The sequence below is a fragment of the Zoogloea oryzae genome (assembly GCF_030161255.1).
GTDB lineage: Bacteria > Pseudomonadota > Gammaproteobacteria > Burkholderiales > Rhodocyclaceae > Zoogloea > Zoogloea oryzae.
In genome coordinates this window covers 1-56,693 of record NZ_BSPX01000026.1, presented here as the reverse complement: position 1 = coordinate 56,693, position 56,693 = coordinate 1, and the positions used below count along the sequence as shown (strand labels likewise).

Here is a 56,693-nt window from a genome sequence, read left to right as displayed (position 1 = left end):
TGGCGAACACCACCGGCATGAAGACCACCGGGAAGGCGAGGGCGGCGAGGCTGCCGAGGATGGGCAGGGCGAGGTCGAACACGATGACGACGATGCTCGCCGCCTGGGTGACGACCATCAGGCACAGCCCGTACACCAGGAAAGCGCGCCAGTTGCGCAGGCAGGCCACGTAGCTGAAGAACAGCGCCTTGACGGCCGGAACCTTGCCCCACGCGGCCAGCAGCGGGGCGAACCAGTAGGCCATCGCCAGCGGGGTGAAGCCGACTACCACCACCAGCACCGCGAGGCCGAAGGACGGGTTTTCCGAGAGGGTTTCGCCGGCGTCGGCCTTGCCGAGCAGGATGTCCACCATTCGGTCGCCCATGCTGCCGTCGATCAGCACGGCCAGCCCGACCAAGGCCAGGGTGCACAGGAAGTTGATGCCGCCGATCTTGATGAGCTCGGGCAGCTGCTGGCGAAAGCCGGAGAACATCACCTCGGGCCCCACCTTGCGGCCTTCGGCGACGGCCTTGCAGCCGTTGTAGATGCCCAGCGCCAGGGCCGGCGTGGTGAGCGAGATGACGATTGGCCCGATGTACGGGACGATGAACATCACCAGCTGGATGAAGGAGTAGGCCATCACCAGAAAGGTGATGAGGGCCGGGTTGCGTTTCCAGATCGCGAAGCCGTCGACGATCCAGGCCCAGCCGCGCCGGGCGGGAAGAGTGCGCGCCTGCACCGGCTTACTCCGGCGTGGCTTCGGGCTGCGCGGCCGGCGGCAGGGCCGGGCGTTCGCCGAAGACGTCCTGGAAAGAGGCGTAGAGGGTGCCGGCGAGCACCGGGATCAGCACCAGCACGCCCAGCCCGGCCGGGAGCATCGCTACCCAGATCAGCACGTAGATCAGTACCCCGAGGACGACGAAGGCCCCGAAGTTGTTGAAGCACGCGGTGAGGGAGAGCTTCATCGCATCCAGCGGCGGGGTGTCACGCAGCACCACCAGCGGCGCGGCAAACCACAGGGCGGTGATGAGCAGCACCCACAGCACCGAGAACACCACGCTGCCAAGCACCACGCCGCTCACCAGGCCCAGCCCGAGGCCGGCCAGCGCACCGAGGATGTAGCCGGTGAGCAGCGCGCCGCCGCCCACCACCACCGACACGAAGCCGGCCACCAGGCCACCCAGCAGATAGAACACGCCCACCAGCGCCAGGTTGCCGGCATGCACCTTGAGGCCCGCGGCGAGGTGATCGACCCGCAGGGGCTGGCCCTGGGCGAGGGCGTGGCAACCCATCACCATGCCGGCGACCATCACCGGGAAGCCGATCAGCACCACCGCCCAGCCCAGCAGGGGCACCAGCCCGAGCACGAAGAGCATCACGATGAAGATCACCGCGATGGCGATCCACACGCCGGGGCTCTGCATGAAATAGGACCAGCCGGCCTTCAGCCACACCAGGCTTTCGGCGGGGGACACGTGGCGCGGCTGGGGATGCCGGGCGCTGCTGTACGGATGAGATGCCGGGGAGGCCGGTTCGGTCATGACTGGGTTGGGGAAAACAGGAATACGGGACGAAAAATCAGCATGTTGCGTTGCAGTGAAATGCTAGCCCAAATCGCCGGCGGTGTTCAAACCGCCGATCGGATCGCGACCGGATTTCACGCGGGGAGGGCCGGCAGTGCGGTGTCGGTGGCGCGCTGGCCGAGGATGCGCCGGTATTCGCCGGGATCTTTCACCAGCACCATCTCGCCGGCCCGTGGGCGGTGGAAATCCTCGAGCCGCGACAGCCAGAAGCGCAGCGCCGCGGCGCGCAGCATGGCCGGCCAGGCGGCCCGCTCGGCGGCGGTGAAGGGGCGCGATTCGGCATAGCCTTCGAGGAGCGCGGAGGTAAGCGTGGGATCGAGGCGACCATCGGCGTCGGCGCACCAGTCGTTCACCGTCACGGCCACGTCGAACAGCAGGGCGTCGACGCCGGCAAAGTAGAAGTCGATCACCCCGCCGACGAACTCGCCGTCCCACAGCACGTTGTCGCGGAACAGATCGGCGTGGATCACGCCCTGGGGCAGCTTGTTCAGATCAAAACCGGCCTGGAAGACGAGCTCGGCGTCGAGTTCGGCCTGCTCGTAGGCAGAAAGATGCGGGCGCACCCGGCGGGCGCAGTCGCGGCGCCAGTCGGCGTTGCGCGGGTTGGCCTGCTTGCGGCCGAAATTGACGCCGGCCAGATGCAGCCCGGCCATCATCGCGCCGATGCGCCGGCAGTGGGCCGCGCCGGGGTTCATCTCGGACTTGCCGGAGAGCCGCGCCACCAGCACTGCCGGTTTGCCGGAGAGGGTGCCCAGGTATTCGTTGTCCCGGTTGGCCACCGGCGCGGGCACGGGCAGGCCGTGGCGGGCCAGGTGGGCCATCAGGTGCAGGTAGAAGGGCAGTTCGGCCCGGGGCATCGTCTCGAACAGCGTGAGCACGTAGCGGCCCAGGCTGGTGGTGACGAAGAAGTTGCTGTTCTGCACGCCGGCAGAGATGCCCTGCAGGTTTTCGAGGCGGCCGATGGCGTAGTTGCGCAGCCAGTCGGCGAGCTCGGATTCGGTGACGGGAGTGAATACAGACATGGTGGCGGGAGCTTACATCAATCGGTGGCGGTAGAATGCCCTCCCCCGCTTCACCCGTTGCACCGCCATGTCCTTCCAGCTCAACCCCCCCCAACGCGAAGCCATCCATTACCTGGACGGCCCCTGTCTCGTGCTGGCCGGGGCGGGCTCCGGCAAGACGCGGGTGATCACCCAGAAGATCGCCTATCTGGTGACTGACTGCGGTTTCAACCCCCACGCCATCGCGGCGATCACCTTCACCAACAAGGCCGCGAAAGAGATGCTGGAGCGCATCTCCAAGCTGATGGGCGGCCGGGCGGCGAAGGGGCTGACGGTGTGTACCTTCCACGCGCTGGGCGTGCGCATCGTGCGCCAGGAGGCGCAGCTGCTGGGCCTCAAGCCCCAGTTCTCGATCCTCGATTCGGGCGACACCACCCAGATCATCGCCGAGATGACCGGCAACACCGACAAGAACCGCGCCAAGGCGCTGCAGTGGCAGATCTCCAGCTGGAAGAACGCCCTCATCGAGCCCAACGAGGCGGCTCACATCGCCAACGACGAAGTCTCCGCCGCCGCCGCGCTGCTCTACCGGGATTACGACAAGACCCTGCGGGCCTACCAGGGCGTGGATTTCGACGACCTGATCCGCTTGCCGGTCAAACTCTTCGACGAGCACCCCGAGGTGCGCGAGCGCTGGCAGAACCGCCTGCGCTACCTGCTGGTGGATGAATACCAGGACACCAACCGCGCCCAGTACCGGCTGCTCAAGCTGCTCACCGGCGTGCGCGGGGCGTTTACCGCGGTGGGCGACGACGATCAGGCGATCTACGCCTGGCGCGGCGCCGACATCGAGAACCTGCGCCAGCTGCCGGTGGATTTCCCGACCCTCAAGGTCATCAAGCTGGAGCAGAACTACCGCTCCACCACGCGCATCCTGCACGCCGCCAACACGGTGATCGCCAACAACGAGAAGCTCTTCGACAAGAAGCTGTGGTCCGAGCACGGCGCCGGCGAGCCGGTGACGGTAGTGGCCTGCCAGACGCCCGAGCACGAGGCCGAATCGGTGGTGATGAAGCTCATCTCCCACAAGTTCGAGCACCGCACCCACTTCAAGGATTACGCCATCCTCTACCGGGGCAACCACCAGGCGCGGCTGTTCGAGCAGCAGCTGCGCAACCAGAAGATCCCCTACGCCATCTCGGGCGGGCGCAGCTTCTTCGAGAACGCCGAGATCAAGGATCTGTGCGCCTACCTGCGCCTGATCGCCAACGAGGACGACGACCTGGCCTTCATCCGGGCGATCACCGTGCCGCGCCGCGGCATTGGCGCCGCCACCATCGAATCCCTCAGCCATTACGCCAGCAACCGCAACATCAGCCTGTTCACCGCCGTCTTTGAAGAGGGCGTGTCCGAGCACGTGGCGGCGCGCCAGCTGGAGGGCATGCAGGCGTTCTGCCACTTCATCAACCGCATCACCCACCGCGCCCCGCGGGAGCCCGCCGGCCCGGTGATCAACGACCTGCTGAAGGCCATCGGCTACGAGGCGTGGCTGTATGAAAGCTGCGAGCCCCGCGAGGCCGAGACCAAGTGGAGCAACGTGAGCGACTTTACCGGCTGGCTGACCCGCAAGGGCGAGGAGGACGGCAAGACCCTCACCGACATGATCCAGACCATCAGCCTCATCACCATGCTCGACAAGGACGACGAGGAGCTGGATCAGGTGCAGCTGGCCACGCTGCACGCCTCCAAGGGGCTGGAGTTCAAGCACGTGTTTCTTGTTGGCGTGGAGGAGGGGCTGCTGCCCCACCAGAGCTCCATCGACGAGGACAAGATCGAGGAAGAGCGGCGCCTGATGTACGTGGGCATCACCCGCGCCCAGCGCAGCCTCACCATCAGCTACTGCGAGCGCCGCAAGGCCGGCCGCGAGGTGCGCACCTGCGACCCCTCACGCTTCATCGACGAGATGGGCATGGAAGGCATCCGCCGCAGCGACCGCAAATCCGCCGAGCCGGTGAGCAAGGAAGACGCCCGCGCCCGCATCGCCAACCTGCGCGCGATGCTGGGCAACAAGCCGGGGACGATCGGCTGATTGCCGAGGATGTTGTGTCGGGTTACGCCCTGACGGGCTAACCCGACCTACTTTCAGGATGGTGGGATGTAGGTCGGGTTAGCCTGAAAGGCGTAACCCGACACCACCGACTCAAGGCGCCGGCGAGCCATCCTTCTGATACTTGGGCGAACGCGGCCCGTACAGGATGCCGTTCGGCCGGCCGGCGGAGAGCAGGCGGCTGGCGGTGATGCCGGCGATCGGGTGGCCGCGGTTGCTCAGGGTGTCGGCGATCTGGGTGATGACCGCCTTCAGCAGCAGGCCCACCACGCCGCCGCTCGAGTTGTTGTTGCCCTCTTCGCTCGATGCGGTGGCGCGGCCTTCCCACAGGGTGGCGCCGCTGCGCAGATCCACCAGCTTGGCCTCGGCGGAGACGCGGGTCTCGCTGGAGATGATCATGTACTTGGTGCCGTAGTGGGTGACCTTGATGTACAGGGCCGTGTCGGCGCCGAAGATCTCGTACAGCTTCTTGAGCGGCACCTGCTGGATGTCGGCCGGGGAGGTGAGGCCGTTCTGGCGGAAGGCTTCATCCACCAGCGTCACCGGCAGCACGTAGTAACCGGACTCGGCCAGCGGCACCGTGGTCTGGGCGTACATGCTGTAGGTGGCGTTCACGTCCGGTGAATCGTTGAGCGGCGGCAGCACCAGGATGGACTTGGGGCGGCTCTCGCGGAAGGCGGTGTAGTCGTAGCCCGGCTGGGTGGCGCAGCCGGCAAGCAGCGCCACGCCGATGGCCAGCAACACCCGTTGAAAAAGGCGCGATCGGATCATTGGCGGGCCTCGGCGGGTTTGGGTTGGAACTTCTTCAGGATGAAATCCATGAAGGGTGCGCCTTCGGGAAACTGCTGCTTCTCGGCTTCGAGGCTCTCGGCGAGACGGCCGGCCTGGCCGCTCTGGCCGTAGAGCATCCCCAGGTGGGCCTGGAAGCCCGGCGGCAGGGGCAGGCCCTTGGCGCGGGCCTGCTCACGCATGGCCTCGAGGGCCTGGATCTGCTCCTGCTGGCCCTTGGCGTTGTTGAAATGGCTGTACATCACGCTGGGGTAATCGCCCCAGTAGTAGAGCGGCTTGGGCTGGGTGGCGCAGCCGGCGAGCAGGCCGACCGCCAGCGCGGCCAGCGCCAGCCGGCCGTGCCGGAAAGAAGAAACGTGCATGGTGTGGGCTCGGCTCCGGGCTTAGTCGGCGAGGCGCAGCGCGCCGGATTCGACACCGCCGACGAGGTTGTCGACAGCTTCGCGGATGGCGAGATCGAGCACCTTGCCGTTGAGGGTGGAGTCGTAGCTGGCGGTGCTGCCAAAGCCCACCACCTCGCGGTTGGAGAGGCTGTATTCGCCGGCGCCCTGGGCGGAGTAGACGACCTCGGAGGTCTTCACATCCACCACGTTGAGGGCCACCTTGGCGTAGGCCACCTGCTGCTTGCCGCGGCCGAGGATGCCGAACAGCTGGTGATCGCCCACTTCCTTGCGGCCAAACTCGGTCACGTCGCCGGTGACGACGAAGCGGGCGCCCTTGAGCTTCTGCTCAACCTTGTTGAGGGCGGCCTCCTGCTTGATCTCGGACATGTTCTCGCGCTCCAGCACGTTGAAGCGGTTGGTCTGCTGGAGGTGGGTGATCAGGATGGTCTTGGCCTGGCTGCCGAGGCGGTCGACGCCATCGGAGAAGATGCCGCGCATGAAGCTGGAGCGGTTATCGAACTTGCCCACCGAGATGGGCGTGCGGGCGCCGGTGTAGGCGCGGGCAGCAGCGGCGGGCTTGGCCACGGCCAGCGTGCGGGATTCTTCGGTGGTGGCACAGCCGCTCAGGATGGCGGCGGTGACGGCGGCAGATGCAGCAAGGGCGAAGGTCTTTTTCATGCTTGGGCCTGCGATGTGATTGGAATTATGCCAAGCTGGAATTATATACACACCGGCATGCCTTACGCATCAGTTTGGTGCGCTCGCGTGGCGCAAAAGCGCGGCGGCCGGCCGGGCATGCAGCCCATCGCGTGGACGCACAAAGACCGCCGGCGATCGCGGAAGCGACGGGGCGAAAACTGCGGAGAGGGGAGGGTGCTGCAGGATCAGGCGCCGGAACAGGCCATGCTGCCTGGTGCGTCCTGACGGAGTCGAACCGCCGACCTCCACGATGTCAACGTGGCGCTCTAACCAACTGAGCTAAGGACGCTGGAGGGAATGGAGCGGCAGAAGAGTCTCGAACTCTCGACCTCAACCTTGGCAAGGTTGCGCTCTACCAACTGAGCTACTGCCGCTCTAAGAACAACTTTGTGATGCGTGGCGGAGTGGACGGGACTCGAACCCGCGACCCCCGGCGTGACAGGCCGGTATTCTAACCGACTGAACTACCACTCCGCGTCGGCTTCCAGACGCCGGAACCGGCATCGGGATGATCTTCACTTACCTTGGTGCCCAGGAGAGGACTCGAACCTCCACGGAGTTACCCGCTAGTACCTGAAACTAGTGCGTCTACCAATTCCGCCACCTGGGCAGGCGGTGAAGGGCGCGAATATTAACCAAGGTTTGGCGGATGCGCTAGCCCTTTATGAAAAAAAGTGCGGCGCACCCGAATCGAGCACCTGCGCAGAGGACATTCAAAGGCCTTCGTGGGGGCGACTTCAGTCGCCCATCCCCCTGCGATACGATAAAAAGCGCCTCAAGCAATACCCACGGACGACTGGCGCGACCACGGTAAGGCCGTGAAGGCTGCCCGGATCGTCAGGCGGCCTGGGCGGCCCTGCTGGTGCGGCTGCGGGCCTTCTTCTCGGACTTCTTCTTGAGGCCCACCTGCACCATCTCGTCGGAATCGGGCCCGTAGATCGCGCGGACCTGCTCCTTGGCCCCGACAACGATGTCCTGCAGCGCCCACTGGGCGGCAACGATGGCATCCCGCGCGGCCAGACGCGCGTGCTCGGTGTGCAGATCGTTCACCTCGGCAGTACGCAGCAGTTCAACGCACGCGGTGATCGCCTCCAGCGAGAAAGCGGGGTTGTAAGGCTTGTACCCGGGCATCGCCTTGAGCGCCAGATAGGCGTCGATATTGGCCTGCACCTGATCAGCCGGCATGCGGTTCTTGCGGTTGGATCCCATGAGTTTGTCTCCTCGGTCCTTGTGATGAAAGGTTGATGAAAGCGGGGAGGATCATGGTGGAGAGGCTATGATGTTGTCAACCATCTACCCGAATCGGATGGTCGGCGCTGCGCCGGAGTGCGCTAGATTGATGATGGAGCGGCGTAGATCGTCGATGGGCGTCGCTAGATGATCGATGGGCGCGTTCCCATGAGTCATCTACGGCGCTAGATGAGTGATCTACGGCCTTAGATGAACGATCTAGCGGAGTAGATAGCTTATCCGATAGTCTTTACCCTTGATGGGTAGGCGTAGATTAATGGTGGAGGCTATCGTGAGAGGGATGGGAGGGACGGGATGGGGGAGCGGTAGGCAGAATGCTAGGGGGAGGAGGCTTTGCTGTTGTTGGCGTTCGCAAGCTTCAGAGGCCTGTGAGCAACGATCTGCTGATCTGGGGGCTGAAGGCGACCCCAGTGGCTGCAGGTTTAGGCCGGTGGGGCTGAACCTAACGGTAGGCTGACTTCCAGGTTCGGGGGCGCGAATACACTATGTGATGGCGAAGGGCGCTGTGCAGCCTCGACCAGATTCCATCAGCCGGTTTAAGTTGCCGAATCGAGCCGCTGAAGGCTCCGTTCGATGCCATTCCCGCCTCCGCCTGAGAACGCCACACATCGAGTCCATGAGGCGTAAAATGCCAGCCATGAACGCAGTCACAGACCTCATGCAAGACGACATTTACATACTTTGGAATGATATTGTTGAGTCGATAAAGCAGGAATACCTTTCCGAAGAACAATCCTACCCGTGGATTTTAGGGTTCTCGGGCGGGAAAGACTCGACCGTGGTTGCCCACGCCCTGTTCGAAGCCCTACTCTCCCTCCCGCCATCGAAGCGCAAGCGCGAGGTTCATATCGTCTCGAACGACACGCTGGTAGAGAGTCCGCTGGTTGTCGCTCACCTAGAGCGCTCTCAGGACGCCTTGAGAAACGCGGCGCAAAGTTGGAGCCTCCCCATCACCGTCGCGACCACGCGCCCGCCAGTCGACAAAACCTTCTGGACCCTGCTAATCGGGAAGGGATATCCAAGCCCGAACCAGACCATGCGCTGGTGCACCGACCGGCTAAAAATCGGGCCGACTAGCCAGTACATCCTTGATCGCGTCAGCGCGCTAGGCGCGGCCATTATTCTTCTTGGCGTGCGCAGCGACGAAAGCGAGAGCCGCCGCAATAACATCAACAAGTGGAAAAACCTCCACGAATCGAACCTGCAACCTCATCCAGAGCTGACCGGGGCTTTCATTTACCGGCCTATCGTCTCATTGACCACGGAGGATGTCTGGGAGGTTCTGGGTACCTTCGCCCCCCCCTGGGGAGGCAGCCACAACGGCCTGATTCAGCTTTATCGCGATGCCGAAGGTGGTGAATGCCCCGTTGTTCTGAGCAAGGCGGAAGCTCCCGGCTGCGGTACAGCATCGAGCCGGTTTGGCTGCTGGACATGTACGGTCGTTGAAAAAGACAAGAGCCTTCAGGGGTTCGTCGATTCGGGCAATCACGAATACAAGCCTCTGATCGAGTTCCGAGACTGGTTAAAGCAAATTCGCAACAATCCGGAATACAGAAGTGTGGAGCGAAGAAACGGTCTAGTGACATTTGATGTATCCGGAAAGCATATTCCGGGGCCGTTCACGATTCAGGCTAGACAGATGATCTTGGAAAAATTGTTTGAAACACAGAAAGCCTTTGGCGGTTCTCCGCTAATCAGCAAAGAAGAAATCGACCTCATTAAATCGACGTGGGCACAAGAGCTTGCGAAAAAAGGGCAGTAAAAAGGAAAATGGTGGAGCATTATTTAAGCGATTTGCCGCTGTGGTCCGACCCGGCTGCAAAGAAGGTTCTTGCTGATCTCTGCGCGAAACACGCGGTTCCCGTTTCTGTTCTGGAAGACTTGGTGGCCATTCAGCGCGAGCGCCAGAGCCAGGAACGGGCCGACGGCGTGTATCAAGCGATCACCGAAGCCCTGGACCAGATGGATTAATCGGCCATGTGGATATCCAAGCTTGAACTGAACAATTTCAAGAGCTACTACTTCCAGTCGTTCAACTTCCCGCAACCCGGGAGAGAAGGGAACCTGACCCTCATCGGGGGAATGAACGGTTTCGGAAAGACGACGCTGCTCGAGGCTCTTTACCTCTGCCTTTACGGCGCAGACGCAATGCCGCACCTGGGCCGCGCCGGCCTGAAGCCGACCGAAGAGCGCAAAGGCTATCCGACATTCCTCGAACGCGCGCTCAACGGGCAAGCGCTGAGCTTGGGCAAAGATAACATGAGCGTGAAAGTCCAGGCGCTTTCGGATCCGTCGGAAGGATTCGAGATCACCCGCCGTTGGTTCTTCACCAAGCGCGGCGACTGGAATGGCGAAGAGGAAATCCTGCTGCAGGAAATCTCTGGCGGGATCTCCCGCCCGATCGACTCGGTGCACCTGACCGAGCTGCTGGATCAGCGCTTTGTGCCTGCCCATCTGGCCCCGTTTTTCTTTTTCGACGGAGAGGAGGTTAAGACACTGGCCAACCGCAACCGCATCGAGCAGATCAAGACCGGCATGGAGGGCCTGCTGGGCGTGGTTCTGTTGCGCGGCATGCAGAAGCGCCTCGAGCAATATCAGGCGAACAACCGTTACCGAAGCGGCAACTCCAGTGTCGACGAGGAGAAATACAAGGAGCTCGCGGAAAAGCTCGAGCGCGACGAGCAGAAGCTCGATGAATTAAACGGGCTGAAGCACGAGCTCGAGCGCGAACTCGACGCCGCCAAGGCTAAGCGCGACGAATTGATGGGTCGCATCATGGCTTTGGGCGGCGGCAGCGGAGATATCGCAACCGCTGGCGACATCGTCCGCCAGCAAGGTCTTGTGAAAACCCAGCTCGCCGAGTGCGAACGGCAGATGGAAGACGCTCTGGCCGGCAAGTTGCCCTTCCATCTGATCCACAAGGACTGCACGGACCTGCTCAAAGAACAGCTGCGGCAGGAGATCAAGCGCCGAAAGTGGGATGCCCGCAAAGAAGGCATGGAGCCCGAGAAAGAGCGCTTCATCGCTTCGTTCTTTAAAGCCGCCGAGCCCGCGATCATGCCGCCGCTCGAGGACGGACAGATTGACGCTGTTCTGGGCAGACTGAATGCTGCCTGGGAAAGCCTCTTCTACCCTCCTCCCTCTGACTGCGCGAAAGAGATCGTTCACGATTATCTGTCGGACGAGCGCCGGGAGGCCGTGCTTGCGATGACGGAGAAACTGCGCATCGGTGCACAAGAAATCCGCGTGTTGGTCACCAAGAAAGAAAGCTTGCAGAGAGAGCTGCGCGAGCTCGAGAAGCGCTGGGCGAAAATCGACGGAGTTGAACGCGACGGCACGCTGGCGCGCATCAACGAGGAGCTAGCTGGCATCAGCGCCACGATCGATCAGAAAGAACGCTCCAGAGGCGACCTCGAACGGCAGATTCGTTCTCAGGAGGCGACCATCGACCAGGACCGGGCAATCTATTCCCGTATCCATGAGCAGATCATCAAGGCCAGCCCCGCTAAATCGAACATTTCGAAGGCCCAGCGGATCAGGGATCTGATCGACGAGCTTATTCCCAGTCTTTACGCTCTCAAAACCAAGCAGCTTGGCGTGGCCATGACCGTTGCTTACAAGCAGCTTGCCCACAAGTCCCAAGTCGACAAGATCGTAATCGAGGAGACCGGAGCAAGCCGCCTTTTGGCCAAGGACAACACAGAGATCAATTTCGACCGCTCTGCGGGGGAGAACCAGCTTTTTGCGACCGCCCTGCTCGCCGGCTTAGCCGAAGTTTCCGGCATCGAGGCTCCGTTGGTAGTCGACACTCCGCTCGCCCGTCTGGATAGCGAGCATCGGAAGAATATACTGAATTTCTGGACCAGCCAGAAGCAGCGCCAAGTGATCCTGCTCGCCCAAGACGAGGAGATCGATGCCGACATGTTCAAGGCGATTTCCGGTTCGGTTGGCAAGAGCTATCTGCTGGAACACAACGACCTCGGCCGCGGCGTGGGTCGCGCACGAGCCGTCGAAAACCAATATTTCAAGGAGCAGTAAATGGCCGAGTGGACAATTGAGAAGGCTCTGCTCGCCAACTTCGCTTCGTCGTCCGAAGCCTATCGGCAGACCGACCAACTGCGTATCAAACTCGGGTTCGCCGCTCGCGCACCAATCGCGCGCATGGCAGTCGGCCGCTCGCTTGGCGAAACGACCATTCCGCCCAAGGCTCCCGACATGCTCGGGAAAGCCATCAAAGGGGACACTCTTTTCGGCGTCGAAGAACACGCGCTATGGATGGCCCTGCTGGTGGCGAATTTCCGGGATCTGTTTCCCAAGCTGCCGATCACCCTCCCTGCTCTCCAAGACCTGGTCGCTCGCCATTGGCATCGTGGCGTGGGGCTTCTAACGGAGGACTGGGAAGAGGCTGGCGGCTACTCGAAGTTCGTCGACATTCTGATCACTCGCAGAGCCACACTGCCAGAAGAGGTTCAGGGCGTCGCTTCGACCGATTCGGACGGTCGTGGCACAGACGGCTGGGCGGGCCCCGAATCGGTCGCGAAGCCGGTCACCATTGAGCTTGGCAGAGAAGAGGCAAGCGATAACAATTTCACCTGGACGGTCAACGGAGTGGGTTATTCGCCGCATATCGCCGTCATGGGACAAGCGGGATCCGGTAAGACCAGGACCATGATCGAGGCGCTTAAGCAAGTGCATGGCCGGACTGGCGCGCCGATTCTCCTGCTGGATCTCGGTAAGGGCGACTTGGCCGACAACGCCGAATTGGCTCGCGAACTTGACGCTCGCGTTCTGCGCGTCCCACAGGATCAGATTCCGCTAGACATGTTCCACGGCTCTTCGCGCTCCGAAACCGACGCATCCGACGTCGTTCTCGGCTTCCGCGATTCCCTCGCCAAGGTCATGCAAAGCCGACCCGGGGCGATGCAACTCGAGCATATCCGCGAAGCGCTCAAACCTGTTTTCGCCAAGAACGAACGCATTTCCCTCGAGAATGTCCGCGACGGGCTCAAGGACTACTACGAGGAGAACACGCTGAAAGTCGACTCGGTCATTTCCGCCATCAACGATCTGACCGAACGGTCGATCTTCACTCCCGAGCTCTCGCCGGCCGCGTTTTTTTCGAAGTCTTGGATCATCACGTTCGCACACGCTAGGGACACAGTAAAAAACCTAGCGGCCTATATGCTCCTCGATTCGCTCAACGCGTACATGAAGCGCCTGGACGAGGCCCCGCAGGACGATCATGGGCACAGGGCGATCCGCATGGTTTTGGCTGTCGACGAGGCTCGGCATCTGCTCGCGTCCAGGCACAAAGCGCTCTCCGACAACATCCGCTTGCACAGATCCAAGGGACTGGTTGTCAGCTTGGCCTCGCAGTCGCCGGACGATTACGACGGCGCCGGAGACGATTACCTCGAGAACATCGGACTACCGATTTGCTTTAAAACCAACGCGGCATCCACGACAGTTTTGCAGAACATGTTCCGCGGTAAAATCAGTTTCGCCGGCCTGGGGACGGGTATCTGTATGACATTGAAAGACGGCAAGCCAATTCGCGTGAAGGCTTTCTAACGTGAGCACAATTAAGAGTTCTATTCCGTTGGTCATTGAAGAGGTTAGCAGACGCTTCTGGACACCCATCGGGCAAATGACTTTCCTGACGTTTTTCTTTGTTGCTGTTGTCGGGATTGGGGCGTTGGGTTTCTGGGTTGAGTGTTATAAGGCTTGGCCTTTTGGGAATCAAAAAACGGATGGGGTTCTGACTGCTATTTATACTTATTTTCCCGCCATAGCAGGAGGTTCAGCGCTTCAGATGCTCATGGACCATAGAAAAGAGACGCAACAGCATATGCGCTCGTTCTGTGTGCTGAGTGGTGCGGTTATTTTCTTGCTCACGCTTCCGTTCATGAGTGGAGTAAGCCCCGGTTGGGCATTTTTTTGGGGAATAGTCGGAACCATAGCCTCCCTGCTTCTTTGGTGGGTGGCCAACGGCGTAAATCCGAGCTTTCTCGATATAGATCCGAACGATTCTCTGGGCGCTAACCCCTCAACACCTCCGGCCGGTGATACCGGCGGATTTGACCTTTGAGCGCCGATGACGCCACAATACCCCATTACTGTCCCTGCGATCAGCGTAACTCAGCCCCTTGGGACTTTCTATGTCGTTTCTTTGCCGGCGAGAGTGCTGCTCGACACGACTTATAGCGACCGCCTGCGCGCGAAAAGATCTGCCGACGGTGAGACATACGAGCTGGAAGGATCTCAGCGCGGACTGCTGATTCCGAGACTGCGGGACATCGGGGCGTATATTGCCGGGGAAGAGTCCACCTTTCCCAACAGCATTATTCTCGCGCCCAACTTCGACCCCGAAACCGGAGAGCCGATTGAAGAGGATAACGAGAACGCCCGGAACCTTCGCTGGCACGTCGACGAGGTCAGAACGTCCGGTGTAGCGAATGGCGTTTCCTACACACTCACAATTCCGACTAATGCCGCTCTTGCTCCTATCATCGATGGGCAGCATCGTCTTTTCGGTTTTAACTTTTGCGATAAACCCGAGCGTCTGGATACGGAGCTGGTCTGCTCTCTTTTTCTCGACCTACCGAAGCCCTTTCAGGCGTTCCTATTTGCGACCATCAACTCAAACCAAAAGCCGGTTGATAAAAGCCAGACCTTCGAGCTGTTCGGCTATAACATAGAAAAAGAGCCGTCCGGCAATTGGAGTCCAGACAAGCTCGCGGTCTATTTCGCCCGAAAACTCAATTCCGAATCTGATTCGCCCCTTTGCCGCAAAGTACTTGTCGCGGCCGAGAACGATTTCGCGCTAACCAGAGCGCAAGCGAAAGCGCAAGGAAGATGGATGGTGTCGATGGCGACCGTTGTCGAAGGTATCTCCCGGCTGTTTTCCCAGAATACGAAGCGCGATCGAACCATTCTGCTGAGCTACAAATCCGGCGAGCGCAACCGCGAGGTTTTGGCGCGAGCGGCTGCGGGCGACAAATCGCCGCTGCGCGAGCTTTACTTGCAGTTGAACGACAAAGTTATCTACGCGGCTGTGAAGAACTTTCTCATTGCCGCCCAAGAGCTGTTCTGGTCGAAATGCAAGCCGGACTCCTTCATCTGCAAGACCGTCGGCGTTCAAGCCCTGTTCGACGTGCTGCTCGCAATCTCCAAAGAAGGCTTTGCGACGAAAACCTTCTCCGTGGATTTCTTCACCAAAAAACTCGCGCCCGCCGCTGAGATCAATTTCGGAAACGAACGGTTCAAAAACGCATCGGGGTCGGGGCGCCTACTCATCAAGAACTGTATTTTTGTCAAAGCAGGCCTTGAGAGCGAGAAGATCGAAAATCTCAAAGAACAGCAGCGCAAGGAGATTGACGACGCGATATCCGCCTAATACTTTGGAGATTTTCGGGCAACGGGCCGGTAGTCGGTGAACCGCAGACTGCTCTGAAGAACTTTCTCTGTAGCAGCTTCGGCCGACCTCTGGCCCCTCACCCCTTCTTCTTCCAGCTAGTCCTGCAAGTCTCCTGCAGATACCCCAGCACCCTCGTCTCGTCATCACCATCCAGCTGCTGCGCGGCCTCAGGCCCCAAGTCCTCATCCCACAGGCGGCGGATGTCGGATTGGTATTCGAAGGGGACGACGTTGTCGATGAAGCGGGTGATGGCGGTTTCGTTGAAGCCGGTTTCCTTGAAGGCGTCCCAGATGGCGAGGGCGTCTTTCTTGCGCAGGCTGCGGGCGGGTTCGAGGCCGGTTGCGACCATCAGCAGCACGCCGCATTGCACGTCGGGGTGTTCGCCCTGGGTGCCCATGATGCGTTGCCATTCGGCGGCGCAGGCCTTGTCGTGGTGGGTGATTTCGCCGATGGAGTGGCTGTCGAAGAAGAACAGGCCGGAGAAGCGGTCCTGGTTGCGGTAGATCTCGGTGGCGGGGTGCTCGCGCAGGATGGGCAGCACTTCGGTGGTGAAGCGGGCGCATTCCTTTTCGATCAGCCGGCGGATGGCGGGCGGGGCGTCTTCGAGCCAGGCGTCGAGGGGGCCGAAGCTGGCGCCGCGCTTTTTGGTGGCGGCTTCGGCGAGCTTGAGGAAGCGGTCGACGCTGAAGAAGCCGCTGGGTTTCTTCTCGGCAAACAGCACCAGCAGGGCGCTGTTGATGACGGACTCGCAGAACACGTGCCATTCCTGGGCGATGTCGCGGCTTACGCCGAACTTGCCGGCGAGCCAGTAGGCGGCGTCGATGAACTGCTGGTTGCGTTCGCGGGCGCCGTGTTCGGCCAGATAGCGGGAATAGGTGATGCCGGGCTCCGCCGTGCTGCGGGCGAGGAATTCCTTTTCGCTCTCGCTGAAGACCTCGGGTGCGCCGAGCAGGCGCTCGGTGGGCAGGGCATGGAGGCGGCGCAGGCGGTCGGCGCCGGCCTTGGATAAGGCCAGCAGGGTCTTGTCGCGCAGCAGCCTGGCGGCGGCGTCGAGCTTGCCGCCGGATTCGGCTTCCAGCGCGAGGCCAACCAGCGTGACGAGGCGGCCGCGGGCGGCTTCGAGCTCGGGGCGCAGGTTGGCGGTGCTGAAGAAGCTGGCGAGCTGCACGATGCCCTTGGCGCCCTCGCGGCGGATGCCGTCGAGGCGGGTGGCGTCGATCAGGCTTTCCTTCAGGGCGTGGCGCAGCACCCGCTCGAAGTAGGGGCTGCTATCTACGGTCGTGAGGGCTTGGGCGATGGGCATGGTGGGCTCGGGCGCGCGCGGCCGGTGGGCCACGCGCGGGTCAGGAGGTTGGCTGGATCAGATGGCGGACTCTTCGTCCTCGTCGTCGAGCTTGGGCACGCCGGGCTCGGTGTCGGCCACCGGCATGCGGGCGGCTTCGTTGGCGCGGGCGATGCGGTCCTGGATCTCGATGACGAGCAGCTCGAAGGTGTCGGAGAACTCGTGGCGCAGCAGCCAGGCGGTTTCCATCCAGTCGCCGTCGGCCACTTCGGTGCGGGATACGCGAGCCTTGACCATCTCGATGGCGTCGCCGATCTCGAGGCCCTGGTCGAGCTCGTCGATGCGCTCGGAGTCGAAGCCGATCGCCGACTTGGGCGTGAAGGCGCGCTCCAGATCGACCTCAACCTCGAACACGCCGTGGTAGGCGAGGGCGAGGAGCGAGTCGTAGTGGTCGGTGAAGTAGTCGGCCAGCAGGCGCACGCCTTCGTCGTGTTCGGCGAGGCAGTCAAGCACCTCGGCGCAGCTGCCGCTGCTCCGGTGCATCACCGCGTTCATGGTGTTGCGCAGGCGCGGGACGTACTTCTCGAGGGGCTCGCCGTACTGGCGCTCGAGCATGATGGCGGCCACGAACTGCTCGGGGCTGACCACCATGTTGATGATGGATTCCTTGCTGGTGTCGTACTCGCGCATCACCGCGAGGACATCCTTCGGCGCCATCTCGTCGAGGACTTCGACGAGGGCGTGGTCGCCTTCCTGCTCGGCGATGACGGCCAGGGCGGATTCGGCCTCGGCGATCTCGCCGGCCTGGATCAGGGCGTGGGTCTGTTTGATGACCAGGGCGTTCATGTGGCGGTTCCTTGGCTGCTTATCGTTCTACGGCGTCGAAGCCCTGCTCGGACATCCACTCGTCGCCGGCTTCGGAGAGATCTTCGGCGTCGTCGTCTTCGTCATGGCCGCGGCTGGATTCGGGCGCGGAACGCACCGCGAGGCCGCTGCCGAGCATGTGTTCGAGCACCGCGGTGGTGACGAGGAAGCTGTCGCCGCCATCCTGCTTGAGGCACTGGTCGACGAGGGGCTTGGCCCAGTCGGCAAGCTCCAGCGTGCGGGCGAGCTCGCTCCAGCTGGGGAAGTCGTCGTCGCCGGGTTCGCTGTGGGCCGCGCCGTACACCAGCGTCTGGCTGACGAAGCGGAAGGCGCCGTGGAAGGCCGGGGCGACCATCTCGGGGGCGGTGTCGATCATCGACAGCAGGAAGGGGAACTCCTTGTGCTTGTCGCGCATGCGGCGCTTGAGCACGTCACGACCTTCGGAGTCGGAGCGGAGGTCGTCGATTTCGTTGGCGTAGCGCTCGAAAATGTCTTCGAAGTAAAACGAGGTCAAGAAGTTACCTTTTCAATGTAGGCGTTCCAGAGGAAGGTGGCTTCCTGCTGGGGGTCGTCGATGAGGTTGCGCTGGCGCAGCAGGTCGTAGTCGCGCCGCCTGGCCGGATCGGCGAGGAGTTCGTAGGCGGACTGGATGTCGCGGAAGCGCGCGGCGGCGTTGGGGTCGGGGTTGCGGTCGGGGTGGTAGAGCCGCGCCGCCTTGCGGTAGGCCGTCTTGATGGCCTCGTCGGGGGCGCTCGGTGCAACGCCGAGGACTTCGTAGGGGTCGCGCATGCTTGTCTTTCCCGTGGTTCGACTGGATCAGCCAGCGATGCCCAGACGTTGGCAGATGGCCAGTGTGGCGGCGGACTGGTTCATGCTGTAGAAGTGCAGCCCCGGCGCGCCGGCGGCGAGGAGCTTCTCGCACAGCTCGCTCACCACATCCAGCCCGAAGGCCTTGATGCTGTCGCTGTCGTCGCCGAAGGCTTCGAACTTGCGGCGCATCCAGCGCGGGATCTCGGCGCCGCAGGCATCCGAGAAGCGGGCCAGCTTGGAGAAGGACACGATGGGCATGATGCCCGGCACGATGGGCACATTGACGCCCAGCGCGGCACATTCGTCCCGGAAGTGCAGGTAGGCATCCACGTTGTAGAAGTACTGGGTGATCGCCGAATCAGCGCCGGCCTCGACCTTGCGCTTGAAGGCGAGCAGGTCGTCTTGCGGGGTGCGGGCCTGGGGGTGGTACTCGGGGTAGGCGGCGACTTCGATGTGGAAGTGGTCGCCGGTTTCGGTGCGGATGAATTCCACCAGCTCGTTGGCGTAACGCAGCTCGCCGGCAAAGCCGACGCCCGAGGGCAGGTCGCCGCGCAGGGCCACGATGCGGCGGATGCCGGCGGCCTGGTAGCGCTGCAGGATCTCGCGGATGTGCTCGCGGGTCGAGCCGATGCACGACAGGTGCGGCGCGGCCTGGTGGCCTTCCTGCTGGATCTCGAAGACGGCCTCGAAGGTGCGTTCCTGCGTGGTGCCGCCCGCGCCAAAGGTGACCGAGAAGAACTCGGGCTTGAGCACCGCGAGCTTCTGGCGCACGGTGCGCAGCTTGTCGGCGCCTTCGGCGGTCTGGGGGGGGAAGAATTCGATGCTTAAGTGCTGTGAGGAGTGAGGAGTGAGGAGTGAGGAGGTCATGACTGCTCCGTACGCTTCAGCGCGTTGATCAGGCCGTTGATGAGGCCAAAGGTGTCGCTGATGAGCTGTTCCACGTCATCGGTCTGCCCGCTGTAGGCGAGCTCCTGGGCGATGACCCGTTGTGTGTCGAGTTCGCTGAGGGAGCCGCGGGCGATGCCCAGGAAGTGAAGAAACTCCCGGGTCGTCGTGCGTGCGGCCCCCTCGGCGATGTTGGACGGTACGGACACCGCCGCCCGGCGCATCTGGGCGGTGAGTCCGAAACGTTCTGAGTCCGGAAAGGCGGCGGTGAGGCGGTAGATCACCTTGACCAGCTCGATGGCGCGCTGCCATGCGTGGAGGTCGCGGTGTTTTCTCCTCACTCCTCTCTCCTGACTCATCCCCGGGTCTTAATAGCGATAGTGCTCGGCCTTGTACGGGCCTTCTTTCGACACGCCGATGTAGGCGGCTTGCTCGTCGGTCAGCACGGTGAGCTGGGCGTTGAGCTTCTTGAGCTGCAGGCGGGCGACCTTCTCGTCCAGGTGCTTGGGCAGCGTGTAGACGCCCACCGGGTAGTCGGCGGTGCGGGTGAAGAGCTCGATCTGCGCGATGGTCTGGTTGGCGAAGGAGCTGGACATCACGTAGGACGGATGGCCGGTGCCGCAGCCGAGGTTAACCAGCCGGCCCTTGGCGAGCAGGATGATCCGCTTGCCGTCCGGGAAGATCACGTGATCGACCTGGGGCTTGATCTCTTCCCACTGGTACTTCTCGATGGAGGCGACGTCGATCTCGTTGTCGAAGTGACCGATGTTGCAGACGATGGCCTGGTCCTTCATGGCGGCCATGTGGTCGTGGGTGATGACGTGGAAGTTGCCGGTGGTGGTGACGAAGATGTCGGCCTTGTCGGCGGCGTATTCCATCGTGACGACGCGGTAGCCTTCCATCGCGGCCTGCAGGGCGCAGATCGGGTCGATCTCGGTGATCCACACCTGGGCGGAGAGCGCGCGCAGGGCCTGGGCGGAGCCCTTGCCCACGTCGCCGTAGCCGCACACCACGGCAACCTTGCCGGCGATCATCACGTCGGTGGCGCGCTTGATGCCGTCCACCAGTGATTCGCGGCAGCCGTAGAGGTTGTCGAACTTGGACTTGGTGACCGAATCATTGACGTTGATCGCCGGGAACTTGAGGTCGCCGCGCTGGTGCATCTGGTACAGGCGATGCACGCCGGTGGTGGTCTCCTCGGTCACGCCCTTGATCTGGGCGAGGCGGGTGGAGTACCAGGTCGGGTCCACGGCCAGCTTGGCCTTGATGGCGGCGAAGAGGATGGTTTCTTCTTCGGACGAGGGCTTGCCGATGACGGAGATGTCCTTCTCGGCTTTGGCGCCCAGGTGCAGCAGCAGGGTCGCGTCGCCGCCGTCGTCGAGGATCATGTTGGAGAAGCCGCCGTCGGCCCACTCGAAGATGCGGTGGGTGTAGTCCCAGTAATCCACCAGGGTCTCGCCCTTCACGGCGAAGACCGGGATGCCCTGGGCGGCGATGGCGGCCGCGGCGTGATCCTGGGTGCTGAAGATGTTGCACGACGCCCAGCGCACTTCGGCGCCGAGGGCGGTGAGCGTCTCGATCAGCACGGCGGTCTGGATGGTCATGTGCAGCGAGCCGGTGATGCGCGCGCCCTTGAGGGGCTGGGCGGCGGCGAACTCGTCGCGGATCGCCATCAGGCCCGGCATCTCGGTTTCGGCGATCTTGATCTCCTTGCGGCCCCAGTCGGCCAGGGAGAGATCGGCGATGACGTAATCGGTGAACTTTTCAGCCACAGTGTTCATGAGATTTCCTCGAACGTGTGGCCGGGAAGGGAGAACGCGCAACAGCTTGCGCGGTACTGCGGGTGGCTGCGTACGAACGGCTCACCGCGTCTCCCCGTGCCCGGCACGGGTTTGCAAACAAAGCATGGACGGGTGAGCGCGGTTTCTGGTGACGCGGGCGAACCCGGCGGCACTGACATCGAGCCTGGGACAGCGGGCATTGCACCCGGCAGTCTTGCAGCGCTCCTCGAAGCAAGTCGCGGATTATAACGGGTTTTGTGGCGGATTTTTGAGTGCCGAATCCAGTACCTTCCCGAAAATCTCCGCTTCCTGGAAGCCGACGACGCGCAGTTGCTTGCGCTCCGCGCCGCCGGCGTCGAAGAAGATGATGCCCGGCGGGCCGAAGAGGTTGAAGCGCTTGAGGAGCGCCTTGTCGTCGTCGTTGTTGGCGGTGACGTCCGCTTGGATCAGCTGGAAGCCGGCGAGGCGCTTCGCCACGGCCGGATCGGCGAAGGTGAAGCGCTCCATCTCCTTGCACGAGATGCACCAGTCGGCATAGAAATCGAGCATCACCGGGCGGGTGGCGGTTTTCAGGATCTGGTCGAGCTCTTCCACCGAGCGCACGCGCTGGAATTTGGTTTCGGCCACCGGCGCGCTGGCGGCCTGGGCGCGCAGGATGGCGAGCGGCTGCAGCGGATCACGGGAGCCGGCCAAGGCGCCGATGAACATCGCCGCGCCGGCCAGCAGGGCGATCACGCCCCAGCCCTTCCAGAAGCGCTGCCAGCCGCTGGCGTGGGGCGGCAGGGGGTCGAGGGCATGGAGGTAGATCGCCGAGACGACCAGGATCGCCGCCCAGGCCAGCATGGTGACGATACCCGGCAGCACCGGCGAGACCAGCCACACGGCCACCGCCAGCAGCATGACGCCGAAGGCGCGCTTGACGTTCTCCATCCACGGGCCGGTCTTGGGCAAGGCGCTGCGGGCGAGCACGCCGACGATGATGAGCGGGGCGCCCATGCCCAGCGCCATTACGAACAGCGCCACGCCGCCGAGGGCTGCGTCGCCGGTCTTGGCGATGTAGAGCAGGGCGCCGGCGAGCGGCGCGGCCACGCAGGGGCCGACGATCAGCGCGGACAGCGCGCCCATGGCGATCACGCCGCCGGGCGAGCCGCCCTTCTGGTGGCTGGCGGTGTCGGAGAGGCGGCTTTGCAGCGCGGTGGGCATCTGCAGCTCGTAGAAGCCGAACATCGAGAACGACAGCACCACGAAGACCAGCGCGAAGCCGCCGAGCATCCACGGGTTCTGCAGCGCCGCCGACAGCAGCGTGCCGGAGAGGCCCGCCGCCACGCCGGCCGCGGCGTAGGTGACGGCCATGCCCAGCACGTACAGCGCCGACAGGCTGAAGGCGCGGCCCTTGGATATGCCGTGGCCGTGGCCGACGATGATGCCTGAGAGGATCGGGATCATCGGGAACACGCAGGGCGTGAAGGCCAGCAGCAGGCCAAAGCCGAAGAAGCTGGCGAGGGTGGCGAGGGTGCCGCCGCCGGCCAGCAGGCGGGCGATGCGGCCGGATTCGTCGTGGTCGTCGGTGGCGGCCTCCGGGGCGGGTGTGGCGGCGGTGGTGGTGGCCGGTGAGGCGCCCTTGCCCAGCGCCCGGGCGAGCAGGCTTTCGCCGGGGCCACCGCTGGAAAGGGCCACGTCGAGGGTGTGGGTTTGCGGCGGATAGCAGATGCCGATGTCGGCGCAGCCCTGGCTGACGAGGGTCAGCGGGAAGGGCGGCTTGCCGGTGGTGACGGGCAGGGAGAAGACGAGTTCCTTGCGGTAGATCTCGACTTCGCCGAAGGCGTCGTCCTTCTTGGGCTTGCCGGCGGGGAGCGCGGGTTCGCCGAAGCTGACGCCCTCGGCGTCGAACTTGAAGCGGTGGCGGTAGAGGTAGTAGCCGTCGGCGATCTGGAAGCGGATCTCGACGGTGTGGTCGTCAACGGCGCGGGCGGTGGCGCGGAAGGCCTGTTCGACGGGCAGCGGCTCGCCGACGGCGTGCACGCCGAAAGCGGCGAGCAGGAAGGCGGCGAAGGCGAGGAGGTGGCGGATAAGACGGATCATGGCCGGCAGTGTGGCGGCAGGACGGCGGCCCTGCCAGGGGATGGATCAAGAAATCAGGGATGCTGCTCGGTGGTTTCGGCGCCGACCCACGCCAGATAGGCGGGCAGGCCTTCGTGCAGAGGGACCGCGATGATCTCGGGAAGTTCGTAGGGGTGGAGCTCGGTGAGGGCAGCCTGGAGAGCCGGGTAGCGGGCGAGGGTGGTCTTGATGAGCACCGGCACCTCGGTGGCGGATTCGACGGCGTCGTTCCAGCGGTAGACGGACGTGCACGCCGGCAGGATGTTCACGCAGGCAGCGAGGCGTTGCTCGACCAACTGGCGGGCGACCTGCTTGGCGCTGTCGGCGTCGGGCAGGTTGGTGAGGACGAGGAGGGTTTCGGCAGGTGCGGTCATGGTCGTCGTCAGTTGAGCAGGCGGCGCCGGGTGAGCGCCAGGGCCAGCCAGAAGGCCAGCACCGTGATGAGGGCCAGCACGGCCAGGTGAAAGCCGATCTGCTGGGGCATCTGGCCGAGCAGCAGCGGGCGCACCAGCGCCACCGCGTGGGCCAGGGGCAGCTGGTTGGCCACCCCGAGCACCGCGTCGGGCAGCTGGCTCTGGGGGAAGAACACCCCGGAGAGCATGGTCATCGGCGTGATGAACAGGGTGAAGTAGTACATGAAGAAATCGTAGCTCGGCGCCAGGGCGGTCATGATGAGGCCGAGGGCGGCGAAGCACAGCCCGGTGAGGAAGACCACCGGGATCGCCGCCAGGGCCAGCGGCGAGGCGGCAAAGCCGAAGGCGGCGATCACCCCGAGGATGGCGGTGCCGGCGAGGGTGGCCTTGCTGGCGGCCCACACCAGCTCGGCGGCGACGATGTCGTCCAGTGCCACCGGGGCGTTCATGATGGCTTCCCAGGTCTTCTGGACGTGCATCCGCGAGAAGCCGGAGTACAGCGCCTCGAAGGTGGCGGCGTTCATCGTGGAATAGCACAGGGTGCCGCCGGCCAGGAAGGCGATGTAGGACACGCCTTCGACCTCCGGCACCAGCATCCCGAGCCCGTAGCCGAGGCCCAGCATGTAGATCACCGGGTCGGCCAGGTTGCCGACGATGGACGGCAGGGCGAGCTTCTTCCAGACCAGGAAGTTGCGGCGCCACACGGCGATGAGGCGGCCGGACAGGCGCGGCGGGGCGAAGTGGTTCGGCATGGCAGAGCCTTCAGCGAGCGGAGCGAGCGTGGGGGGGCGCCAGCCTCCCGCCGGGCCGCCCCAAGGGAGGCTGCGGCCCCCCCGGGGGGCAGCGAACGAAGTGAGCGTGGGGGTCGTTCATTAATCGCGCAGTTCGCGTCCGGTGAGCTTGAGGAAGACGTCTTCCAGGTTGGCCGGCCGGTGCAGGGTGCGCAGGCCCGGCTGGTGGGCCAGGTGGGCGAGCAGCGGCGCGGCGTCGTCGGTGTAGCAGAAGGCGGTCTCGCCGCTGATCTCGCAGCGCTTGCTGAGCGCAGTGGCGTGCTCGGCGGCCCAGGCAGCGGCGCCGGTGCCACCGCCGTTCCATTCGCCGAAGACTTCCACCACCTGGGGTTCGATGTGCTCGGCGATGACTTCCCGCGGGCTGCCCTGGGTGAGGATGCGCCCGCCGTCGAGGATGGCCAGCCGGTTGGCGAGGCGCTCGGCCTCGTCCATGAAGTGGGTGGTGAGGAGGATCGTGGTGCCTTCGGCGGTGAGCCGGCGCAGGCGCTCCCAGATCAGGTGGCGGGCCTGGGGGTCGAGGCCGGTGGTGGGCTCGTCGAGGATCAGCAGATCCGGCTTGTTCACCAGCGCCCGGGCCAGGGTGAGGCGGCGCTTCATGCCGCCGGAGAGCGACTGGATGCGCGCGTTCTCCTTGCCCTCGAGGCCGGCGAAGGCGAGGAGCTCGGGGACGCGCGGGCGGATGTCGCGCTCGGGGATGCCGAAGTAGCCGGCGAAGATCAGCAGGTTCTCGGCGCAGGTGAAATCCGGGTCGAGGCTGTCGATCTGGGGCACCACGCCGACCCGCGCGCGGGCCTCGCGGGCTTGCTCCGGCACCGGCAGGCCGCACAGGTGGATGCTGCCGCCGCTGGCGCCGGTGAGGCCCAGGGCGCAGCGCAGGGTGGTCGTCTTGCCGGCGCCGTTGGGGCCGAGCAGGGCGAAGCATTCGCCGGGGACGAGGTGCAGGTCGATCCCGCGCACCACCTCTCGGGCGTCGGCGCCGGAGCCGAAGCGCTTGACGAGGCCGTCGATCTGGAGCGGCATCAGGCGGGCGGCGGGGCGGTGTCGGTGAAGGACGGCCGGGCCAGCAGATCGGCGGCCCAGGCGGCGAGATTGGGGTGGGTGCTGCGCCAGTGCAGGTGCCCGAAGCGGAAATCCAGATAGCCCAGCATGCAGCCCACGGCGATGTCGGCGATGTTGATGGACGCGCCGCCGAAGCCCTTGCGCTGCACCAGGCGTTCTTCGAGTGCGGCGAGGCCGCGGTGGATCTTGGTGAGCTGGCGCTCGATGCCGGCCTGATCCTGCTTCTCGGGCGGGCGGTTGCCTTCGAGGAAGGCCGCCACGGCGGCGTCGGTGATGCCGTCGGCCAGCGCCTCGGTCTGTCGCACCGGCAGGCTGGCCAGGCGCTCGGCCGGCAGCAGCGGGGCGCCGCCGAGGGTTTCGAGATACAGCGCGATCACCGGCGAGTCGTACCACACCTCGCCGTCGTCGGCGACCAGCGCCGGCACCTTGCCCAGCGGGTTGTAGGACGGCACTGCGGTTTCGGGCAGCCAGGGGATGTCCACCTCGAGGGTGAAGGGCAGGCCCTTCTCGGCGAGGGCGACGCGGATCTTGCGCGCGTAGGGGCTGGTGAGCGATGCGACGAGCTTCATCGGATGGACCTCGGCGTAGCGGCCTGCGGGGCAGGCCGGGGTTGGCGGGCGCGGTGGATCACAGGGGTTTCCAGGCGCGTTCGATGATCTTGCGGATGATGTGCAGCTTGCCGTGGAAGAAGTGGTCGGCGCCAGGCACGACCACCACCGGCAGCTCCTGGGGGGCGGCCCATTCCATCACGTTGGCCAGGGCCACGGTCTCGTCGGCCTCGCCGTGGATCACCAGGGTGTCGTCGGGGACGGGCTCGGTGGTGTAGCTGCGCGCGCCGGTGACGGTGCCGGCGGCGGTGCCCACCAGCACGATGCGGCCAGCCGGGGTGACGCCTTCGGCCAGCCGGGCGGCGACGCGGGTCTGCACGTAGGCGCCGAAGGAGAAGCCGCCGAGCGCCAGGGGCAGGCCGCCCCAGCGGCTCTGGGCCCAGCTGATGACGGCCAGCATGTCCTCGGTCTCGGCGCCGCCGTGGTCATGGGCGCCCACGCTCTTGCCCACGCCGCGGAAGTTGGGGCGCAGGGCCGCGTAACCCAGGTCGCGGAAGACCCGCGCCAGGGTGTGCGCCACCTTGTTGGTGTTGCTGCCGTGGAACAGCGGGTGTGGGTGGCAGACCAGCGCAATGCCGCGCACCTGGGCCGGTGTGTCGATGATCAGCTCGATCGGGCCGTCGGGGCCGTTGATGAGGGCGGTTTCGGTGGCGGCCATGTCAGTTCCGCCCGGCCGTTCCGAAGGAACTGACTTCCCCCTTGGGGGGAAACGAGCACTGCGAGTAAGGGGGCTGTTTCATCTCAGATCTTCAAGCGTTCGACGACGCGGCCGTTCTGCAGGTGCTCGGCGATGATCTCGTCGATGTCGGATTTATCGACGAAGGTGTACCAGGTTTCTTCCGGGTAGACCACGAGCAGCGGGCCGTCGTCGCAGCGGCCCAGGCAGCCGGCCTTGTTCACGCGGATCTGGCCCTTGCCGTTGAGGCCCAGGGCGCTGATGCGCTCCTTGGCGTAGGTCTGCAGCTCGACCGCGCCGTGGTTGGCGCAACAGGTTTCGCCCTCGGCGCGCTGGTTGCAGCAGAAGAAAACGTGGTGCTGGAAGTAACTCATCGGGCGTCTCCGCAAATCGGGGGTGTTCTGGAAAGTGACGCGATTATCTGTCAATCGTTCCGCCGGCGGCGGATTTCAGCGCCCGTGATAAGGGTCGCGGGGCGTGCTTGCGCCCAGCAGGCCCAGGTAGGCAAAGGTGACGAAGGGCCACAGGCTGGCGGTGAGCTGGGTGAGCCCGTGGAAGTTGAGGAAGTTGCCCCGCTGGATCAGGGTCACGTCGCTGGGCAGGAAGGGGTTTTCCGGGGCCAGGTTGACCAGCGCGGTGCCCACCAGCAGGGCCATGCCGGCCAGCATGGTGTGGCTGCGGGCGGGCAGCAGCAGGCAGGCGGCGAGGACCATGGTGCCGGCGGCCAGCCCGATCTGCCCGCCGGGGGTGGCCCAGTGGAGCGGATCGCCCGGCGCAAAAAACGCCGACGAGGCGAGGGTCTTTGCGCCCAGCCCGAGCACCACCAGCAGCACCAGCGGCCACGGCGAGAACTGGCGCATCACGCAGCGCGCGGTGAGCCCCACGGCCACCAGCTGGCTGGCGGCGATGGCGGCCTCGACCTTCATGAAGCGGGTCGGGTTGAACTGCAGCGGGGTGGGCAGATCGAGCAGCCGGCGCAGGTCGCCGGTGGCGAACAGCAGGCTCTCGGGGGTGAGCAGGGTGAGCAGCCACAGGCCGAGCAGCACCAGCCCGATCTCGCCCACGTGGCCGGGCACGATGCGCCGCTGGCGCCAGCGCGTGAGGCCGCTGCGGGGGTCGAACAGGGCGCCGCTCCAGCGCCCACCGGCCAGCGCACCGAGGATGCCGCCCAGGGTGTTGCAGCCCACGTCCACGTTGGAGGGGACCCGGCTGGGCAGGAAGTTCTGCAGGGTTTCGACCGACAGGCTGAGGGCGAACGTGACCAGGATCGCCACCATCACCGCCCATCCCTTGGGCAGCCGCGACGGCATGGCCGCCACCAGCGCGAAGCTGAAGGGCATGATGCCGAGCACGTTCACGATGAGGTCGACCCGGCCGTAGTAGCGCGGCCAGGGCTGGTACAGGAAGTCGAACACCGGCAGCCCGGTGTCGCGCCAGCCGGTGAAGGGGTGCAGGCAGGCGTAGACGATCAGCACGCCGATGACGGCGGCGAACCAGGCGGCGAGGGGCGAGCTTCGGCGTGGGTGGGTGGGCATGGGGCCGGAGATTGGGCGGGTTGTCGCAATTCTAGCGGGTCGTTGGCGCGCGTGCCGCCGGGCGGGCGCTCGGGTTATGCTTGAGCGGCCTGCTGTCCGCCAATCACGCTTCACGCCATGCCCCAACGAATCGGCTTCGTCCTGCTGACCCACGCCAACACGCCGCAGGTCCGCCGCCTGATCGGCACGCTCGACCGCATGTTCGACGCGCCGCCCATCGTCTGTCACCACGATTTTTCGAAATCTGACCTGCCGGCCCGGAGCTTTGGCGCAAATTTTTCATTCGTGCGGCCCCACGAGGTGACCGGCTGGGGGCGCTTCTCGATCGTCGAGGCGACCCTGCGCGGCATCGAGGCGCTGTATGCCCGGCCCAATCCGCCCGACTGGTTCGTGCTGCTGAGCGCGGCGGATTATCCGGTGAAGCCGGCGGAGAAGATTCTCGCCGATCTGGCCGCAAGCCCCTTCGATGCCTTTGTGGAGCACCGGGAGATCAGCTACGAACGCCGCCGGGAGCCCGCCGACAAGATGTACTTCCGGCGCTACCGGACTTTCCGCTTCCATGTGGCGGCGCTGTTTGGCGGTGCGCCGGCGGATCGCTTCTTCACCCTCGAGCATCCGCTGCTGACGCGCCACTTCACGCCGTTTTCGGGGGATTTCCGCTGTTATTTCGGCAGCCAGTGGTTCTGCGCCAACGGCAAGGCGGCGGAGCACCTGCTGCGCTTTCACCGGGAGCAGCGCAGCCTGGCCGAGCACTACCGGCGCCAGGAGCGCTACCGGGTGATCTGCCCGGACGAGTCCTACATCCAGACCATCCTCGCCAACGACCCCGGGCTGAAGGTGGCGAACGACCCGCTGCGCTACATCGACTGGGTGGCGGGCGAGCCCCATCCGCGCACCCTGGGCTGCGCCGATCTGCCGGCGATCGCCCGATCCACCGCCCACTTCGCCCGCAAGTTCGACGTGGCGGTGGATGGCGCGGTGCTGGACCGGCTGGACGGGATCGTCGGCTAAGGGCCGACGGCGGGCCTAGTGCCCGCGGGCGAAGAGCTGGGCGGCGCCGGGCAGTTTGAGGGCAGCGAGCCTGGCCATCACGCCGTCCCAATCCACGGCATCGAGGGTGTTCTTGACCAGCAGGCCCAGGTCGGTCTCGCCTTCCATCAGCAGGCGGCGGCTGAAGAACAGGGTGTCCGGGTCTTCCTCGCGGAGTGCCAGGGCCAGGTAGTCGCGGGTCTTGGCCGAGATGGTGAGATCCGGGTCGTGCCCGTCGAACAGCGGGCTGAAGCCCCGCGGCCCGAAGGTGAAGCGCAGCGCCATGCCGGCGTCGGTCACCTTGAGCAGCAGGCGCTTGCCGGTGAGGGGTTCCAGGGTGTCGCGGGGCAGCAGGCGGTCGAGGGCCAGGTTGAGGCCGGTGACCAGCGCCAGGGTGGGCGGCAGTTGCGGCAGGCGGGCGCCCACGCGGGCGAAGGGACCGGGCAGGGTGAAGGCGGGGATTTTCATCGGCGAGCTCCGGGCTCAGAGGGTGACGAACTGTTCGACGCCCGGGCGGCCGTGCCAGAAGCCGTTGCACGGTTCGTCCGGCAGGAGCGGCAGGGCATCGGTGAGGGCATCCATGGGCGGAATGAGGCCATCCACGGCACGGCGGAAGAGATCGACGATCTTGCCGGTGTGCTCGCCCTGGGGGCTGATGCGCAGGATGTCGATGCCGTCGGCGACCACCGCGGGCAGGTCGGCCAGCAGGGTGTGCACGTGCGCCGACTGGGTCTGGATGCCGTTGAGGGTGAGGAAGGGCTCGCCCTCGCGGGTCTTGAGGGGGATGCCGTCGGCAAACTGCAGGCAGCGGAACTCGCAGGTGTCCTTCTGCAGGTTGAAGTGGCGGGCGGTGAAGCAGCGCGCCGAGTAGGCCAGCGGCAGGCGGCCGTGGGCGAAGATCTCGGTTTCCATGTCACGCCCGAGGCCGTGGCGCAGCTCGGCGATCTGCTTGCGCGACATCTCCGGCGGGGCGACCCAGCGGGTCGCGCCCAGGTCGGCGAACATGCCGAGGGTGACCGGGTTGAAGATGTTGAGCGTGGGGCCGGCGATCCAGTTGGTGACCGGCGCGTCGCCGCTGGTGAGAAGCTCGACCGCGCCCATGTCGTTGGCTTCGACGCGGAACGTGCCGTTGGCGACGATCCGGCGCAGGGTCTTGAGATCCGATTCGGATTCGACCAGCACCTGGCTCGACAGCACGACCTCCTTGCCGGCGCCGGCGAGCATCTCGGCGATCTCGATCCAGTCGGGCAGGCGCAGCTCATGGCGGCGGGAGCACACGGTCTCGCCGAGATAGACGACATCCACCGGCGCGTCCGCCATGTCGGCGTAGAAGGCGAGGGTGGACTGGCGGGGCCAGTAGTAGAGCAGGGGGCCGAGGGCGAGTTTCATCGGTGATCGGGCTTTCGGGCGGTTCGGGGGCGGCTCATTTCCAGGGGCGGTAATAGGCGCCCAGGGTGTGGCTCTGGCCTTCGGAGTTCTTGTTGAGGGCGTTCATCCAGGCGGGCTCGACGCGGAAGGGCTGCTTCTCGGCCAGCAGGCGGTCGATGGCGGCGCGCCACACTTCGGTCACCTGGGCCACGTAGGCCGGGCTGCGCTGGCGGCCTTCGATCTTGATGGCGCGCACGCCGATGCGGGCCAGCTCGGGCAGCAGCTCGAGGGTGTTGAGGCTGGTGGGCTCCTCGATGGCGTAGTAAGTCTCGCCGTTCACGTCGAAGCGGCCCTTGCACAGGGTGGGGTAGCCGGCCCGTTCGCCGTCGGCGAAGCGGTCGATGAGGATGCCGCCCAGGCGCGTCTCCATGCCCTTGGGGGTCTGTTCCCAGCGCACGTGCTTGCCCGGCGAGCAGGCGCCGTTGCAGTTGGGCGACTCGCCGGTGGCGTAGGCCGAGAGCGCGCAGCGCCCTTCCACCATCACGCACAGCCCGCCGAAGCCGAAGACTTCAATCTCGACCGGCGTGTTGGCGATCACCTGCTCCACCTGGGCTAGCGACAGCACCCGTGGCAGCACCGCCCGGGAGATGCCGAAGTGGCGGTGGTAAAAGTTGATCGCGTCGTAGCTGGTGGCCGAACCCTGCACCGACAGATGCAGGCGCAGATCCGGATGCACGCGCCGGGCGTAGGCCATCAGGCCCGGGTCGGCGAGGATCACCGCGTCCATGCCGAAGGCGGCGGCCCGATCCACGGCGCCGGTCCAGCGTTGCCAGTTGTCGGTCTGCGGGTAGGTGTTGAGGGCCAGCAGCACCTTGCGGCCGCGGTCGTGGGCGTAGCGCACGCCTTCGCCCAGGGCCTTGTCGTCGAAGTTGAGGCCGCTGAAGTTGCGGGCGTTGGTGGCGTCCTTGAAGCCGAGGTAAACACAGTCGGCGCCGTGGTCCACGGCGGTCTTGAGGGCGGGCAGGCTGCCGGCGGGGCAGACCAGTTCGATTTGGCGCGCTGAAGTCATGGGCAGTGGGGCGGCAGGAATGACGCGGCGGGACTATAGGCGCCCGTTGCCCGGTGCACCTTGACGGGGGTCAACGGGGGCGCGCAGGCGGCTGTGCCCCGAGTTGGTGCGTGGCGCGGGCCGGTGTTCCGGGTTTCCCTCTTTCCGCCCCCGGGCCCCTATAATCCGCGGATTCGCCAACGTTTTTTCCGTTTTTGCGCATGCTTCTCTGGTTCGTCATCGCCTACTGGCTGATCTCGGTGGCCATCGGCCTCGCCGCCGCCACGCGGGTCCATAACACCAAGGACTTCGCGGTGGCCGGCCGCCATCTGCCCTTCTACATGGTCACCGCCACGGTGTTCGCCACCTGGTTCGGTTCCGAGACCGTGCTGGGGGTGCCGGCCACCTTCCTCAACGAAGGCCTGCACGGCGTGGTGGCCGACCCCTTCGGCTCGTCGATGTGCCTGATCCTGGTCGGGCTGTTCTTCGCGGCGCCGCTGTACCGCATGAACCTGCTCACCATCGGCGACTTCTACAAGAAGCGCTACGGGCGGGGTGTCGAGGTGCTCACCACCGTCGCCATCGTGATCTCCTACCTGGGCTGGGTGGGGGCGCAGATCTCGGCGCTGGGGTTGGTGTTCAACGTGGTGTCGGGCGGCGAGATCAGCAAGACGATGGGCATGTGGATCGGCTCCGGCACCATCCTCATCTACACCCTGTTCGGCGGCATGTGGGCGGTGGCGGTCACCGATTTCCTGCAGATGATCATCATCGTGATCGGCATGCTGTGGATCGGCGGTGAGGTGAGCGGCATGGCTGGCGGCGTGGGGGTGGTGGTGAATCACGCGATGGAATCCGGCAAGTTCAACATGCTGCCGCCGCCGGATGCGAAGGAAGTGATCGCCTTCATCGCCGCGGCGATCACCATGATGCTGGGCTCGATCCCCCAGCAGGACGTCTTCCAGCGGGTGCAGTCGGCCAAGTCCGAAAAGATCGCCGTGTGGGGCTCGGTGCTGGGCGGCAGCCTGTATTTCCTGTTCGCCTTCGTGCCGATGTTCCTGGCCTATTCCGCCACGCTGATCGACCCGGAGATGGTCGCCCGCCTCATCGATTCCGATTCCCAGATGATCCTGCCCGAGCTGGTGCTCTCCAAGGCGCCGCTGTTCGCCCAGGTGATGTTCTTCGGCGCGCTGCTGTCGGCCATCAAGAGCTGCGCCTCGGCCACCCTGCTGGCGCCGTCGGTTACCTTCACCGAGAACATTCTGAAGCCCGCGCTGCCGCACCTCACCGACAAAAAGCTGCTGTTCTGGATGCGCGTCGTCACGCTGATCTTCACCGTGCTGGTCACCCTGTACGCCATGTTCTCCAAGGCGACGATCTTCAAGATGGTCGAGAACGCCTATCAGATCACCCTGGTGTCGGCCTTCATCCCGCTGCTGTGCGGGCTGTACTGGCGGCGCGCCACCAACCAGGGCGCGCTGGCCTCGATCTTCTGCGGCATTTCGGTGTGGCTCGGCGTGCATCTGGCCGGCGGCGACGACCCCTTCGTGCCGGCCCAACTGGCCGGGCTGATCGCCAGCATCGTCGGGATGATCGTCGGCTCGCTGGTGAAGCAATGGGTGCCCCACGACATCGACGTGCACGACCGCCTGCGCCACGGTCATCACGCCGCCGACCCCCACGGCGTGGCCCATGAGGGCATCGGCGTGGTACATCGGCATTGATTGGGTAGTGGGGATTGGGGAATGGGAAGTGGGGCGCGCGTTGAACCCGTTTCCCGTTTTCTGATCTGTTACCCAGGTAGCCGCAGCCGTCACGTCGCTTCAGCCACCGCCCACTCCCCATTCCCCATTACCCACTTCCCACTCCCCATCCCGCCATGACCGCCCAAGCCCTGCCCGCCGAGATCCCGCTCTTTCCCCTCGGCGTGGTGCTGTTTCCCGATGGCCTGCTGCAGCTCAAGCTGTTCGAGGCGCGCTATCTCGACATGGCGGCCCGCTGCATGAAGGCCAACGCGCCCTTTGGCGTGTGCCTGATCCGCGAAGGCGCCGAGGTGGGCGAGGCCGCGGTGCCCCACAACATCGGCTGCGTGGCGAGCATCGTCGATTGGGACATGTCCCAGCCCGGGCTGCTCTTCATCACCACCCGTGGTGGCCCGCGCTTCCGCATCGTCGAGCGCACCATTCAGCACGACAAGCTGCAGACCGCCCGCGTCGAATGGCTGCCCGAACCCGCGCCCCAGCCGGTGCCGCCTGCGCTTGCCGACATGCTGCCGCTGCTCCAGGCCATCGTCAGCGACGCCGGCGAGACGGTGTTTCCGCCGCCCCACCGCTTCGACGACGCCACCTGGGTCGGCTACCGCCTCGCCGAAGTCCTGCCCATCCCGCCCGAAGCCCGCGTGCGCCTGCTCGAACTGGACGACACGATCTCGCGGCTCGAGATCCTCCACACCTACCTCAAGCAGCACAAGCTGGTGGGCTGAGCTCGTTCCGGCGCAGAGCGTGGCTGATGGGGCCGGGGGCCGTCGTCAGGTGGGGGCCATGCGCAGGGGGGCGCCTGCGGGCAGGTCGGTCAGCCCATGTCGCACGGCCAGCCGCAGGAGATGGAAGTCGTTGTCGACGCCGAGTTTCTGACGCACCGACGACATGTGGTTGTGCACCGTCTTCTGGCTCAGATGCAGGCGCTGGGCGATGGCATCCACCGATTCACCGTTCACCGCCATGCGCAGCACCTCGAACTCCCGCGGGGTGAGCCGTGAAAGGGGCGCTTCCTCGGCCAGGGCCGCGCTCGCCACGCCCTGCGCCACCTCGGCCGACAGCACCCGGCGCCCCACGGCAACGTCGCGGATCGCCGTCAGGACCTCGCCCGGTTCGCTGTTCTTGGTGAGGTAGCCAAGGGCGCCTGCGCGCATCGCCTGAACGACGAAGCTGGGGTTGTCGTGCATGCTGACCACCAGCACCCGCAGCTGCGGTTCCCGCGCCAGCATGCGCCGGATGGCATCGATGCCGCTGCTCTCGCGCAGGCTCAGATCCACCATTGCCACGTCGACGCCGCCGCTTTCGCACAACCGCCCATAAGCCTCATCGGCGGTGGCCGCCTCGCCCACCACCACCAGATCCGTTTCTGCGTCGATCAGTCGGCGGTAGCCGGTGCGCACCACGGCGTGGTCTTCCACGAGCATGATCCGGATCATTGCAGGCCCGTCTCTGCCGCGCTGCCCGCGCCGCGCTCCGCTGTACCTGCCGGCTGCGTCACATTGGAGCGGTGTTTCTGCGGCAGGGTAGGACGTCTCCGCGGGCGGTGCTGTCCGCGTCTGGCGGCGGTGTGCCGGTCGGCCGTCGCCGCCTCGTGGGCCATCGGGCCCGTCGGGGCTTCGGTGAGGGCGTGTGTGGTCTCCTGCGCCCCTTGTGCGCCCCGGTTCTCACCAAGCCATTTCATCGCGTGCTCCTTTGGTTCTGCTGTCCTCGAACGGAACAGTGTGCAACGCCCGTGCCAGCCTGAGGCCGTTTTCAGGCCGGGAAAGTTTCCCGACGTTGCGGGGAGCATCTCCCGCGACAGGGGTAAAGCGCGCCTTGGATACTGGATTTAGCGCAGGGCGTTGGCATCACGGGAGGTCGATGGCCACGCGCAGGACATCACAACAATCCGGAGACAAGGAGTCCCCATGAAAGGAATCAATCAAGCCCGTCGGCTCAAGCCGGCCGTGCTGGCGCTTGCGCTGGCCACGCTGTGTGCAGGTGGCGCCCAGGCCGCTGGCAAGGCCGTCACCTGGGACGACATCCGCAACGACGACAAGACCCCGGGCGACGTGCTCACCTACGGCCTGGGCCTGAAGGCTCAGCGGCATAGCCCGCTCAAGACGGTCAACACGAAGAACGTGGCCGGCCTGGTGCCGGTGTGGAGCTTCTCGTTCGGCGGCGAGAAGCAGCGCGGCCAGGAGGCCCAGGCGCTCGTCCATGATGGGGTGATCTACGTGACCTCGTCCTACTCGCGGATCTACGCCGTCGAGGCCAAGACCGGCAAGCGCCTGTGGGAATACGAGGCCCGCCTGCCGGAAGACATCCGCCCGTGCTGTGACGTGGTCAACCGTGGCGCCGCCATCTACGGCGACAAGATCTACTTCGGCACCCTGGACGCCGGCATCGTGGCCCTCAACAAGGACACCGGCAAGGTGGTCTGGAAGAAGAAGTGGGGCGACCACAAAGTCGGCTACACCATGACCGGCGCGCCCTTCGTGATCCAGGACCAGCACAGCGGCAAGGTGCTGCTGGTGCACGGCTCGTCGGGGGACGAGTTCGGCGTGGTGGGCTGGCTGTTCGCCCGCGATCCGGAGACCGGCGAGGAAGTCTGGGCCCGCCCGATGGTCGAAGGCCACATGGGTCGCCTGAACGGCAAGGAGAGCACCCCCACCGGCGACGCCAGCGCCCCCACCTGGCCGAAGGACAAGGACGGCAAGCCCACCGAGGCCTGGCATCACGGCGGCGGCGCCCCGTGGCAGACTGCCAGCTTCGACATTGAGAAGAACATGGTCGTGATCGGCACCGGCAACCCGGCGCCGTGGAACACCTGGAAGCGCACCCAGGAAGGCGACGATCCGCGCAACTGGCCCAGCCTGTTCACCTCCGGCCAGGCCTATGTGGACGCCAGCACCGGCGAGCTGAAGGGCTTCTTCCAGCACACCCCCAACGACGCCTGGGACTTCTCCGGCAACAACTCGGTGGTGCTCTTCGAGTACAAGGATCCGAAGACCGGCAAGCTCGTGAAGGCCTCGGCCCACGCCGACCGCAACGGCTTCTTCTTCGTGACCGACCGGGAAAAGCTCACCAACGGCGCCGGCTACCCGAACAAGCCCACGTCGCTGATCGGCGCCTGGCCGTTCGTGGAAGGCATCACCTGGGCCAAGGGCTGGGACCTGAGCACCGGCAAGCCCATCGAGACCGGCAACCGTCCGCCCGAGCCGAAGGCCGGCGCCGACAAGGGTGACAGTGTCTTCGTATCGCCGCCGTTCCTGGGTGGCACCAACTGGATGCCCATGTCGTACAGCCCGGACACCGGCCTGTTCTACATCCCCGCCAACCACTGGGCGATGGACTACTGGACCGAGCACCTGACCTACAAGGCCGGCTCCGCCTACCTGGGCCAAGGCTTCCGCATCAAGCGCCTGTTCGACGACCACGTGGGCACCCTGCGCGCGATGGACCCGAAGACCGGCAAGATCGCCTGGGAACACAAAGAGAAGTTCCCCCTGTGGGCCGGCACGCTGACCACCGCCGGCGGGCTGCTCTTCACGGGCACCTCGGATGGCTTCATCAAGGCGTTTGACGCCAGGACCGGCAAGGAATTGTGGAAATTCCAGACCGGCTCCGGGATCGTCTCCGTGCCCATCACCTGGGAACAGGACGGCGAGCAGTACATCGGCCTGTCCTCCGGCTACGGCGGCGCCGTGCCCCTGTGGGGCGGCGACATGGCCGACCTGACCAAGCAGGTCACCCAGGGCGGTTCGTACTGGGTCTTCAAGCTGCCGAAGTCCGGCCGCTGATCCCGCAGGTGGGGCCCGCGCCGTCTCCCGCGGGCTCCACCGGCCTGCCTGGCCGCGACGGCGGCGTGCGCCCGGTGCGCATCGCCGGCCGTCGTCTTTCCATCCAACGAGAAAGGACACCTCATGCTGTCCGTCTTTCCGCGTGCGGCGCTGGCGGCGATGGCCGTCGGGCTGCTCCTTGCCGGCCCCGAGGCCGGTGCGCGGGCGAATCCCGCCGAACCCGAAGTGCACGGCACCTGCGGCATGTGGCCCCACGCCCGCTGCCGGGGCGCCGATCTGCGCCACAAGGATCTGTCGGCCCTCGACCTCGCCGGGGCCGACTTCACCGGCGCCAACCTCGCCCGGGCCGACCTGCGCGCAGCCAATCTGGCCGGGGCGATTTTCGACGGCGCCGATCTCAGCGGCGCGCGCCTCTCCAAGGCCAACGCGCCGGGCGCCTCCTTCCGCAACGCCCGTCTCGTCGGGGCCGACCTGGAGTTCGCCCGCATCATGCGCGCCGACTTCACTGGCGCCGACCTCACCGCGGCCAACATGGAAGCGGCCCGCGCCGCCTTCACGTGGTTCAACAAGGCGCGGCTCACCAACGCCAACCTCCAGGAGACCAAGTTCAACGCCACCGACCTGCGCGGCGCCAACCTGGAAGGCGCGCTGCTGCGCTACACGATCTTTCCCGACTCGACCTTCGACGGCTGCGTCGGCTGTCCGACCGACTGGTGACGCCATGACTTCCTTCTTCCGACTTGTCGTCGCGGGGGCGCTGGCGCTGCTCGTCCAGCCCGCCCTGGCCTTCGAGGTGGCCGAGCCCGCCGTTGCGACCTTCGACGTGGACACCACCGGCCTGCCGCCGCCACCGGCCGGCGAGGGCAACCCTTACCGGGGCAATGCCCGGGCGGCGGAGATTGGCCGGACCCTCTTCAACCAGACCTGCGCCCGCTGCCACGGCGTCGATGCGGTGAGCCGGAACATGCCCGGCCCCGATCTCACCCGCCTCGACAAGGCCTGCCGGCCCATCGCCGACCCGGCGGTGCGCGCCCACTGCCTGGCCGACAACGACGCCTACTTTCTCGATTCCGTGCAGAACGGCAAGGTCCGCGTCGGGGTGAGCCACATGCCGGCCTGGAAGACGGTGCTGTCTCCGCAGTTGATCTGGACGCTGCGCACCTTTGTGGAAAGCCGGGCGCCCAAGCGCGCCGCGGAGTGAGGGCCGGCTGGGGGTTCAGCCGGTAGCGCGCTGCAGGGCCTCCAGCACCTTGCGCACCGGCGTCGGCAGGGCCGCGTCGGCCAGCGCGTCGAGCGGCCACCAGTCGAGCCCGTCCGCGTCCCGCACCCCGTCGCCGGCAGCCACCTCCACCCGCTCCGGGGCCAGATGCAGCACGAAGTGGGTGAACACATGGCGCAGCCCCGGCAGCGGCGCGACGCGCGTTACCGTCAGCCCAAAGCGCCGGGCGACCCATTCGGCCGTGTCGGCGTCTTCGGGCAGCTCCGGCAGGCTCTGCAGGCCGCCCCAGATGCCGGCGGGGGGGCGGCGTTCCAGCAGCACGGCGCCGTTCGCGACGATCACCGCGAAGCGGCCGTGGCGTTCGGGCACGGCTTTCTTCGGGCGCGGGGTGGGCAGTTCGGCCACTCGGCCGTCACGCAGGGCCACGCAGCCGTCGGCGAGGGGGCACTGCCCGCAGCGGGGCTTGCCACGGGTGCACAGGGTGGCGCCCAGGTCCATCTGGGCCTGGGTGTAGATGTCCACGTCGCGCTCGGGTAGCAGGGCCTCGGCGAGATCCCACAGGGCGTTTTCCACCGCCTTGGTGCCGGGAAAGCCGTCGATGCCGAAGGCCCGGGCGAACACGCGCTTCACGTTGCCGTCGAGGATCGCCGCGCGGGTGCCGTAGCTGAAGGCGCTGATCGCCGCGGCGGTGCTGCGGCCGATGCCCGGCAGCTCGGCTAGCAGCGTCGGGTCGGCCGGAAAGGTGCCGCCGTGGCGGGTCATCACCGCCTGGGCGCACTTGTGCAGGTTGCGGGCGCGGGCGTAGTAGCCGAGCCCGCTCCAGCGGGCCAGCACATCCTCCACCGGCGCGGCGGCGAGGCTTTCGAGGGTCGGGAAGCGTTCCAGGAAGCGCGCGTAATACGGGATCACCGTCTCCACCTGGGTCTGCTGGAGCATGATCTCCGACAGCCACACCCGGTAGGCGTCGCGGGTCTGCCACGGCAGGTCGTGGCGGCCGTGGTGGCGCTGCCAGTCGATCAGGCGGCGGGCGAAGGGCGTGCCGGGAAAGGGCGCGATGCCCGCGGGCCAGGATTTGTTCACCGCAGCATCCCCTCGACGCTTGCCGGGCGGCGCGTGATAATCGCGCCTCCCCAAACAGGTTGCCGGGCTGCAAACTTGCCCGGCCAGTCCGATTTCATCATGAATGCTCCCAAGAACGACCCGGCGGTGCGCGCCTTTCGCGACACGCTGGGCATGTTTCCTACCGGCGTGACGGTGGTCACCACCCGCGACGGCGCCGGCCGGCCGGTGGGCCTCACGGTCAGCTCCTTCAACTCGGTGTCGCTGGTGCCCCAGCTCGTGGTGTGGAGCCTGTCCAGCCACCTGCAGCTGGTGCCGGCCCTTGAAAACGCGCCAGTGTACGCGATCAACGTGCTCGCCGAAGACCAGCAGGAGCTCTCCAACCGCTTCGCCAGCCGGGTGGAAGACCGCTTTGCCGGCGTCGAGTTCACCGACGGCGAGGGCGGCGTGCCGCTGCTCGCCGGCTGCTGCGCCCGCTTCGTGTGCCGGCCCCATGCGCGCCATCCGGGCGGCGACCATATCGTCTTCATCGACGAGGTGATCCGCTTTGAGCGCGACGCCGACAAGAAACCGCTGCTCTTCCAGGGCGGCGCCTACCAGCGCCTCGCCTGATGGCTACCCCGCGCTGGATCGAGACCGGCGCCGGCCCGCGCGGGCTGGTGTTCCTGCACGGGGTGAGCGGCGGCGCGAAGGGCGCGGTGTCGATCCTGCCGGCGATCACCCCGCCGGGCTGGCGCGGGCTCGCGTGGGACATGCCGGGCTACGGCGCCAGCGCGCCCATCGACCCGGTGGATTTCGACGGCTACGCGGCGGCGGTGGTCGAGCTGCTCGACGCCGCGGGGCTCGATCGTGCGGTGCTCGTCGGCCACAGCATGGGCGGGATGATCGCCCTGCAGACCGTCGCGCGCTTTCCGGCGCGTGTGTCCGGGCTGGTGCTGGCGTGTTGCACGCCGGCCTTCGGCGCGCCCGCGGGGCCGCTGCAGCAGGCCTTCCTGGCCCGGCGCATCGGCCCGCTCGATGAAGGCGCGACCATGCGCGACATCGCGGTGGACCTGATCCCGACGATGGTCGGGCCGGATGCCGACCCCGAGGTGCTACATGCCGCCGTCGACGTGATGGCCGACATCCCGCCCGACAGCTACCGCGCCGCCATGCGGGCGCTGGTGCGCTTCGATCAGCGGGCCTCGCTCGCGTCCATCGACGTGCCGGCGCTGGTGGTGGCGGGCCTGCACGACCAGGTTTCGCAGCCGCAGGTGGTGCGCCGCATGGCCGACATGATCCCCGAGCGGCGCTTCGTGGCGCTGGATGCCGGCCACCTGGCGCCCTTCGAGGTGCCCGAGGCGTTTGCCGCCCAGGTGCAGCGCTACCTGGCCGATCATATCCCTGTCACCTGAGCCCCGCAGGCTTGCCGCTTTTTGCCATCGCCATGAACGAGAGCCCCTTCAAAGGCAAGACCGGCATCACCCGCGTGTGGAACGCCTTCCACTACTCGATGGCCGGCCTCGCCGCCGCCTATCGCAACGAAGACGCCTTCCGCCAGGAGGTGTGGCTGGCCGCGGTGCTGGTGCCGCTGGCCCTGTGGCTGCCCGCCAGCGGCATCGGCAAGGCGCTGATGATCGCCAGCGTGCTGCTGGTGATCCTGGTCGAGCTGGTCAATTCTGCCGTCGAGGCGGCGGTGGACCGCATCTCCTTCGAGCAGCACCACCTCGCCAAGCGCGCCAAGGACATCGGCAGCGCGGCGGTTTTCGTGGCGCTGGTGAATGCGGTGGTAGTCTGGGGGCTCGTCCTGTTTGGTTGAATCTCCCATGAAGCCCTCCCGCAAACCCTGCGTCAATTGCACCTGCGCCACCACCGGCTTCTGCCCGCGGGGCGTAGGCGCCAACATCCCGCCCGAACTCGCCGCCGCCCAGCCCGCCGCGCCGGCAAAGAAGCCCTCGGCCGCCGAACTGCGCCGCGAGCAGCTCCGCCAGCTGCCTGGCAACCGCAAGAAGATGCGTTTCTGAGCGGCCGCGGGCAACGCGCCCGCGCCGCTTGTCACCCTCAATCATCACCCGCCGCACCCGTCCCGCCATGGAACAGACCCACGCCATCTCCGCCCTCGTCATCCACCGTCTCGCCCGCCTCGGCGAAGGGCCATCCCGCGTCCAGCCCCGGCCGGCGCCCAATGTCATCGACGCGCCGGCGGTGGGCCTGATGGAGCGCCTGTGCCGCCACTTCGCCGAGCGCCCGGGCAAGGGCTACGGCTGCTTCGAGCAGGACGAGCAGAACTTCCCGATGATCAACCTGGTGCGCCGCTACACCCGTGACGGCAGCCTGGATTTCCCCGCCTTCAGCGCCGAGGCGCTGGCCCACCTGCAGCAGCGGGTGGATGAGGACGCGGTGGAGGAGGCCGGCTTCCTGGTCATCGCCCGCGCCACCATCTTCGGGGCGGACTGCCTGTACTTCGCGCTCTTGCAGGAAACCGTCGGCTCGGTGATCGACGACGGCCTCGCCATCCACGACAACCCGCATCTCGATTTCTCGGGCCTGCAGGTGGCCGGGCGCATCGACCTCACCGCCTGGCAGGCCGGCGCCGAGCGCTACATCGCCTTCCTCAAGGGCCGCGGCGACGTGGCCGGCTGGTTCAAGCGTTTCCTCGGCTGTACCGACGTGGTCATCGCCCTCAAGGAAACCAAGAAGCTCGTCGAGACGCTCACCCACTTCGCCGACACCCAGCAGCTCGAAGCCCCGGCCCGCGACGAACTGCTGGAGCGCGCCCACCTGGTGCTCGAAGAGATGCACGAGAGCGGCGCCCCGCTGGACCTCGCCAGCGTGGCCGAGCAGGTCTTCCCCGACGCGCCCCAGAAGCTCGTCGAGCGCCTGCAGGACGAGGCGGCCGATCTCGCCACCGGCTTCGTCCCCGACAAGCGCGCCCTGCGTCCGCTGATCCGCTTCAAGGCCGCAGCGCAAGACTGGAAGCTGGAATTCGAACGCGCCGGCCTGCGCTCCGGCACCGTCCAGTACGACCCGGCCAACAACACGCTGGTCCTCACCGACGTGCCGGAAGGGCTGCGGAAGGTGTTGATGGAGGGGTGAGGACGGGAGTGGGGAGTAGGGAGTAGGAAGTAGGAAGTAGGAAGTAGGAAGTAGGAAGTAGGAAGTAGGAAGTAGGAAGTAGGAAGTAGGAAGGTTGGCGGGCTTCCAATCCATTCGCCGGCCTGTTCCTGCAGGCGGCGCTCCTGATTCAGAACGCTATCCGCGCACGAACTTCACCGGCGCTTCCGCCGGGCGGGTTTCGTCGCCCAACACCCGCGCCCGCAGCTGCCCGCAGCCGCCTTCCACATCCTGCCCGGCCGAGTTGCGCAGCTTGGTGAGGATGCCGCGGCGGTGGAGCTGGCGGGCGATGTCGGCGGCCTTGTCCCACGCCGGGCGGCGGAAGGGCAGGTCGGGCACCGCGTTGTACGGGATCATGTTCATGATCGCGTACTTGCCCGCGAGCAGGCGCACGATGCCGTCGAGCTCTTCCGGCGTGTCGTTCACCCCGTCGATCAGCGTCCATTGGTACTGGATCGGATAGCCGGTGCGGCGGGCGTAGGTTTCGCCCAGCTCCACCAGCTCGTCCGGGCTGATGCGCGGAGCCTTGGGGAGCAGCTCGAAGCGCAGATCCGCGCGGCTGGTGTGGAGTGACAGCGCCAGCGCCGGCTTGACCGTGAGCGTGGGCAGGCGCTCGAAGACGCGGTGGTCGCCCACCGTCGAGAACACCAGGTTCTTGTGGCCGATGCCGCCCTCGGTGCCGAGGAGCTGGATCGCCTCGATCACGTTTTCCATGTTGTGGGCGGGCTCGCCCATGCCCATGAAGACCACCTTCTTCACCGCCCGCTGGCGCCGCGCCAGCACCACCTGGGCGACGATCTCCGCGCTGCCCACCTGACGCAGCAGGCCGTCCCGGCCGGTCATGCAGAACACGCAACCCACCGCACATCCCACCTGACTCGACACGCACAGGCCGTCGCGGGGGAGCAGCACGCTCTCCACCGTCTGGCCGTCGGGCAGCTGCACCAGCAGGCGCGCCGAGCCGTCCTCGGCCGGGTGCTCGGAATGCAGCCGGGCGAGGCCGTCGAGCTCGGCGGTGAGCGCCGGCAGGGCGTCGAGCACCGCCTGGGGCAGGTTCGGGCCGCGCCGGGCCGGGCCGGCGGAAAGGGGCAGGGCGTGCGTCCAGGCGCGCAGGACGCGCTGGATGTGCACGGGTTTGGCGCCCAGATCGGCAAGGCGCTGGCGGAGATGTTCGATGCGCATGAGGGGCCGAATGATATGCCTTTTCCGCTGCCGTTTCAGGGGTTTGGCGTCGACGCATGCCCACCCGGCCGGCGTGCGCCGTGCCCTTGTCCGCCCGCCCGCGCCGCCATGTAGGCAAAACCCCTATCGATTATGTCTTATTTGACAAATTTGAGGTATTGAGTCTGGCGTGGTTCCCATTTTGAGCATCGCCAAGGTGGCCGTTGATCAGCAAAATATCGTTGATATAAAACATAAAAATGTTCAAGGCGCGGCCTTGGAGTGGCATTCCAGGGCAAGGGCCGACAATCATCAATAAATGCAAATTTGAAAAAAACGAGAAAGATGGTATTTTTGCGTCCGTTCAGGGCTCGATGAAGTTGGTGACAGGTCGCTTTTTGGCCTGCCGGTGCCCGTCAGCCACAGATTGCCGAGGTCCATCTTGCATAGCCAAACCCACCCGACGACCCTTGCCGTCCTCGCCCTGGCGCTCGCCAGCGGCATGGGCGCCGCCCAGGCCCAGACCGCCGCCCCCGATGCGGGCTCACTGATGCAGCAGATCGAGCACGGCCAGCAGCCCAGCCTGCCCCAGGTCCGCCGACCGAGCGTTGCCCCTCAGCCCGAGATGAAGCCCGTCAGCGGCATGGTCATCACCGTCAGCCGCTTCCGTTTTGCGGGCAACACCCTCATCGACGAGAGCCGCCTGCAGCCGGCAGTGGCCCCGTGGGTTGGCCGCCCGCTGGATTTCAGCGAGCTGCAGAAGGCCGCCGCCGCGGTCGCCGCCGTGTATCGCGAGGCCGGCTGGGTGGTGCGCGCCTACCTGCCCAAGCAGGAGATCGAGAACGGGGTGGTCACCATCCAGATCGTCGAGGCCGTGCTCGGCAGCGTGCTGATCGAAGCCCCCGAGAGCCTGCGCCTGTCCCCCGAGGTGGCGCGCCGCATGGTGTCCGCCGCCCAGCAGCCCGGCCAGCCCCTCAACGCCGAGGCCGTCGACCGCGCCCTGCTGCTGGTGGACGACCTGCCCGGCGTGACCGTGCAGGGCAACCTGAAGGAAGGCACCAACGACGGCGAGACCGACCTGCTCCTCAACATGGAGCCGGAGCCCTTCCTGAGCGGCGATGTGGGCGTCGACAACACCGGCGCGCGCTCCACCGGCGGCAACCGCGTCACCGCCTCGCTGTATGCCGGCAGCCCCTTTCGCCTGGGCGACCAGATCGGGGTGAACCTCATCAAGAGCGAAGGCAGCGAATACCTGCGCGGCGCCTGGTCGCTGCCGGTCGGCAACCAGGGCTGGCGCCTCGGCGCCAACTACTCGGGCCTGCGCTACGACGTGGTGACGCCGGAGTTCTCCAGCTACAAGCTGCGCGGCCACTCCAGCAGCGCCGGCGTGGATGCCAGCTACCCCATCGTGCGCAGCCGGATGAAGAACCTCTACCTGCGCCTGGCCTGGGACCACAAGACCTACTTCAACGAATCCCGCGACGCCACCACCAGCGACTACGGCATCAACGTGGCCAGCGTGGGCCTGTCCGGCAACGCCTTCGACAGCCTCGGCGGCGGCGGTGCCACCACCGGCGGCCTGACCCTTTCGTCGGGCAAGGTCGATCTGGGCGGCTCGCCCAACCAGGTTTCCGACGCCGCCGGCGCCAACACCCAGGGCACGTATCAGATCTACCGCTACGCGCTCAACCGCCTGCAGGCGATCACCCCGGACCTCACCTTCTTCGCTGCCTGGAGCGGCCAGATGGCCAGCCGCAACCTGGATTCCGGCGAGCGCTTCTACCTGGGCGGCGCCAACGGCGTGCGTGCCTACCCGGCCAGCGAGGCCGGCGGCTCCGAGGGCGATCTGATCAACCTCGAGCTGCGCTACCGCCTGCCCGCCAACCTGTCCCTCACCGGCTTCTACGACTGGGGCCGGGTCAAGGTCAATCACAACAACGACTTCACCGGCGCCGCTGCCAAGAACAGCCTGGAACTCCAGGGCGCCGGCATGAGCATGGCCTGGGCCTCGCCCTTCCGCGCCAACTTCCGGCTCACCTGGGCCCACCGCATCGGCACCAACCCCAACCCGACCGCCACCGGCAAGGACCAGGACGGCACCAAGGCCATGAACCGCTTCTGGTTCATGGCCACGCTCCCGTTCTGACCCGCCCCGCGATCCGCCTCCGACTTCCCGTTCCCTCCCAGCCTACGGACCACAACACCATGACCACTCTGCTCTTCTACAAGAACGTCGTCGCCCTCGACCGCAACCAGCACGCCGCCCTCAAGCTCAAGCCCGCCGACAGCCTCGACTTTGCCGGCCACGCCACCAGCCTGCCCATCGTCATCGGCGAGTTCGCAGAAGTGGCCCGCCAGAGCCCGATCGCCTTCCTGCGCGTCGAGAACGGCGACCTGGTGCCGGTGGCGCTGGTCGGCCTGCCCGGCGGCCGCAACCTGTACGTGAACGACGACGGCAAGTGGACCGCCCCGTACATCCCGGCTTTCGTGCGCCGCTACCCCTTCGTGTTCGCCGAGACCGGTGAAGACCAGCTGACCCTGTGCGTCGACCGCGACTTCGAAGGCTTCAACGAAGCCGAGGGCGAGCCCCTGTTCGACGCCGGTGGCGAGCCGGCCGCGCCGATCCAGGGCGCCCTCGAGATGCTCACCGAGTTCCAGCGCCAGAACGTCCTCACCCGCCAGTTCGTCCAGCACCTGGAAGAGGCCGGCATCCTGATGGAAGCCCAGGCCAGCGCCGCCCTCAACGACGGCCGCAACTTCACCCTGCAGGGCCTGCTGGTGGTCGATGAGGCCAAGCTGCGCGAGATCCCCGAAGACACCCTCAAGGCATGGTTCGCCACCGGCGAGCTGGGCCTGATCTACGCCCACCTGCTGTCCCTGGGCAACCTGCTCGAACTCCTTCGCCGTCAGCCCGCGCCCACCGGCCTGGCCAACTGATCCGGCTCCCCCCGCACCCCCACGTCACCTGAAATCCGAACTCTGAAGGAGCGCTCCCATGAACGGGCATGCATCGATGAACCGAATCTACCGTCTTGTCTGGAGCCATCGCCACGATGCCTGGGTCGTTGTTGCGGAAATCGCGCGCGGCCGCGGCAAGTCCAGCGGCGTGACGGGTTCGGAAGCCCGGGTGGGCGGCGCCGCCGCCGCAACGGTGACGGGGGAGGGCGCGGGGCGCTGGCGTGAGCGATTGCTGGGTGCGGCGCTGCTCACCCTCGGGATGAACGCCTTCGCGGCCCCGCCGGCTGCCGGCCAGCTGCCCACCGGCGGCAACGTGGTGGCCGGCCAGGCGGCGATCAGCCAGAACGGCGCCCGGATGGACATCAACCAGGCCTCCAACCGCGCGGTGATCGACTGGAGCACCTACAACGTGGGCGCTGCGGCCCAGGTGAACTACAACCAGCCGTCCGCCGCGTCGGCCACCCTCAACCGGGTGATGGACACCCAGGCCTCGCAGATCCTCGGCAAGATCACCGCCAACGGCCAGGTGGTGCTGGTCAATCCGAACGGCGTGTACTTCGGCAAGGGCTCCAGCGTGGATGTGGGCGGCCTGGTGGCCTCGACCCACGACATCGCCAACGCCGACTTCATGGCCGGCAAGTCCAGCTTTGCCCGCAACGGCAGCACCGGCAGTGTCGTCAATGAAGGCGAGCTGCGTGCCGCGCTGGGCGGCTACATCGCCCTGCTGGCGCCGGAAGTGCGCAACGAAGGCGTGATCGTCGCCCAGATGGGCACCGTCGCGCTGGCCTCGGGCGAGCGCGTCACCCTGCAGTTCGACGGCAACAACAGCCTCGCCGGCATCGTCGTCGAGCCGTCCAAAATCAAGGCCCTGGTCGAGAACAAGGGCGCCGTGGTGGCGCCGGGTGGCGTCATCATCCTGTCCGCGCGGGCCGTGGACCGCCTGCAGGGCGGCATCGTGCGCAACAGCGGCAAGCTCGAAGCCACCGGCCTCGCCATGAAGGGCGGCAAGATCGTCCTGGAAGCCTCCGACCGCGTTGAAAACACCGGCACCGTCAGCGCCGACGCCGGCCGCGACGGCAGCCCGGCGGGCGAGGTGAGCGTCACCGCGCCGGTGGTCGTTAACAGCGGCACCATTTCCGCCAAGGGCGCGCCGGCCACCGAACCCGTGGTGGCCGGCGCCAGCCGCAGCGGCGGCCGCGTCAGCATCACCGCCGACACCGTCACCCAGACCGCCACCGGCAAGCTGGATGTCTCCGGCGCCGACAAGGGCGGCGAAGTCACCGTCAAGGCCGCGCAGGACGTGGCCGTCTCCGGCGCCGTGGATGCCACCGCCGAAGAAGGCGAGGGCGGTGCCGTCCACGTCGAGGCGGGCAACAACATCAGCCTCTCCGCCGCCACTGTGGACGTCTCCGGCCTCCTCACCCGCGGGCAGATCCGCCTCGACGGCGGCCAGCCCAAGGCGCCCACCGCGCCGGCCGACAACACCCCGCCGACCACCGCCATCCTCGACAGCAGCAGCCTGCGCGCCGGCAGCCGTCGCGGTCGTGGCGGCAGCATCACCCTGACCGGCGATCACGTCGGCCTGTTCGACGGCGCCGAGCTCGATGCCTCCGGCGCCACCGGCGGCGGCAGCGTGCTGGTGGGCGGCGACTACCAGGGCAAGAACCCCGACATCGCCAACGCCCAGGCCACCTTCGTGGCCGAAGGTGCGGTGATCCGCGCCGACGCCACCGACACCGGCAACGGCGGCAAGGTCATCGTGTGGGCCGACGGCAACACCCGCTTCCTCGGCCAGATCAGCGCCCAGGGCGGCGCGAATGGCGGCGACGGCGGCTTTGCCGAAGTCTCCGGCAAGGGCGTGCTGGACTTCCGCGGCCAGGTGAACTTGCTGGCTGCAGCCGGCCGCGCCGGCACCCTGCTGCTCGACCCGTACAACCTCACCATCAGCAGCGGCGCCGACACCATCGCCTCGGGCTTCGACGCCGACGGCGACGACTCGGTGCTCAACGTCGCCACCCTGCAGAACGCGCTGGCCAACGGCAACGTCACCGTCACCACCGGCAGCGGCGGCAGCCAGGCAGGCAACATCACCGTCGCCAACACCCTGGGCTGGTTCTCGAACTACTCGCTGACCCTCACCGCCGCCAACAACATCACCGTGAACAGCGGCGTCTCGATGATCGCCGCCGGCAACGGCAACATGATCCTCACCGCCACCGGCGGCGCCCTCAGCAACGCCGGCACCGTGCGCACCTACGGCGGCAACCTCACCGTCGTCGCGGGCGGCGCGGTCTCCGGGGCTGGCGTGTATGACGTGGCCGGCACCGCCAGCTTCAGCGCCGGCGGCAACATCGGTCTCACCACCGCCAGCAACCGCTTCGTCGGCGCGGTGTCGCTCGACACCACCAGCGGCAGCGTGCAGTTCACCAACTCGGTGGCCACCGTGCTCAACGGCGCCAGCGCCACCAGCGGCGTCACCATCGCCTCGGGCGGCTCGATCACCACTGGCGGCTCGGCCACTGGCCTCGACAGCGGCAGCGGCGCGCTGACCCTGTCCACCGCCAGCGGCTCCAACGGCTCGATCACTTACACCGGCAACGTGCACGCCGGCGGCGACACCAGCGTGTCGGCCGATGGCCTGGGCGCCATCTCCCTGGCCCACATCACCGGCGCGGTGACGGTCGTGTCGGCCTCGGCCGGCGGCGCGATCACCCTCGGCGACAGCAGCACCGGCGCCGTCACCCTCGATTCGGCCAGCGGCAACGTCATCAGCGGCACCGCCGGCAGCGCCGGCCAGGCCAGCGGCACGGTGTCGGTCACCGGCACCTCGATCACCCTGAACGACCCGATCCGCACCAAGGGCGGCCGGGTCAACCTCACCGCCACCAGCGGCGACGTGACCGCCCTCGCCGGCGCCAACATCGTCACCACCGCCGACGGCGACACCGGCACCGCGTCCGGCGTGGTCAGCGTGACCGCCCAGGGCAACGTGACCCTGCAGGCCATCACCACCACTGGCGCCAACAACCTGCTGGGCGTGGGTAGTAACGCCGCGGCGGTGGGCATCACCGCCACCACCGGCGACGTGAACGTGGGCGCCATCACCACCTCGGGTGGCGACGCGACCCCCGAGGCCTCCAACCCCACCAACCGCAACGGCGGCAATGCCGGCAACATCATCATCGGCGCCCCCGGCAGCGGCAAGAAGATCTACCTGAACGGCGACCTGCTCGCCATCGGCGGCGGCTACTCCGGCGCCAGCACCCAGGGCCTGGGCGGCTACATCGAGCTGCAGACCCCGACCATCCTCACCGCCAACCGCCTGCTGTCCACCGGCGCCACCTCGGGCAACATCTACGCCCTGTCCGCCATCGATTCGGACGGCACCGCCCGCAGCCTGACCCTCACCGCCGGCACCGGCGACGTGCGCCTGCGCGGCGTGGTCGGCGGCACAGCCCCGCTGTCGAGCCTCACGGTGTCCTCGTCGGCCAACACCACCGTCGAGAAGAACCTCACCACCAACGCCGCCGGCGGCGTGACCATCAACGCCAGCTACAACATCCACCTGGGCGACGACACCGTCACCAACGGCAGCGGCGCGATGACCGTGGACACCCGCAGCGGCAACGGCACGGTGACGCTCAACACCATCAACACCTGGCTGGACGACGCCGTCACCTTCACCCGCGGCAGCGGCGCCATCAGCGTCTCCCAGAACCTCTACAGCAAGGCCGCCGAGCGCAACGACCTGACCTTCAACGGCACCGGCGGCGGCGCCGTCTCGGTGGGCTGGGACGTGGGCGGCGGCAGCGTCGGCGGCGCCAACAGCCTCGGCGACATCCTGGTCAGCACCGGCACCGACCTGAGCCTCAACCGCAATGTCTCGGCCAAGAGCCTGGTGGCGGTGAACAGCACCGGCCGCCTGCTCATCAACGGCAGCAACATCTACGCCCAGTATTACGACGGCGCCTCGGGTCTGCAGCTGCAGACCACCGGCAGCGCCAACAACGTGGCTGGCGACGAGAACGTCACCGTCTATGGCTCGGTCACCAGCACCGCCAGCGGCGCACCGATCAGCATCGCCGCCCCCAACGGCACGCTCACCCTCGCCAACTACGCCGACCTCACCACCGCCGCCGGCGCGATCACCCTCAGCGCCTCGGGCAACATCTCCAACGGCTACGACACCGACCTCACCAGCACCGGCGCCGCCATCACCGTCAGCTCCACCGCCGGCGCGCTCAACCTCACCGGCGACTACCTGGACATCACCTCCGGCGGCGGCCAGGTGAACCTCTCCGGCGTCGGCGTGACCTTCGGCAACACCGGCGCCGCCGGCATGGCCTCCAACGTGAACGCCGGCAGCGGCAAGATCCGCGTGAACGGCGGCGGCGGGCGCATCCTGTCTTACGGCACCCTCACCAGCACCGACGCCGACTCCAGCGGCACCTCGGCGATCCTGCTGCAGAACGCCTACGTGGCCAGCGCCAGCAGCGGGGCAGTGGTGATCCGGGCGGCTACCGCCACCGGCGGCACCCTCGAGATCGGCCAGCTCTCCGGCGGTTCGGCGGCCAGCAACGCCGACGTGCGCGGCGACGTGCTCCAGTACGACTCCGGCGCCAGCTACAGCGACACCATCAACATCAAGACCCTGAAGGTGGCGTCCACCACCACCATCAATGTCGGCGACAACTCCAACATCATCGACGAGCTGGGCGGCGTGACCCTCGGCGGCGCACTGACCATCCAGGCCAAGGGCCGCGTCACCGGCATGGCCCTCACCGGCGACGTCACCGCAACCGGGGTGGACATCCGCACGGGTGTGGGCGCCCTGGCCGTCGGCACCCGCAACATCACCGCCACCACCGGCAACGTGGTGCTGCGCGGCCGCGGCATCACCCAGTCGGCGGGCTCCACCATCTCGTCCACCGCCGGCACGGTCACCCTGTACGGCAGCGACTACGCCACCAACACCCTCGGTGATGTCACCCTCGCGGGCACCGTCAATGCGGGCAGCAACTCGAGCGCCGCGGTGACCATCGACGACACCGCCGCCGTGCAGCTGGGCGACATCACGGCGGGCGTCGCCGGCAATCGCGGCGGCCTGGTGCTCGGCAGCAACACCTACCAGAGCCTCAACGGTAGCGGCAACCACTGGCTGTACGCCAATGGCGCCGTGAGCCAGGCGGCCAACACCGCGGTCAAGGTCGGCGTCATCCAGGCCTTCCAGCTAGGCGGCCCGCTGAACCTCAGCAACGTCACCAACGAGATCGGCCAGGTCGGTTATGTGCGTCGCGGCGGCGCGATCACGATCTACGACAAGGATGTCGAAGGCAACGGACTGCTGCTGACCAACATCTACGACGGCAGCTACGACACCCTGCTCACGGCCACCACCGAAGGCGCGATGTCGCTTACCGGCACCAACCGCGGCAAGGGCATGGTGCTGACCGCCGGGGCTGGCGGCTTCACCGCCTCGGGCTCCATCGAGGGCCACCACGGCGGCGCCGGCAAGATCACCATCACCACCAGCGGTGGCGTCAACCTGACCAGCGGCACGATGTACGCCAAGGGTATCGAGATCTACTCGGGCAGCGCCGGCATCACCAATTCCGTGGATCTGCAGGCTCACCACGGCGGCGGCGGCGACCTGATCCTCGACGCGGGCGGCGGCAACGTCACCCTCAACAACCGGCTCTACAACAGCGGTTCGGGCAACGACATCTTCATCCTCGACGCCAACAACGTTCAGCTCAACAACATTGAGATGCATGGTGGCACCAAGCTGGTGCTTGGCGGCGTCGGCACCGGGGTGGGCGGCGCCGACGTGCCCCTCACCGGCAACGTCACCCAGACCAGCCGGATCTACTCCGACTCCGACACCACCGACGTGACCGGCGCGGTGACCGGCTCGGTCAACCTCAACGGAAGCAACGAGATCTACCGGCTCGGCTACTTCGCCACCGGCGGCAACTTCAACCTCTACGACGTCAACCGCAACCTGACCGTGGTCGGCGCCGTCTCGTCGGCCACCGGCAACGTCAGCATCTCCAACGGCAACTACGGCATCACCCTGGCCAGCACCGGCAGCCTCACCGCCAACACCGCCACCAAGTCGGTCAGCGTGGCCGGCTACGGCGGCAACACCAACGGCTGGGTCAACATCCAGGGCGCCATCAGCGCCGGCTCGGGCGGTATCGCCCTCACCGGCGGTGGCTCCATCACCAACAACAGCACCGGCACCCTGTCCACCGGCGGCAGCGCGATGATGCGTTCGGTGTACGGCAGCCTCACCCTCGGCGGCGACATCACCGCCGGCGCCAACGGCATCCAGCTCACCTCGGGCGGCACCATCACCCAGACCGCCGGCGTCCTCACCACGCCGGGCGCGGTCTCCGGCCCCGACCAGAGCGGCGGCACCTCGCCCACCTACGCCAACCCGTCGGCCCTGGGCGCGATCAGCCTCACCGGCAACAACGTGATCGGCAGCGTCGGCCCGTTCTACCTGAATAACGCCAGCGCCGGCGCCTTCAGCCTCAACGACACCACCGGCGGCCTGACCCTCACCGGGGCGATCAAGACCTCCACCGGCAACGTCACCCTCACCACCAACGGCGGCGCCCTCAACCTCGCCACCTACGGCATCTCTGCCGGTGAATACGCCAGCGGCGGCGGCAACATCGCGCTCACCGGCCGCGGCATCATCCAGGCCTCCGGCAGCATCAACGCCACCGGCGGCAGCGTCGGCACCGGCCCGTCCACCGGCACCAGCGGCGGCACCATCACCCTCACCGGCCACGACGGCACTGCCGCCGGCGACATCGTGCTGAGCGGCACGGTGCAGACCGCCAGCGCCAGCGCCAGCGCCGTCACCATCCGCGGCACCAGCGCCCTGGCCCTGCCCAACATCAGCGCCCCCAACGGCGGCCTGGTGCTCGGCGACAGCACCCCGACCATCGGCGCCATCACCGGCGCGATCACCCAGAGCGCCACGACCTCGGTGGATATCAAGACCCTCAACGTCACCGGCGGCAGCTCGGCGGTGCTCGCCAACACCGGCAACAAGATTTTCCAGCTGGGTACCATCTCGGTGGGCGACAACGCCGCCGTCCAGTACGACTTCGACGCCTACGATTCCACCTCCGGCCTCTCGCTGACCCAGAGCATCACCAGCGCCGGCGGCCTGCGCCTGCGCACCGCCACCGGCGACGGCGCCAGCGGCGCGCTGGCCATCGGCGTGCGCAGCATCACCGCCCACGGCGACGTGTTCCTGGGCGGCGACAGCGTGACCCAGTCCCTCGGCTCCGTCATCGACGCCGACAGCGGCAGCATCCGCGTCGATGGCGGTGGTGGCACCTTCAACATCAGCCTTCTCGGTACCACCCAGACCACCAGCAGCGCCAGCTCCGCCATCGAGATCGTCGGCGCCACCAACGCCACCCTCAACGTGGTGTCGGCCACCGCCGGCACCGTGACCCTGGGCGTCAGCGGCAAGGAAGTCACCGGCACCGTCGCCCAGGTCGCCGACACCGGCACCCTGTCGGCCGCCACCCTGGCCGGCAAGGCCGGTGTGGTCACCCTCAACAAGACCTACCTGGACAACCTCGGCAGCTTCATCACCACCGGCGCGCTCACCCTGAAGGATCTGGGCGGCGCCGGCACCGCCGGCCTCAAGCTCACCGGCGACGTGGTGGCCGGTGCGGCCTCCAGCATCGAGACCACCGACGGCGTGCTCGACCTCGACACCCACGGCGTCGACGCCACCGGTGTCGACATGGTGCTGAAGGGCGTCGCGGTGTCCCAGACCACCGGCTCGTCGATCAAGTCCACCACCGCCTCGATCTTCGGCAACACCGGCAACATCACCCTCGACAGCGCCCTCAACGATTTCACCGGCCAGGTCACCGTCACCTCCACCGGCAGCCAGGTGTCGATCCGCGATGCCAACCAGCTGAGCATGAACGCCCTCACCGGCAAGCTGGCCCAGAGCACCTCGATCACCGCCATCGCCGGCACCCAGCTCGTGCTGGCCACCGAAAACCTCACCACCACCACCGGCAACATCGAGTTCCGCTCCCTCGACGGCAACCTCACCACCCCGGGCACCCTCACCACCGGCTCGGGCAGCGTCTCGCTGTACGCCACCACCTCGACCCCGGCGGTTGCCACCAACGGCAACGTGCAGGTCAACCAGACCATCACCACCGGCAGCGGCAGCGTGAATGTGGTCGCCCAGAAGGAGGTCAACCTCTCCAAGAGCGTGATCTCCACCAGCGGCAACCTGCTGCTCTCCGGCGACACCATCACCCACTCCACCGGCTCGGCCGGCGCTCCGCTGATGCTCCAGACCGGCGGCGCGGGCACCATCGACGTCACCGCCTCCGGCACCGGCGGCTTCGTGATGGGCCAGTACTACAGCTACCAGGCCGGCACCGGCACCATCTCCATCACCTCCGGCTCCACCGCCGATCTGGCCAACATCAGTTCCAGCGGCGCGGTCACGGTGGATGCGGTCGGCCTCGTCCAGCAGGTGGGGGCCGGCGCCACCATCGCGTCGGATTCGCTTGCGGTCACCACCACCAACAACGGCAGCGTCACCCTCACCAACGCCACCAACGACGTGGCCAAGCTGAGCCTGAAGAGCCGTAACGCCGGTGGCACCGCCGCCGGCAGCGGCACCATCACCTACAACGACGCCAACGGCTTCGCGGTGCGCCAGATCGAGACCGCCGGCAACGCCACGCTCACCGCCCACGGCGCGATCGCCACCGACAGCAGCGGCTACCCCGGCACTGTGGTCGCCGACACCCTCACGGTGAAGTCCCTCAGCAACAGCGGCGCCGACATCATCCTCAACGCCGCCGGCAACGACGTGAACAGCCTCACCGTCAAGGTGCGCGACGCCGCCGACGCGGCCATCGCCGGCAGCACGTCCACCCCCAGCGGCACCATCCGCTTCACCGACGCCGACGGCTTCTCGGTGACCAGCGTCGAAACCCTGGGCAGCACCGTGCTCAACGCCGCCGGCCCGGTCACCCAGACCGGCGCCATCCTGTCGGCCAAGCTGGGCCTGCAGGGCAGCGGCAGCTTCACCCTCAACGCCGCCAACACCGGCGTGCCCCTCAACGAGGTGAGCACCTTCGCCTCGGACGCCACCGGCGCGGTCAACCTGTCCAGCAAGCTGGCGCTGACCATCGGCTCCGTCAATCCGGTGGGCATCACCACCGGCGGCGCGTCCATCAGCCTGTCGGCGCCCAGCATCGACTCCGCCGGCCAGACCATCGACACCCGCAGCGCCACCCCGGGCACCGCCGGCGGCGCGGTGAGCCTCACCACCACCGCCACCGGCAGCACCGGCAACCTGCGCACCGGCAACATCATCACCTCGGGTTCCGATGCCGACATCGGCCTCGGCGGCGCCGGCGGCGACGCCGGCAACATCACCCTCACCACCGCCGGCGACACCCTCACCGTGGCGGGCACCCTTACCGCCCGCGGCGGTGCCGGCGATGGCGCCGGGGTCACCGGCAACAGCGGCACCGTGCGCCTCAACGCCGCGGCCGGCGCAGTCAGCCAGGCCGACGGCAGCAACGAGATCAACGCCGGCAAGCTGCTCATCAACGCCGCCAAGGCCTCCAGCCTGCTCGACACCGGCAACACCGTCGATCTGGTTGCGGCCAGGATCACCGGCGTCGGCGAAGGCTTCACCTACCGCAGCGGCGCCGACTACGCCGTGGGCGGCGGCGACGGCACCGTCACCGGCATCAGCACCCAGGGCGGCGCGGTCGATCTGGGCAGCAGCCCGGTGGCCGTCACCGTCAGCGAAGCCGTCTCCACCCGCGGCGGCAGCTTCAGCGCCACCGGCGTGGGCAGCTTCGACTCCTCCTCGGTGACCATCTCCACCCTCGGTGACATCACCTACGCCAGCGGCGCCTACCAGAACGGCGGGGCGATCCACGTCGCCACCACCGCCAGCGGCGGCAACGTGCACACCGGCACCCTGATCACCAGCGGCAGCGCCGGCGCCAGCGGCGCGTCGGCGGGCAGCGTCACCCTCATCGCCGACGGCGTGCTCACCACCTCCACCATCACCGCGCTGGGCCAGGGCACCGGCACAGGCGGTGCGGTCGATCTCACCGGCGGCAGCGGCGTGCATCTGGCCGGCTCCATCGACACCAGCGGCGGCGTGGCCGCCACCGCGGCGGC

At 66.7% G+C, this 56,693-nt stretch carries 49 protein-coding genes, 4 tRNA genes and 1 riboswitch (1 of these 54 running past the window's edge); of the genes, 21 read left to right on the top strand and 32 right to left on the bottom strand.

Annotated elements, in window-relative coordinates:
• The 3 genes from QQK25_RS10325 to QQK25_RS10315 all read right to left on the bottom strand — a co-directional run.
• Positions 1 to 718 carry the 5' portion of a BPSS1780 family membrane protein gene (locus QQK25_RS10325; protein WP_284187846.1) on the bottom strand. Its footprint begins 59 nt before the window's first position, so the window shows 718 of its 777 coding nt (coding positions 1-718); its start codon is at positions 716 to 718; its stop codon lies off the left edge, out of view.
• A gap of 4 nt (positions 719 to 722) precedes the next feature.
• Positions 723 to 1,520, bottom strand: a complete 798-nt coding sequence (locus tag QQK25_RS10320) for a BPSS1780 family membrane protein (protein WP_228112004.1) — start codon at positions 1,518 to 1,520, stop codon at positions 723 to 725.
• Between the two features lie 116 nt (positions 1,521 to 1,636).
• The gene (locus QQK25_RS10315; RefSeq protein WP_284187845.1) at positions 1,637 to 2,584 is read right to left on the bottom strand and encodes a homoserine kinase; all 948 of its coding nucleotides are present in this window, start codon (positions 2,582 to 2,584) and stop codon (positions 1,637 to 1,639) included.
• A gap of 67 nt (positions 2,585 to 2,651) precedes the next feature.
• Here QQK25_RS10315 and QQK25_RS10310 point away from each other — a divergent pair, with 67 nt between their 5' ends.
• A complete protein-coding gene (locus tag QQK25_RS10310) occupies positions 2,652 to 4,652 on the top strand; it encodes a UvrD-helicase domain-containing protein (protein WP_284187844.1) in 2,001 nt (666 codons plus the stop codon).
• Between the two features lie 111 nt (positions 4,653 to 4,763).
• Here QQK25_RS10310 and QQK25_RS10305 read toward each other — a convergent pair whose 3' ends face one another.
• The 8 genes from QQK25_RS10305 to QQK25_RS10270 form a co-directional block, all read right to left on the bottom strand.
• Positions 4,764 to 5,441, bottom strand: coding sequence for a DUF799 domain-containing protein (locus QQK25_RS10305; RefSeq protein WP_284187843.1), 678 nt, complete (start codon positions 5,439 to 5,441; stop codon positions 4,764 to 4,766).
• The gene (locus QQK25_RS10300) at positions 5,438 to 5,821 is read right to left on the bottom strand and encodes a DUF4810 domain-containing protein (protein ID WP_153163731.1); all 384 of its coding nucleotides are present in this window, start codon (positions 5,819 to 5,821) and stop codon (positions 5,438 to 5,440) included. Before QQK25_RS10300 ends, QQK25_RS10305 begins: the two co-directional genes overlap by 4 nt.
• Before the next feature lie 21 nt (positions 5,822 to 5,842).
• On the bottom strand, positions 5,843 to 6,520 hold the full coding sequence (locus QQK25_RS10295) for a CsgG/HfaB family protein (protein WP_284187842.1): 678 nt from the start codon (positions 6,518 to 6,520) through the stop codon (positions 5,843 to 5,845).
• A 233-nt stretch (positions 6,521 to 6,753) separates the two neighbouring features.
• Positions 6,754 to 6,830, bottom strand: a tRNA-Val gene (locus tag QQK25_RS10290).
• Positions 6,831 to 6,839: 9 nt separating this feature from the next.
• A tRNA-Gly gene (locus QQK25_RS10285) sits at positions 6,840 to 6,915 on the bottom strand.
• A gap of 23 nt (positions 6,916 to 6,938) precedes the next feature.
• A tRNA-Asp gene (locus QQK25_RS10280) sits at positions 6,939 to 7,015 on the bottom strand.
• A gap of 51 nt (positions 7,016 to 7,066) precedes the next feature.
• Positions 7,067 to 7,151: transfer RNA gene (locus QQK25_RS10275), tRNA-Leu, on the bottom strand.
• Between the two features lie 227 nt (positions 7,152 to 7,378).
• Positions 7,379 to 7,750 (bottom strand): hypothetical protein, encoded by a 372-nt coding sequence (locus QQK25_RS10270; protein ID WP_284187841.1) that lies wholly within the window; start codon positions 7,748 to 7,750, stop codon positions 7,379 to 7,381.
• A gap of 700 nt (positions 7,751 to 8,450) precedes the next feature.
• On the opposite strand from QQK25_RS10270, the gene dndC reads away from it, so the two are divergent.
• Genes dndC through QQK25_RS10240 form a run of 6 tightly spaced genes read left to right on the top strand, consistent with a single transcriptional unit; the run spans position 8,451 to position 15,188 of the window.
• Positions 8,451 to 9,554: a DNA phosphorothioation system sulfurtransferase DndC gene (gene dndC, locus QQK25_RS10265; protein ID WP_284187840.1), complete on the top strand. Its 1,104-nt coding sequence runs from the start codon at positions 8,451 to 8,453 to the stop codon at positions 9,552 to 9,554.
• Positions 9,555 to 9,562: 8 nt separating this feature from the next.
• Positions 9,563 to 9,763, top strand: coding sequence for a DNA modification system-associated small protein (locus QQK25_RS10260; RefSeq protein ID WP_284187839.1), 201 nt, complete (start codon positions 9,563 to 9,565; stop codon positions 9,761 to 9,763).
• Between the two features lie 6 nt (positions 9,764 to 9,769).
• Positions 9,770 to 11,830, top strand: coding sequence for a DNA sulfur modification protein DndD (dndD, locus tag QQK25_RS10255; RefSeq protein ID WP_284187838.1), 2,061 nt, complete (start codon positions 9,770 to 9,772; stop codon positions 11,828 to 11,830).
• Positions 11,831 to 13,363: a hypothetical protein gene (locus QQK25_RS10250; protein ID WP_284187837.1), complete on the top strand. Its 1,533-nt coding sequence runs from the start codon at positions 11,831 to 11,833 to the stop codon at positions 13,361 to 13,363.
• Between the two features lies 1 nt (position 13,364).
• The gene (locus QQK25_RS10245; protein ID WP_284187836.1) at positions 13,365 to 13,880 is read left to right on the top strand and encodes a hypothetical protein; all 516 of its coding nucleotides are present in this window, start codon (positions 13,365 to 13,367) and stop codon (positions 13,878 to 13,880) included.
• A gap of 6 nt (positions 13,881 to 13,886) precedes the next feature.
• Complete coding sequence (locus QQK25_RS10240) at positions 13,887 to 15,188, top strand: DGQHR domain-containing protein (RefSeq protein WP_284187835.1); 1,302 nt, start codon at positions 13,887 to 13,889, stop codon at positions 15,186 to 15,188.
• A 97-nt stretch (positions 15,189 to 15,285) separates the two neighbouring features.
• On the opposite strand, the gene QQK25_RS10235 is transcribed toward QQK25_RS10240, so the two are convergent.
• From QQK25_RS10235 to QQK25_RS10165, 15 genes are all read right to left on the bottom strand, one after another.
• The gene (locus QQK25_RS10235; RefSeq protein WP_284187834.1) at positions 15,286 to 16,512 is read right to left on the bottom strand and encodes a hypothetical protein; all 1,227 of its coding nucleotides are present in this window, start codon (positions 16,510 to 16,512) and stop codon (positions 15,286 to 15,288) included.
• 57 nt (positions 16,513 to 16,569) lie between these two features.
• Positions 16,570 to 17,337 (bottom strand): hypothetical protein, encoded by a 768-nt coding sequence (locus QQK25_RS10230; protein ID WP_284187833.1) that lies wholly within the window; start codon positions 17,335 to 17,337, stop codon positions 16,570 to 16,572.
• A gap of 19 nt (positions 17,338 to 17,356) precedes the next feature.
• On the bottom strand, positions 17,357 to 17,869 hold the full coding sequence (locus QQK25_RS10225) for a hypothetical protein (protein WP_284187832.1): 513 nt from the start codon (positions 17,867 to 17,869) through the stop codon (positions 17,357 to 17,359).
• Positions 17,866 to 18,144: a DnaJ domain-containing protein gene (locus QQK25_RS10220; RefSeq protein ID WP_284187831.1), complete on the bottom strand. Its 279-nt coding sequence runs from the start codon at positions 18,142 to 18,144 to the stop codon at positions 17,866 to 17,868. The genes QQK25_RS10225 and QQK25_RS10220 overlap by 4 nt, the downstream gene beginning before the upstream one ends.
• A gap of 27 nt (positions 18,145 to 18,171) precedes the next feature.
• Complete coding sequence (gene metF, locus QQK25_RS10215; RefSeq protein WP_284187830.1) at positions 18,172 to 19,032, bottom strand: methylenetetrahydrofolate reductase [NAD(P)H]; 861 nt, start codon at positions 19,030 to 19,032, stop codon at positions 18,172 to 18,174.
• On the bottom strand, positions 19,029 to 19,391 hold the full coding sequence (locus QQK25_RS10210) for a four helix bundle protein (RefSeq protein ID WP_284187829.1): 363 nt from the start codon (positions 19,389 to 19,391) through the stop codon (positions 19,029 to 19,031). Before QQK25_RS10210 ends, metF begins: the two co-directional genes overlap by 4 nt.
• Positions 19,392 to 19,418: 27 nt before the next feature.
• Positions 19,419 to 20,831, bottom strand: a complete 1,413-nt coding sequence (gene ahcY / locus QQK25_RS10205) for an adenosylhomocysteinase (RefSeq protein WP_284187828.1) — start codon at positions 20,829 to 20,831, stop codon at positions 19,419 to 19,421.
• Positions 20,832 to 20,958: 127 nt separating this feature from the next.
• A riboswitch (S-adenosyl-L-homocysteine riboswitch) is annotated at positions 20,959 to 21,065 on the bottom strand.
• A gap of 9 nt (positions 21,066 to 21,074) precedes the next feature.
• On the bottom strand, positions 21,075 to 22,913 hold the full coding sequence (locus tag QQK25_RS10200) for a protein-disulfide reductase DsbD (RefSeq protein WP_284187827.1): 1,839 nt from the start codon (positions 22,911 to 22,913) through the stop codon (positions 21,075 to 21,077).
• Positions 22,914 to 22,966: 53 nt separating this feature from the next.
• Positions 22,967 to 23,305 (bottom strand): divalent-cation tolerance protein CutA, encoded by a 339-nt coding sequence (cutA, locus tag QQK25_RS10195; RefSeq protein ID WP_284187826.1) that lies wholly within the window; start codon positions 23,303 to 23,305, stop codon positions 22,967 to 22,969.
• A gap of 8 nt (positions 23,306 to 23,313) precedes the next feature.
• Positions 23,314 to 24,096, bottom strand: a complete 783-nt coding sequence (locus QQK25_RS10190) for an ABC transporter permease (RefSeq protein ID WP_284187825.1) — start codon at positions 24,094 to 24,096, stop codon at positions 23,314 to 23,316.
• 120 nt (positions 24,097 to 24,216) lie between these two features.
• On the bottom strand, positions 24,217 to 25,155 hold the full coding sequence (locus QQK25_RS10185; RefSeq protein WP_284187824.1) for an ATP-binding cassette domain-containing protein: 939 nt from the start codon (positions 25,153 to 25,155) through the stop codon (positions 24,217 to 24,219).
• Positions 25,155 to 25,763: a glutathione S-transferase gene (locus tag QQK25_RS10180; protein ID WP_284187823.1), complete on the bottom strand. Its 609-nt coding sequence runs from the start codon at positions 25,761 to 25,763 to the stop codon at positions 25,155 to 25,157. The genes QQK25_RS10185 and QQK25_RS10180 overlap by 1 nt, the downstream gene beginning before the upstream one ends.
• Positions 25,764 to 25,821: 58 nt before the next feature.
• Complete coding sequence (locus QQK25_RS10175; protein WP_284187822.1) at positions 25,822 to 26,460, bottom strand: alpha/beta hydrolase; 639 nt, start codon at positions 26,458 to 26,460, stop codon at positions 25,822 to 25,824.
• Between the two features lie 83 nt (positions 26,461 to 26,543).
• A complete protein-coding gene (locus tag QQK25_RS10170) occupies positions 26,544 to 26,852 on the bottom strand; it encodes a (2Fe-2S) ferredoxin domain-containing protein (protein ID WP_284187821.1) in 309 nt (102 codons plus the stop codon).
• A 75-nt stretch (positions 26,853 to 26,927) separates the two neighbouring features.
• Positions 26,928 to 28,013 carry a VanZ family protein gene (locus tag QQK25_RS10165; RefSeq protein WP_284187820.1) on the bottom strand — a complete coding sequence of 362 codons (1,086 nt, stop codon included), beginning with the start codon at positions 28,011 to 28,013 and terminating at the stop codon, positions 26,928 to 26,930.
• A 117-nt stretch (positions 28,014 to 28,130) separates the two neighbouring features.
• On the opposite strand from QQK25_RS10165, the gene QQK25_RS10160 reads away from it, so the two are divergent.
• Positions 28,131 to 29,024, top strand: a complete 894-nt coding sequence (locus QQK25_RS10160; protein WP_284187819.1) for a beta-1,6-N-acetylglucosaminyltransferase — start codon at positions 28,131 to 28,133, stop codon at positions 29,022 to 29,024.
• Positions 29,025 to 29,039: 15 nt separating this feature from the next.
• On the opposite strand, the gene ubiT is transcribed toward QQK25_RS10160, so the two are convergent.
• The 3 genes from ubiT to ubiU are packed head-to-tail and all read right to left on the bottom strand — an operon-like array spanning position 29,040 to position 31,479.
• A complete protein-coding gene (gene ubiT, locus QQK25_RS10155) occupies positions 29,040 to 29,510 on the bottom strand; it encodes a ubiquinone anaerobic biosynthesis accessory factor UbiT (RefSeq protein ID WP_284187818.1) in 471 nt (156 codons plus the stop codon).
• A gap of 15 nt (positions 29,511 to 29,525) precedes the next feature.
• The gene (locus tag QQK25_RS10150; RefSeq protein WP_284187817.1) at positions 29,526 to 30,431 is read right to left on the bottom strand and encodes a U32 family peptidase; all 906 of its coding nucleotides are present in this window, start codon (positions 30,429 to 30,431) and stop codon (positions 29,526 to 29,528) included.
• Between the two features lie 34 nt (positions 30,432 to 30,465).
• Positions 30,466 to 31,479, bottom strand: coding sequence for a ubiquinone anaerobic biosynthesis protein UbiU (gene ubiU, locus QQK25_RS10145; RefSeq protein ID WP_284187816.1), 1,014 nt, complete (start codon positions 31,477 to 31,479; stop codon positions 30,466 to 30,468).
• A 200-nt stretch (positions 31,480 to 31,679) separates the two neighbouring features.
• Here ubiU and QQK25_RS10140 point away from each other — a divergent pair, with 200 nt between their 5' ends.
• Both QQK25_RS10140 and QQK25_RS10135 read left to right on the top strand, forming a co-directional pair.
• Positions 31,680 to 33,182: a high affinity choline transporter 1 gene (locus QQK25_RS10140; RefSeq protein WP_284187815.1), complete on the top strand. Its 1,503-nt coding sequence runs from the start codon at positions 31,680 to 31,682 to the stop codon at positions 33,180 to 33,182.
• A gap of 155 nt (positions 33,183 to 33,337) precedes the next feature.
• On the top strand, positions 33,338 to 33,940 hold the full coding sequence (locus QQK25_RS10135; RefSeq protein WP_284187814.1) for an LON peptidase substrate-binding domain-containing protein: 603 nt from the start codon (positions 33,338 to 33,340) through the stop codon (positions 33,938 to 33,940).
• A 45-nt stretch (positions 33,941 to 33,985) separates the two neighbouring features.
• Here QQK25_RS10135 and QQK25_RS10130 read toward each other — a convergent pair whose 3' ends face one another.
• Positions 33,986 to 34,639, bottom strand: coding sequence for a response regulator (locus QQK25_RS10130; RefSeq protein WP_284187813.1), 654 nt, complete (start codon positions 34,637 to 34,639; stop codon positions 33,986 to 33,988).
• A gap of 483 nt (positions 34,640 to 35,122) precedes the next feature.
• On the opposite strand from QQK25_RS10130, the gene QQK25_RS10125 reads away from it, so the two are divergent.
• The 3 genes from QQK25_RS10125 (at position 35,123) to QQK25_RS10115 (ending at position 38,198) form a co-directional block, all read left to right on the top strand.
• Entirely contained in the window at positions 35,123 to 36,997 is a 1,875-nt protein-coding gene (locus QQK25_RS10125; RefSeq protein ID WP_284187812.1) for a methanol/ethanol family PQQ-dependent dehydrogenase, read from the top strand.
• Between the two features lie 123 nt (positions 36,998 to 37,120).
• A complete protein-coding gene (locus QQK25_RS10120; protein ID WP_284187811.1) occupies positions 37,121 to 37,714 on the top strand; it encodes a pentapeptide repeat-containing protein in 594 nt (197 codons plus the stop codon).
• A gap of 4 nt (positions 37,715 to 37,718) precedes the next feature.
• Complete coding sequence (locus QQK25_RS10115; RefSeq protein WP_284187810.1) at positions 37,719 to 38,198, top strand: c-type cytochrome; 480 nt, start codon at positions 37,719 to 37,721, stop codon at positions 38,196 to 38,198.
• A gap of 15 nt (positions 38,199 to 38,213) precedes the next feature.
• Here the strand turns inward: QQK25_RS10115 and mutY are convergent, their stop codons facing one another.
• Positions 38,214 to 39,296, bottom strand: coding sequence for an A/G-specific adenine glycosylase (gene mutY, locus QQK25_RS10110; protein ID WP_284187809.1), 1,083 nt, complete (start codon positions 39,294 to 39,296; stop codon positions 38,214 to 38,216).
• Between the two features lie 99 nt (positions 39,297 to 39,395).
• On the opposite strand from mutY, the gene QQK25_RS10105 reads away from it, so the two are divergent.
• From QQK25_RS10105 to QQK25_RS10085, 5 genes are all read left to right on the top strand, one after another.
• Complete coding sequence (locus tag QQK25_RS10105; protein ID WP_284187808.1) at positions 39,396 to 39,887, top strand: flavin reductase family protein; 492 nt, start codon at positions 39,396 to 39,398, stop codon at positions 39,885 to 39,887.
• The gene (locus QQK25_RS10100; RefSeq protein ID WP_284187807.1) at positions 39,887 to 40,669 is read left to right on the top strand and encodes an alpha/beta fold hydrolase; all 783 of its coding nucleotides are present in this window, start codon (positions 39,887 to 39,889) and stop codon (positions 40,667 to 40,669) included. The genes QQK25_RS10105 and QQK25_RS10100 overlap by 1 nt, the downstream gene beginning before the upstream one ends.
• A gap of 32 nt (positions 40,670 to 40,701) precedes the next feature.
• Complete coding sequence (locus tag QQK25_RS10095; RefSeq protein WP_284187847.1) at positions 40,702 to 41,073, top strand: diacylglycerol kinase; 372 nt, start codon at positions 40,702 to 40,704, stop codon at positions 41,071 to 41,073.
• Between the two features lie 7 nt (positions 41,074 to 41,080).
• Entirely contained in the window at positions 41,081 to 41,278 is a 198-nt protein-coding gene (locus tag QQK25_RS10090; protein ID WP_284187806.1) for a hypothetical protein, read from the top strand.
• A 67-nt stretch (positions 41,279 to 41,345) separates the two neighbouring features.
• Positions 41,346 to 42,350, top strand: coding sequence for a nucleoid-associated protein (locus tag QQK25_RS10085; protein WP_284187805.1), 1,005 nt, complete (start codon positions 41,346 to 41,348; stop codon positions 42,348 to 42,350).
• A gap of 156 nt (positions 42,351 to 42,506) precedes the next feature.
• Here the strand turns inward: QQK25_RS10085 and QQK25_RS10080 are convergent, their stop codons facing one another.
• Positions 42,507 to 43,550 (bottom strand): RNA methyltransferase, encoded by a 1,044-nt coding sequence (locus QQK25_RS10080; protein ID WP_284187804.1) that lies wholly within the window; start codon positions 43,548 to 43,550, stop codon positions 42,507 to 42,509.
• Positions 43,551 to 43,971: 421 nt separating this feature from the next.
• Here QQK25_RS10080 and QQK25_RS10075 point away from each other — a divergent pair, with 421 nt between their 5' ends.
• The 3 genes from QQK25_RS10075 to QQK25_RS10065 form a co-directional block, all read left to right on the top strand.
• Entirely contained in the window at positions 43,972 to 45,675 is a 1,704-nt protein-coding gene (locus QQK25_RS10075) for a ShlB/FhaC/HecB family hemolysin secretion/activation protein (RefSeq protein WP_284187803.1), read from the top strand.
• Positions 45,676 to 45,734: 59 nt separating this feature from the next.
• Complete coding sequence (locus QQK25_RS10070) at positions 45,735 to 46,466, top strand: SapC family protein (RefSeq protein ID WP_284187802.1); 732 nt, start codon at positions 45,735 to 45,737, stop codon at positions 46,464 to 46,466.
• 58 nt (positions 46,467 to 46,524) lie between these two features.
• The coding region (locus QQK25_RS10065) for a two-partner secretion domain-containing protein (RefSeq protein WP_284187801.1) at positions 46,525 to 56,693 on the top strand (10,169 nt) is incomplete at its 3' end.

Coding starts and splice junctions, on each gene's coding strand:
- metF (WP_284187830.1), bottom strand. CDS start 19,032: ATGACCTCCTCACTCCTCACTCCTCACTCCTCACAGCACTTAAGCATC.
- QQK25_RS10095 (WP_284187847.1), top strand. CDS start 40,702: ATGAACGAGAGCCCCTTCAAAGGCAAGACCGGCATCACCCGCGTGTGG.
- QQK25_RS10305 (WP_284187843.1), bottom strand. CDS start 5,441: ATGATCCGATCGCGCCTTTTTCAACGGGTGTTGCTGGCCATCGGCGTG.
- QQK25_RS10235 (WP_284187834.1), bottom strand. CDS start 16,512: ATGCCCATCGCCCAAGCCCTCACGACCGTAGATAGCAGCCCCTACTTC.
- QQK25_RS10160 (WP_284187819.1), top strand. CDS start 28,131: ATGCCCCAACGAATCGGCTTCGTCCTGCTGACCCACGCCAACACGCCG.
- QQK25_RS10310 (WP_284187844.1), top strand. CDS start 2,652: ATGTCCTTCCAGCTCAACCCCCCCCAACGCGAAGCCATCCATTACCTG.
- QQK25_RS10320 (WP_228112004.1), bottom strand. CDS start 1,520: ATGACCGAACCGGCCTCCCCGGCATCTCATCCGTACAGCAGCGCCCGG.
- QQK25_RS10295 (WP_284187842.1), bottom strand. CDS start 6,520: ATGAAAAAGACCTTCGCCCTTGCTGCATCTGCCGCCGTCACCGCCGCC.
- QQK25_RS10105 (WP_284187808.1), top strand. CDS start 39,396: ATGAATGCTCCCAAGAACGACCCGGCGGTGCGCGCCTTTCGCGACACG.
- QQK25_RS10090 (WP_284187806.1), top strand. CDS start 41,081: ATGAAGCCCTCCCGCAAACCCTGCGTCAATTGCACCTGCGCCACCACC.
- dndC (WP_284187840.1), top strand. CDS start 8,451: ATGCAAGACGACATTTACATACTTTGGAATGATATTGTTGAGTCGATA.
- QQK25_RS10080 (WP_284187804.1), bottom strand. CDS start 43,550: ATGCGCATCGAACATCTCCGCCAGCGCCTTGCCGATCTGGGCGCCAAA.
- dndD (WP_284187838.1), top strand. CDS start 9,770: ATGTGGATATCCAAGCTTGAACTGAACAATTTCAAGAGCTACTACTTC.
- QQK25_RS10190 (WP_284187825.1), bottom strand. CDS start 24,096: ATGCCGAACCACTTCGCCCCGCCGCGCCTGTCCGGCCGCCTCATCGCC.
- QQK25_RS10260 (WP_284187839.1), top strand. CDS start 9,563: ATGGTGGAGCATTATTTAAGCGATTTGCCGCTGTGGTCCGACCCGGCT.
- ubiT (WP_284187818.1), bottom strand. CDS start 29,510: ATGAAAATCCCCGCCTTCACCCTGCCCGGTCCCTTCGCCCGCGTGGGC.
- ahcY (WP_284187828.1), bottom strand. CDS start 20,831: ATGAACACTGTGGCTGAAAAGTTCACCGATTACGTCATCGCCGATCTC.
- QQK25_RS10140 (WP_284187815.1), top strand. CDS start 31,680: ATGCTTCTCTGGTTCGTCATCGCCTACTGGCTGATCTCGGTGGCCATC.
- QQK25_RS10185 (WP_284187824.1), bottom strand. CDS start 25,155: ATGCCGCTCCAGATCGACGGCCTCGTCAAGCGCTTCGGCTCCGGCGCC.
- QQK25_RS10230 (WP_284187833.1), bottom strand. CDS start 17,337: ATGAACGCCCTGGTCATCAAACAGACCCACGCCCTGATCCAGGCCGGC.
- QQK25_RS10300 (WP_153163731.1), bottom strand. CDS start 5,821: ATGCACGTTTCTTCTTTCCGGCACGGCCGGCTGGCGCTGGCCGCGCTG.
- QQK25_RS10250 (WP_284187837.1), top strand. CDS start 11,831: ATGGCCGAGTGGACAATTGAGAAGGCTCTGCTCGCCAACTTCGCTTCG.
- QQK25_RS10070 (WP_284187802.1), top strand. CDS start 45,735: ATGACCACTCTGCTCTTCTACAAGAACGTCGTCGCCCTCGACCGCAAC.
- cutA (WP_284187826.1), bottom strand. CDS start 23,305: ATGACCGCACCTGCCGAAACCCTCCTCGTCCTCACCAACCTGCCCGAC.
- QQK25_RS10270 (WP_284187841.1), bottom strand. CDS start 7,750: ATGGGATCCAACCGCAAGAACCGCATGCCGGCTGATCAGGTGCAGGCC.
- QQK25_RS10115 (WP_284187810.1), top strand. CDS start 37,719: ATGACTTCCTTCTTCCGACTTGTCGTCGCGGGGGCGCTGGCGCTGCTC.
- QQK25_RS10240 (WP_284187835.1), top strand. CDS start 13,887: ATGACGCCACAATACCCCATTACTGTCCCTGCGATCAGCGTAACTCAG.
- QQK25_RS10135 (WP_284187814.1), top strand. CDS start 33,338: ATGACCGCCCAAGCCCTGCCCGCCGAGATCCCGCTCTTTCCCCTCGGC.
- QQK25_RS10315 (WP_284187845.1), bottom strand. CDS start 2,584: ATGTCTGTATTCACTCCCGTCACCGAATCCGAGCTCGCCGACTGGCTG.
- QQK25_RS10125 (WP_284187812.1), top strand. CDS start 35,123: ATGAAAGGAATCAATCAAGCCCGTCGGCTCAAGCCGGCCGTGCTGGCG.
- QQK25_RS10165 (WP_284187820.1), bottom strand. CDS start 28,013: ATGCCCACCCACCCACGCCGAAGCTCGCCCCTCGCCGCCTGGTTCGCC.
- ubiU (WP_284187816.1), bottom strand. CDS start 31,479: ATGACTTCAGCGCGCCAAATCGAACTGGTCTGCCCCGCCGGCAGCCTG.
- QQK25_RS10180 (WP_284187823.1), bottom strand. CDS start 25,763: ATGAAGCTCGTCGCATCGCTCACCAGCCCCTACGCGCGCAAGATCCGC.
- QQK25_RS10120 (WP_284187811.1), top strand. CDS start 37,121: ATGCTGTCCGTCTTTCCGCGTGCGGCGCTGGCGGCGATGGCCGTCGGG.
- QQK25_RS10130 (WP_284187813.1), bottom strand. CDS start 34,639: ATGCTCGTGGAAGACCACGCCGTGGTGCGCACCGGCTACCGCCGACTG.
- QQK25_RS10200 (WP_284187827.1), bottom strand. CDS start 22,913: ATGATCCGTCTTATCCGCCACCTCCTCGCCTTCGCCGCCTTCCTGCTC.
- QQK25_RS10150 (WP_284187817.1), bottom strand. CDS start 30,431: ATGAAACTCGCCCTCGGCCCCCTGCTCTACTACTGGCCCCGCCAGTCC.
- QQK25_RS10085 (WP_284187805.1), top strand. CDS start 41,346: ATGGAACAGACCCACGCCATCTCCGCCCTCGTCATCCACCGTCTCGCC.
- QQK25_RS10100 (WP_284187807.1), top strand. CDS start 39,887: ATGGCTACCCCGCGCTGGATCGAGACCGGCGCCGGCCCGCGCGGGCTG.
- QQK25_RS10220 (WP_284187831.1), bottom strand. CDS start 18,144: ATGCGCGACCCCTACGAAGTCCTCGGCGTTGCACCGAGCGCCCCCGAC.
- QQK25_RS10170 (WP_284187821.1), bottom strand. CDS start 26,852: ATGAGTTACTTCCAGCACCACGTTTTCTTCTGCTGCAACCAGCGCGCC.
- QQK25_RS10175 (WP_284187822.1), bottom strand. CDS start 26,460: ATGGCCGCCACCGAAACCGCCCTCATCAACGGCCCCGACGGCCCGATC.